The 44,141-nt window shown below is 56.4% G+C and carries 42 protein-coding genes, 1 tRNA gene and 1 pseudogene; 17 read left to right on the top strand and 27 right to left on the bottom strand.

Annotation, left to right across the window (positions count from 1 at the left end; all coding sequences use genetic code 11):
* Positions 1-189 precede the first annotated feature (189 nt).
* Complete coding sequence (locus tag NW870_RS06555) at positions 190-885, top strand: hypothetical protein (protein WP_414357768.1); 696 nt, start codon at positions 190-192, stop codon at positions 883-885.
* A gap of 141 nt (positions 886-1,026) precedes the next feature.
* On the opposite strand, the gene NW870_RS06550 is transcribed toward NW870_RS06555, so the two are convergent.
* The 7 genes from NW870_RS06550 to NW870_RS06520 form a co-directional block, all read right to left on the bottom strand.
* Positions 1,027-2,352 carry a class I SAM-dependent methyltransferase gene (locus NW870_RS06550; protein WP_414357769.1) on the bottom strand — a complete coding sequence of 442 codons (1,326 nt, stop codon included), beginning with the start codon at positions 2,350-2,352 and terminating at the stop codon, positions 1,027-1,029.
* 54 nt (positions 2,353-2,406) lie between these two features.
* Positions 2,407-3,519, bottom strand: a complete 1,113-nt coding sequence (locus NW870_RS06545; protein ID WP_414374541.1) for a glycosyl transferase — start codon at positions 3,517-3,519, stop codon at positions 2,407-2,409.
* Positions 3,520-3,577: 58 nt separating this feature from the next.
* Positions 3,578-4,477, bottom strand: coding sequence for a DMT family transporter (locus NW870_RS06540; RefSeq protein WP_414374540.1), 900 nt, complete (start codon positions 4,475-4,477; stop codon positions 3,578-3,580).
* The gene (locus NW870_RS06535) at positions 4,477-4,824 is read right to left on the bottom strand and encodes a hypothetical protein (protein WP_414374539.1); all 348 of its coding nucleotides are present in this window, start codon (positions 4,822-4,824) and stop codon (positions 4,477-4,479) included. The genes NW870_RS06540 and NW870_RS06535 overlap by 1 nt, the downstream gene beginning before the upstream one ends.
* Before the next feature lie 59 nt (positions 4,825-4,883).
* Entirely contained in the window at positions 4,884-5,165 is a 282-nt protein-coding gene (locus NW870_RS06530; protein WP_414374537.1) for a hypothetical protein, read from the bottom strand.
* A 142-nt stretch (positions 5,166-5,307) separates the two neighbouring features.
* A complete protein-coding gene (locus tag NW870_RS06525) occupies positions 5,308-6,390 on the bottom strand; it encodes a leishmanolysin-related zinc metalloendopeptidase (RefSeq protein WP_414374535.1) in 1,083 nt (360 codons plus the stop codon).
* Between the two features lie 156 nt (positions 6,391-6,546).
* Positions 6,547-7,020 carry a hypothetical protein gene (locus NW870_RS06520; RefSeq protein WP_414374534.1) on the bottom strand — a complete coding sequence of 158 codons (474 nt, stop codon included), beginning with the start codon at positions 7,018-7,020 and terminating at the stop codon, positions 6,547-6,549.
* Between the two features lie 583 nt (positions 7,021-7,603).
* Between NW870_RS06520 and NW870_RS06515 the strand changes: the two genes are divergently transcribed.
* From NW870_RS06515 to NW870_RS06490, 6 genes are all read left to right on the top strand, one after another.
* Positions 7,604-8,572, top strand: coding sequence for an isopenicillin N synthase family dioxygenase (locus NW870_RS06515; RefSeq protein WP_414374533.1), 969 nt, complete (start codon positions 7,604-7,606; stop codon positions 8,570-8,572).
* An 18-nt stretch (positions 8,573-8,590) separates the two neighbouring features.
* Positions 8,591-9,265, top strand: coding sequence for a cysteine hydrolase family protein (locus NW870_RS06510; RefSeq protein ID WP_414374531.1), 675 nt, complete (start codon positions 8,591-8,593; stop codon positions 9,263-9,265).
* 34 nt (positions 9,266-9,299) lie between these two features.
* On the top strand, positions 9,300-11,507 hold the full coding sequence (locus tag NW870_RS06505; protein WP_414374529.1) for a phosphoketolase: 2,208 nt from the start codon (positions 9,300-9,302) through the stop codon (positions 11,505-11,507).
* 85 nt (positions 11,508-11,592) lie between these two features.
* Positions 11,593-12,900, top strand: a complete 1,308-nt coding sequence (locus NW870_RS06500; protein WP_414374527.1) for an AAA family ATPase — start codon at positions 11,593-11,595, stop codon at positions 12,898-12,900.
* The gene (locus NW870_RS06495) at positions 12,893-13,543 is read left to right on the top strand and encodes a Rho termination factor (protein WP_414374526.1); all 651 of its coding nucleotides are present in this window, start codon (positions 12,893-12,895) and stop codon (positions 13,541-13,543) included. The genes NW870_RS06500 and NW870_RS06495 overlap by 8 nt, the downstream gene beginning before the upstream one ends.
* A 489-nt stretch (positions 13,544-14,032) precedes the next feature.
* Positions 14,033-14,476 (top strand): DUF29 domain-containing protein, encoded by a 444-nt coding sequence (locus NW870_RS06490; protein ID WP_414374525.1) that lies wholly within the window; start codon positions 14,033-14,035, stop codon positions 14,474-14,476.
* Between the two features lie 123 nt (positions 14,477-14,599).
* On the opposite strand, the gene NW870_RS06485 is transcribed toward NW870_RS06490, so the two are convergent.
* The 5 genes from NW870_RS06485 to NW870_RS06465 all read right to left on the bottom strand — a co-directional run bounded on the left by NW870_RS06485 (position 14,600) and on the right by NW870_RS06465 (position 17,871).
* Positions 14,600-15,529, bottom strand: a complete 930-nt coding sequence (locus NW870_RS06485) for a restriction endonuclease (protein WP_011432440.1) — start codon at positions 15,527-15,529, stop codon at positions 14,600-14,602.
* A 133-nt stretch (positions 15,530-15,662) separates the two neighbouring features.
* Positions 15,663-15,734: transfer RNA gene (locus NW870_RS06480), tRNA-Met, on the bottom strand.
* Between the two features lie 99 nt (positions 15,735-15,833).
* Positions 15,834-17,294: a DASH family cryptochrome gene (locus NW870_RS06475; RefSeq protein WP_414374523.1), complete on the bottom strand. Its 1,461-nt coding sequence runs from the start codon at positions 17,292-17,294 to the stop codon at positions 15,834-15,836.
* Between the two features lie 12 nt (positions 17,295-17,306).
* Positions 17,307-17,636: an HU family DNA-binding protein gene (locus NW870_RS06470; protein WP_238376891.1), complete on the bottom strand. Its 330-nt coding sequence runs from the start codon at positions 17,634-17,636 to the stop codon at positions 17,307-17,309.
* 37 nt (positions 17,637-17,673) lie between these two features.
* Positions 17,674-17,871 carry a cytochrome b6f subunit family protein gene (locus NW870_RS06465; RefSeq protein WP_041436278.1) on the bottom strand — a complete coding sequence of 66 codons (198 nt, stop codon included), beginning with the start codon at positions 17,869-17,871 and terminating at the stop codon, positions 17,674-17,676.
* Between the two features lie 141 nt (positions 17,872-18,012).
* On the opposite strand from NW870_RS06465, the gene NW870_RS06460 reads away from it, so the two are divergent.
* Entirely contained in the window at positions 18,013-18,456 is a 444-nt protein-coding gene (locus NW870_RS06460) for an ATP-binding protein (protein WP_011432443.1), read from the top strand.
* Between the two features lie 7 nt (positions 18,457-18,463).
* Here NW870_RS06460 and NW870_RS06455 read toward each other — a convergent pair whose 3' ends face one another.
* Entirely contained in the window at positions 18,464-20,272 is a 1,809-nt protein-coding gene (locus NW870_RS06455) for a DUF3352 domain-containing protein (RefSeq protein WP_414374521.1), read from the bottom strand.
* Between the two features lie 316 nt (positions 20,273-20,588).
* Between NW870_RS06455 and uvrB the strand changes: the two genes are divergently transcribed.
* Complete coding sequence (uvrB, locus tag NW870_RS06450) at positions 20,589-22,676, top strand: excinuclease ABC subunit UvrB (RefSeq protein WP_414374520.1); 2,088 nt, start codon at positions 20,589-20,591, stop codon at positions 22,674-22,676.
* On the opposite strand, the gene NW870_RS06445 is transcribed toward uvrB, so the two are convergent.
* The gene (locus NW870_RS06445; protein WP_414343450.1) at positions 22,673-22,804 is read right to left on the bottom strand and encodes a hypothetical protein; all 132 of its coding nucleotides are present in this window, start codon (positions 22,802-22,804) and stop codon (positions 22,673-22,675) included. The two genes, uvrB and NW870_RS06445, sit on opposite strands and share 4 nt — an antisense overlap.
* Between NW870_RS06445 and NW870_RS06440 the strand changes: the two genes are divergently transcribed.
* On the top strand, positions 22,786-24,630 hold the full coding sequence (locus NW870_RS06440; protein ID WP_414374518.1) for a mechanosensitive ion channel domain-containing protein: 1,845 nt from the start codon (positions 22,786-22,788) through the stop codon (positions 24,628-24,630). The two genes, NW870_RS06445 and NW870_RS06440, sit on opposite strands and share 19 nt — an antisense overlap.
* A gap of 33 nt (positions 24,631-24,663) precedes the next feature.
* A complete protein-coding gene (locus tag NW870_RS06435; protein ID WP_414374516.1) occupies positions 24,664-25,254 on the top strand; it encodes a DUF721 domain-containing protein in 591 nt (196 codons plus the stop codon).
* Between the two features lie 163 nt (positions 25,255-25,417).
* Here the strand turns inward: NW870_RS06435 and pxcA are convergent, their stop codons facing one another.
* From pxcA to NW870_RS06390, 9 genes are all read right to left on the bottom strand, one after another.
* Positions 25,418-26,800, bottom strand: coding sequence for a proton extrusion protein PcxA (gene pxcA / locus NW870_RS06430; RefSeq protein ID WP_414374515.1), 1,383 nt, complete (start codon positions 26,798-26,800; stop codon positions 25,418-25,420).
* Between the two features lie 180 nt (positions 26,801-26,980).
* Positions 26,981-28,384 (bottom strand): glycosyltransferase, encoded by a 1,404-nt coding sequence (locus NW870_RS06425; protein ID WP_011432449.1) that lies wholly within the window; start codon positions 28,382-28,384, stop codon positions 26,981-26,983.
* A gap of 227 nt (positions 28,385-28,611) precedes the next feature.
* Complete coding sequence (locus NW870_RS06420) at positions 28,612-28,728, bottom strand: photosystem II reaction center X protein (protein ID WP_414374513.1); 117 nt, start codon at positions 28,726-28,728, stop codon at positions 28,612-28,614.
* A gap of 112 nt (positions 28,729-28,840) precedes the next feature.
* Positions 28,841-29,197 carry a ferredoxin-thioredoxin reductase catalytic domain-containing protein gene (locus NW870_RS06415; RefSeq protein WP_414374512.1) on the bottom strand — a complete coding sequence of 119 codons (357 nt, stop codon included), beginning with the start codon at positions 29,195-29,197 and terminating at the stop codon, positions 28,841-28,843.
* 283 nt (positions 29,198-29,480) lie between these two features.
* Positions 29,481-29,906: a universal stress protein gene (locus NW870_RS06410; RefSeq protein ID WP_414374511.1), complete on the bottom strand. Its 426-nt coding sequence runs from the start codon at positions 29,904-29,906 to the stop codon at positions 29,481-29,483.
* A 194-nt stretch (positions 29,907-30,100) separates the two neighbouring features.
* Positions 30,101-30,892 (bottom strand): alpha/beta fold hydrolase, encoded by a 792-nt coding sequence (locus NW870_RS06405; RefSeq protein WP_414374510.1) that lies wholly within the window; start codon positions 30,890-30,892, stop codon positions 30,101-30,103.
* Positions 30,893-31,081: 189 nt separating this feature from the next.
* Entirely contained in the window at positions 31,082-32,662 is a 1,581-nt protein-coding gene (locus tag NW870_RS06400) for a chlorophyll a/b binding light-harvesting protein (protein ID WP_414374509.1), read from the bottom strand.
* Positions 32,663-32,709: 47 nt separating this feature from the next.
* Positions 32,710-33,219: a flavodoxin FldA gene (gene fldA / locus NW870_RS06395; protein WP_414374508.1), complete on the bottom strand. Its 510-nt coding sequence runs from the start codon at positions 33,217-33,219 to the stop codon at positions 32,710-32,712.
* Between the two features lie 73 nt (positions 33,220-33,292).
* Positions 33,293-34,327 carry a chlorophyll a/b binding light-harvesting protein gene (locus NW870_RS06390; protein ID WP_099812753.1) on the bottom strand — a complete coding sequence of 345 codons (1,035 nt, stop codon included), beginning with the start codon at positions 34,325-34,327 and terminating at the stop codon, positions 33,293-33,295.
* A 390-nt stretch (positions 34,328-34,717) separates the two neighbouring features.
* On the opposite strand from NW870_RS06390, the gene NW870_RS06385 reads away from it, so the two are divergent.
* Positions 34,718-35,950 (top strand): imelysin family protein, encoded by a 1,233-nt coding sequence (locus NW870_RS06385; RefSeq protein ID WP_011433843.1) that lies wholly within the window; start codon positions 34,718-34,720, stop codon positions 35,948-35,950.
* 45 nt (positions 35,951-35,995) lie between these two features.
* A complete protein-coding gene (locus NW870_RS06380; RefSeq protein ID WP_011433844.1) occupies positions 35,996-37,369 on the top strand; it encodes a di-heme oxidoredictase family protein in 1,374 nt (457 codons plus the stop codon).
* On the opposite strand, the gene NW870_RS06375 is transcribed toward NW870_RS06380, so the two are convergent.
* Positions 37,366-38,040, bottom strand: coding sequence for a Fe2+-dependent dioxygenase (locus NW870_RS06375; RefSeq protein WP_011431398.1), 675 nt, complete (start codon positions 38,038-38,040; stop codon positions 37,366-37,368). The genes NW870_RS06380 and NW870_RS06375 overlap by 4 nt on opposite strands.
* 133 nt (positions 38,041-38,173) lie before the next feature.
* On the opposite strand from NW870_RS06375, the gene NW870_RS06370 reads away from it, so the two are divergent.
* Entirely contained in the window at positions 38,174-39,061 is an 888-nt protein-coding gene (locus tag NW870_RS06370; RefSeq protein ID WP_228375352.1) for a TVP38/TMEM64 family protein, read from the top strand.
* Here the strand turns inward: NW870_RS06370 and NW870_RS06365 are convergent.
* Together NW870_RS06365 and NW870_RS06360 are read right to left on the bottom strand one after the other, a co-directional pair.
* Positions 39,058-39,390: a cupin domain-containing protein gene (locus tag NW870_RS06365; protein WP_011433845.1), complete on the bottom strand. Its 333-nt coding sequence runs from the start codon at positions 39,388-39,390 to the stop codon at positions 39,058-39,060. The genes NW870_RS06370 and NW870_RS06365 overlap by 4 nt on opposite strands.
* Positions 39,390-40,166 (bottom strand): SAM-dependent methyltransferase, encoded by a 777-nt coding sequence (locus NW870_RS06360; RefSeq protein WP_011431400.1) that lies wholly within the window; start codon positions 40,164-40,166, stop codon positions 39,390-39,392. Before NW870_RS06360 ends, NW870_RS06365 begins: the two co-directional genes overlap by 1 nt.
* An 11-nt stretch (positions 40,167-40,177) precedes the next feature.
* Between NW870_RS06360 and NW870_RS06355 the strand changes: the two are divergent.
* A pseudogene (locus NW870_RS06355) lies at positions 40,178-40,294 on the top strand (IS630 family transposase); the annotation flags it as partial.
* 114 nt (positions 40,295-40,408) lie between these two features.
* Here NW870_RS06355 and NW870_RS06350 read toward each other — a convergent pair.
* Positions 40,409-41,071 carry a DUF3386 domain-containing protein gene (locus NW870_RS06350; protein WP_011431401.1) on the bottom strand — a complete coding sequence of 221 codons (663 nt, stop codon included), beginning with the start codon at positions 41,069-41,071 and terminating at the stop codon, positions 40,409-40,411.
* 326 nt (positions 41,072-41,397) lie between these two features.
* Between NW870_RS06350 and mutL the strand changes: the two genes are divergently transcribed.
* Positions 41,398-43,134 (top strand): DNA mismatch repair endonuclease MutL, encoded by a 1,737-nt coding sequence (gene mutL, locus NW870_RS06345; protein ID WP_414374507.1) that lies wholly within the window; start codon positions 41,398-41,400, stop codon positions 43,132-43,134.
* A 36-nt stretch (positions 43,135-43,170) separates the two neighbouring features.
* Positions 43,171-44,031 carry a vitamin K epoxide reductase family protein gene (locus NW870_RS06340; protein ID WP_414374506.1) on the top strand — a complete coding sequence of 287 codons (861 nt, stop codon included), beginning with the start codon at positions 43,171-43,173 and terminating at the stop codon, positions 44,029-44,031.
* Positions 44,032-44,141 lie beyond the last annotated feature (110 nt).

The following is a 44,141-nucleotide window of genomic DNA, read 5'->3' as shown; positions in this document are numbered from 1 at the left end:
TCCTGCTCAGAGATAGGCAGGATGCGATCGCTTCTTTCCTGAACCATGTTCAGGAGAGTTCAGCGTGAATGTATCAGACAGGCAACTGCCCTTGAAAAGGCTTGAATGAGAACTACAGCCATCACTTGCTCTCGCCCGCCGCAGCTTAATTTTCCTCTCCAGCGCTGGCTGTGGAGTTGCTTCGGGGCCATGGCCATAACAGCTCTCACGGCTGTTGCAGCTTGGGCCCGGCCTGTGTTGGAAGTACGCATGACCCTGGGTTTGCCCATCAGCCCCAACTACTGGTACGTGGTGGCCCTCAGCCGGGCCGGTAGCCCCGGTCCCACCGCCAACTTGGTGGATCCCAACGTCCGTGTGGGGCCCAACGAGTACACCTTTGTGCGGGACTGGGATTACCTCATTCGGGTTACCCCCCTCAACGAAGAGTCGGTCTTGCAGGCCACCATCCAGCGGTTTGGAGAGCCGGAACGAGAGTTTGCGGTCGGCTTTAACCAGGTACGGGTCAATCGCCTCACCCGCGACCGCGATACCCTCAACTTCCAGATCGATATCTCCGAGCTGCAGGGTCTCGATGGGCGGGATCAAGATATTCAGGTGGCTCTGCTCACCGCTCGCGCCCCCTTCCGTGTGGCCCCCGAAGAGACCAATCTGGCCATTGATGCCACCCGGGGAGATTTGCCCAACTTCTATCGCCTCAGCCTGTCCAATCAGCGGCAGGTGGTTGTGGATGATCCCCAGCGACAAGAGACGGTGCGCCGCAGCCGCGAATTGATCCAACAAAGTGGCTCCGGAGCTGCCCTCACTCGCGACCTTATCGAGGGCGGGGCTTTGGAGATTTTGGCCGCCAACATCCTCACCTTCGAGCTGCGCCTGGTGGATCGCTAGAGAGGGATCTCTTCCCATCTGACATCTGCCCAAGACCGTTCTTGCAGCCCGGCAGAGCCTCAATCCCTCAATAGTCGTTCCAAGTTGCCGTGAACCGGCCCATTGGCTTCCCTCTACCCTTGGGAGAAAGGCTCGGGGATCTCAAGCGATTGGAAAAACTCCTTCTCCTGGAACGGGTGCAGGATCCAACATCACAAACAAAAACGACTCCAGCCCTGCCAGGTAGGTGAGCACCTCCTCCTGGGCCGCTTCCGGCTCTAACGTGTTGACCTGAGCTGCCTGCTCAATCATGGCCTTCACCGGCGTTGGCCCCTGCAACAGGGATCCCAGCCAGGCCATCTGAGGAGCTGGAATGGTTAGGCGTCCATAGCTAGCCCCCGGCCAATTCATGGCAAACTCCAGCTTCTTCTCGTAGGCTTTGGCGAAGTTTTGGCGAAATTCGACGTTGTCGGTCAGGATGGGGTTAAGCTGCACCCTGCCCCCCAGCCAATCGGCGTCGCTCCAGGGCAAGACCAAGGAAGAGCCGGGGTGTTCCGCCCAAAAGTCAATGAGGCGATGGTTGGGGTAGATCAGCTCATAAAAGTGATTTTGATCCGCAGGCGAGAGCTTGTCCAACTCAGCTTGCAACCAGGGGGGCATGGCCCTCTCCTTGAACAAAAGCGCCGGATCCCAGTCGGCATAGTCCACCAGACAAACCAGGCCCAGCTCAGCTTCCTCGAGCATGCGCATCAGGTCGGGGATCAGGAAGCCCTTGTCTCCTGGCAAGAGGTAGTTGGCCCGGATGTTGGTGTCGTCTTTGTAGATCTCAGGGTTCCAGCGCAGGGCTGCCCGCATTTCGTCCGAGGCCAAACTGGCCATGAATTCCCGTACCCGCTGACAGGCCTCAGGAGTGGGTAGATCAAACAGCCCCAGCAGCCGAAACGCCTCTTGTAGGCGAAAGATCACCTCCCGCTGGTAGGCGTGGTGCAGGTTGGCCCGCAGGATCCCGTCAGGTTTGAGAACCCGCTTGAGGGCTTTTAGCCCCGCCACCGGATTGTCCAGCAGATAGAGCACATCGTTGAGGCTGATGAAATCAAATTCCAGCCCCAACTGTTCGATGTCCAATAGGTTGAGAACATGGAGCTCCACCTCCCCGAAGCCGTGGTAGCGCAAGCGTCGCTCCGTCACCCGTACCGATTCTGCTGACAGGTCGCACACCACCAGCCGCGCCCCTGGATTGGCCTCCGCCAGGATCAACGTTTCCCAGCCCGAGCCGCAGCCAGCATTCAAAATGAGAGCGCCTTCGCTGGGCACAATGGCGCGGGTGCGGGCGTATTGGGCGGTGGTCAAACTTAGGCGGTACAACCCGTCAATGGCGTTGCGGCCCGAGGCCTCAATGGAAACATTGGGGTAGGGCAGTTCTTCGTACAGTTGCCGCAAAGATTCCGCAGTGCTCCGCACCGCTGACCCGAACGAGCTGCTGGCCATAGGGCTCCACACCGCTACCGTGAAGGGATCCGCTGCAGAAAGCTGCCCCCTATCCTACCCGCGATCCCTCCCCCGCAGGAATGCCTCTAAGGCCGCAGCCAGGGTTTCATTCCCCTGGAGATCCAACCCATCCGGCCTCTGGGGCGGGTGGGCGGGATCCTGCAAAAAGTCCCAGGATCCCTGAAAGAACTCCTCTGGGGAGAGGATGCGATGCCAGCCGTAGCGCTGCAGACCCTCAACCAGCAACGGCGACTCGGCAAACCCAGAGCGGGTAACACAGGCCATAGGTGTGCGGCTGCGCAGGGCCTCTGCCAAAGTGCCATAGCCCGGCTTGGACACCACCCAGCGGCAGAGGGGCATCACATCCACCGGTCGCCACACCTGCCCATCCAAAACCCGCAAGTTGGGCAAGGGAGGAGCCTCCCGATCAAACGTGAGAAACTGCCAGTCGGGAAAATCTTGGAGCCGCTCGTAAGGAAACCCCTGCACCCCCAGCCCGCCAAAGGTAAACAAAGCCCTGGGTTGCTCCGGGTGTAACCCCAACTGGGCGGCAACCTCCTCCGGCCCGTAGCGGGGATCCGATCCCGTCAGCCCCACCTCCTGCTGACGCGGAAAAGCGCTAGTGCTCCGCACCGCTGACGCGACCATGCTCTCGCTAAAAGGCAGGCGAAATAGAAGGTCGCACTGCCCGTAGAGCTCCTGGATCCAGGCCACAAACGGTTGAAACTCCGGGCCATACTCCTGATAGATGAAATCCCAGCCAAAATTACTGGCCATCCAGCAGGGGATCCCAGCAGCCTGGGCAATGGCTACAGCAATGGGCGGCACATCCGCCAACACCAAAGGCACCCCCTGGGCTCGAATGAAATCCGCTTCTTCCCGAATAAGCTCCGCAGCGCTGGCTTTGAACGCCTTGAGGGCGGCCAACGTAGTCGGCAGATCGGCCTGTAGCCCATCCGGCTGCACCACCCCCACATCCAACGCCCGCGGTCGATGGAGAAACTTCCCCTCTACGTAACGCTCCAGGAGCCAGCGGGGAGCCGGCGTAACAAAGATGGGCAGAACATGGGGATCCCGCCGCAGCAAAGCATTCACGACCGCCGCCAGACGGGTAACGTGCCCAAACCCGTGAGCTGTTGCCGCCACATACAGAGGAACGGGATTCATTGTGCTCTGCACCGCTAACGCGATAGGACTCCGTCCCGCTGGCGCGAACGCAACCGCCTCAGGACAGAACAGGATCCGCGGGGGGCTTTTCCCTATGGGATCCCCACAGATTGCTGGCCAAAATCAGACCCAGGCCCAGCACGGATCCCAGCGCAATCCTCTCGCCCAACAGCACCGCAATCAACCCCAACGACAAAAAGGGCGTCACATACACCCAGTTGGCCAGGGATCCCCGATGGCCCGCCAACTCCAGAGCCCGCAGCCAAAATACAAAAGTCAGGCCCATCTCCGCCAGACCAATGTAAGCCGCCCAACCCAGCCCCGCAACTGTCCAAGAGACCTCCTGAAACGGCAGCAGTAGCAGGCCATAGAGGCTGCCGAAGAGAAACCCCATAAACAGCTTCAGCACCGCATCTCGCCCATCCCGCACATTGAGCAGCCAGTAGAGCGCCCAGATTCCAGAGCTGCCCACCGCCAGCAGGACCCCCCAGGGATCCCCCGCCTGCAAGGTGCCCCAGGATCCCCCCGTAGCCACCAGCACCACCCCCAGCAGGCTCACCCCCAAGGCCAACACCAGCCGCCAACGGAAGCGCTCTCCCAGCAGCGGCACCGCCAGAAGAGCCAGCACCAGCGGCCAAGTGTAATTCAGAGCCATCGCCGCCTGAGCCGACAGACGGTCATAAGCCTGGAACAACACCCCATAGTAGCCGAAGGGGTTGAGCAGCCCCTGAAGGGCCGACAGGCGGATTTGGGATCCCTTCTGCCTGCCGATCAACCTCGCCCGCCCTGTAACCACCAAAACGATCCCCAGGATCAAGCAAGAGCTCAATGCCGAAAAAATCAGCAAGACCGTCGGCGACAGGTACCGCAACCCAAACTTAAAAGCGCTGGCAGCCGTGGCCCAGCCCAAGATGGCCGCCGCCAAGTAAACATAGGCTCGCCAGGGATCCCTAGGCATCAAAAGCTGTCGAGATTGCTGTCCTCTGGCTTCGACTTAGCTCCGGTGGGAAGGCCCAGCCGCGGTGCCACCACCCAGGCATAGAGCAGATAGCCCAACCCCGCCACCACCGCCCACCTGAGAACGGTGCCGAAAACCCGGAAGAACAGCCCAACCAGAAGAATACAGCCCAGAATGGCGAAGACCGTCACCAGTGGACGCCCCCAAGTCTCAATCCAAGCTCGAACGGCACTTTTCCCCCGAGACGCAACGGATGTTCCCGACTCCCGAGAGGCTGCAGCCGCCTGCTCCAGTTCACGCTCAAGCTGTTTCAGCCGTTCTTGTTCTGAGAAAGAGAGATCGGACATAGAGAGCAGTCTCCAGCGTTTCACCTCCATCTTACGGGCTGCTCCCGAAGATGGGCAGACTAAGCTCGCGCCGAAGGGATCTCCTGAACCATAGCCCGGAACACATCCAAAGCCGGGCCAGGGCGACGGTTAGGACGCGGAGCCGAGATCTCATTGGGCACAAAAGGCTTCTCCACCACCACCTTGGGCTTGTTGGCAGGAGCAGTTGCTGTAGCCGTAGGAGCAGAGCTGGGGGAAGCCGGTGCAGAACGAAAAGGCCCGGTAACAAAATCCACCAAGCCGCCGAAGAGAATGCCGAAAAAGGAGAACAGGCCGCCGAAAAGCTTCTTGAGGATACCCATAGCTAATTGCAAAGAGATGAGGTGAGAACTTGTCGATGTTGAGAACTTGTCGATGTTATGTCGATGTTGTGAAGTTATACAACTCGACCTTCATTATTGTTAAAAGGTAGCCTCTTGGCCATGAGTAGATATACTCCTTTTCTTAGGCCTGGGGATCCCCCACCCGCCTGCCCTCGGCGTCAAATTGCTGTAGGGGCAGGATCAACTCCAGCTCCTGCAGTTCCAAAGGCTGAGGGATCCCTCTACTGCGCCCCAAAGCAAAGCCATCCGCCGCTGCTGGATTCACCTCATAGCCGATATCTGCCATTGCTCCCACCGTGAGAATGCTCAAGGGGTTGGCTACCCCCCGGTCGATGCGGCTGGTCATCAGCTCGCGGCCCAAGACGCTCTCCCGCCAATGGGAATCTCGGGATCCCTCCCCAAACTCGTTTTCTAAAGGAACAGAGGGCGCGTTTCCTCCCAGCGTGGCGAAGGCGCTGACCGCCCTGGGGCCGATAAAGCGGGGATCATAGCCAGGGGGCGTAGGCTGATCCCGTCCCACCAAGCCCACCGTTAGCCCCTTGGGATCCCAGACGATGGGCAAGAAGCCCAAGGCATGGCCCAACTCGTGCAGGGCAGTAATGGGCAGATCCCCTCGCTCTTCCAAAGCCGATAGGTTTTGGCTGTTGAACAAAATGACGGAGTAGAAAGGCAGACCGTTAGAGGCCCGCACAAAACAGGGAGCAGCTCCCCCCAAAATTCGCTCGTTGCCGAGGTTTCTGGCCCGCACCTCCACCAGCAGATCGTCGATGGGGAAATTGAGTGGCGTGCTGGGAAACCCTCGATCGCATTCGTCGGCCCGAATGGTGGTGGGGGGCAGATCCGGCTGGTCACCAACGATGATCTGTTGCCAGCGCAGAGCGGCATTGCGGACGATCGACTGCTGGGTGGGGGTGAGACTGTTGTCGGGAAAGCGAACGTCAATGGTGAACTGGGAAGCAGGCGCAGTCGTTGGCGAGGGCAAAGGGGCAGGAATGACAGTCGGAGTAGGGGTGAGAACAACAGTTGGAGTAGAGGTGGGAATGAGGGTTGGAATGGGAGTGGGAATGACACCTACAGAAGAGGAACCACCACTTCCGCCGCAAGCCTTGAGCACCAGTACCAGAAGCACAGCCACCAGGGATCCAAGCAGACGCAGACCCCATACTTTCCCCAGAAGCTGTCGCTGCCCCGAAAAAACCTTCACACCACCCCCAAACGCAAAGAGCCTCACGGCCCAGTTGGATCATACCGGTTGCGACCCTCCTCCTGAGCATGATTTGCGTCACACCGCACCGGCCAACTTCAAGGCCGGGAAGAGGTGGGTTTGGAGGTCTATATCTTCAGGTCGGAAGCCCTCAATCTAACAATCCAAAGAGTCAGAAGATCCTTCTTCTTCTATGCCCCAGCCTGCAGCCAAAACGTCCACCGCTGCCCGCAACGCCTGGCTATCCCCCAAGAGCTCCTCGGGATCCGAGCGCGGCTCCACCAGGGGAACCAAGCGCAGAATGCGTCCGTCTTGAACCAAATCGATAACCACGCCCGGCTGCTCCTTGCCCAGGTTGGCCATCTCTTCTTCTGAAGCGGGATCCCGCAGACAGGCATAGTCAAAGCTGTTCACATTTAAGTAGAGGCTACGGTTTACCACCAGTGTGGCAGCAGTGGGATCCTGAAAAACATCCACCACGCAGCCTTCCCCTTGCTTCCGCACTGAGCCATCGACGATATCGAAGTAGCGAACACGGGCCAAATCGGATAGGAGTCGGTAAATATCCCGCTTATTGACCAGAGTTCCCGTATTCACAATACAGGGGGCACAGGGATGAGTGTCTGTCATAGAGCAGTCGGTCTCGAAAGGTCAACAGATTGAGAGTAGGCAAAAGGAAAGCAACATCAACAGTGTCTGCAAACTATCTCCGAAAACATCAGTCCTCGGCAATTCTAGGCGCGGTTATGGTTGACAAGCAACAGGGATCCGTAACTTTACAAAAACTTTAATCAGCTAAAAAAGAGAGAAGTAGCCTGCCCTGCTTTATCCAGTTAACCCAGTGCAACAACAGAACAACTCGCTCCATTCCGCCTACCCAGGGCTCAGACTGCTCTCAAGGCAAAATCAATCCATAGCTTTGCTTCTATCGACTTTATCACAGCCTTCCAAAAAGGGCACAGGCCACTACAAGGTGCAATCTCCAGACAAAAGGGACAGAGGCTGTCCGGCAGGATTCTACCTGCATCTTGTGGGAAGGCAAGTAGCTGAGCAGCTTTAGACTCTAGATATTGTAGATAGATATTGTAGATGAACCCCGAACAGACCGTCTTCGATTCAGAACTCTCCCCTTGGCTTCTTAGGAAGGATAGCATAGGGTACCAAGCCCGCTGCCTGAGAAAGTGTTGACTTTCCACCAGAGACGACTTTTGCCGTGGTAACCACTCCCCAACGCCAGACTCTGCCGGTTGTCGATTTTGCCGCCTTTCAGAAAGGAACGGCAGGTGAGCGGGAGCAGTTTGTCCGCCAGGTGGGGGAAGCCCTGCAGCAGATTGGCTTTTTTGCCTTGGTTAACCATGGCCTATCGCCGGAATTGATCCGGGAAGCCTATGAAGCCGCAGAAGCCGTTTTTCTTTTGCCAGAGCCAACCAAGAGAGCCTATGAGGATCCGGCCCTGCTGGGGCAACGAGGGTACACCCCCTTTGGCAAAGAACACGCCAAAGATCATCCCTACCCTGACTTGAAAGAGTTTTGGCACATCGGGCGCGAAGGGGATCCCCACCTTCCTGCCAACATTTGGCCTCGGGAGGTGCCCCAGTTTCGCAGGGTGATGGTAGAGCTGTTCGCCCAATTGGAAACCTGTGCCCAGGGACTGTTGCAAGCAATCTCTCTGTATCTGGGGGAGCCTGCCGAATACCTGCCCAAAGCGGCGGAAGGAGGAGCCAATCTCTTGCGGGTGATTCACTATCCGCCCCTTCCCGCTGAAGCCCCTCCCCAGAGTTTACGAGCTGCAGCCCATGAAGACATCAACTTGATCACGCTCTTGTGTGAAGCCACCGCGCCAGGGCTAGAACTTCTGCAACGAGATGGATCTTGGCTGCCCATTTCGGCTCTGCCCGGTCAGATCATTGTCGATGCTGGGGATATGCTGCAAAACCTCACCAATGGCCTGTTGCGCAGCACCACCCATCGGGTGACCAACCCCGACAACCCTCAAGAATGCCGCTTTTCCATTCCCTTCTTTGTGCATCCGCGGCCAGAGGTGGATCTCACGCCCTTGCCGACTTGTGTGGCCCGCACCGGCGGGATCCCTCGGTTCCCTTCCCTGACTGCCGGAGAATACTTGGCCCAGCGGTTGAGGGAAATCGGCCTGGCCGAGGCAGGATCCCCGCCCCAGCATTGATCCGAACTGGGGGTCTCTATGTTTCGGATCCCAGCCCTGCCCTACGAGTATGAAGTTCCCAGCCTGTCTCAGTTGGCCCTGGTGATCATCGATATGCAGCGAGATTTCCTGGAACCAGGCGGCTTTGGGGAGATGCTGGGCAATGATGTCACCCAACTGGGATCCATTGTGCCCACCCTGAAGGGGCTGCTGGACTTTTGTCGTCAGAAGGGCCTAACCATCATTCACACCCTAGAGGGTCATCAGCCAGATCTCTCCGATTGCCCGCCCAGCAAGCGCAAACGCGGCAAGGGATCCCTGACCATTGGGGACGAAGGCCCTATGGGGCGGATTTTGATTCGGGGAGAGCCGGGCAACGCCATCATCCCTGAGCTTGCTCCGCTTGCGGGAGAGATCGTCATCCCCAAACCCGGCAAAGGGGCTTTCTACGCCACCGAGCTGCAAGAAATCTTGCAAAAGCGCGGCATCACCCACCTGCTGTTCAGCGGAGTAACCACAGAAGTCTGCGTGCAAACCACAATGCGCGAGGCCAATGACCGCGGCTATGAGTGCCTGCTGGTGGAAGATTGCACCGCCAGCTACTTCCCAGAGTTCAAGCAAGCCACCCTGGAGATGATCCGGGCGCAAGGGGGCATCGTCGGCTGGACGAGTTCTGCTCAGAACATCCAAAAAGCGTTATCGGGTTTACAGTGAGTGTGAATAACCCAACAAGCGTGAGGCTGAACCGATGACACTGGCTCAGGAGGCAACTGCCCAAGTCCCCGCCTTTTGCGAAGGGATCCAGTACTTCGGGGATCCCTGGCCGGAATTTGACCGCCTGGGCCAGGCCCCTGCAGTGGATGCCGGCACCGGGAAACTGAGGGATCCCGGCAGTCGTATGGCCGCCTACCAAACCTTGCTCTATGCCGATGCCTTGCGCTACCTCACCCTGCAAATGACCGCCAGCAAAGCCTCAGGCCACCCAGGGGGATTTGCCAGCCAAGCAGAAGCCTATGCCGCTCTGGTGTACCTGGGCCAGAAGAACATCCCCACCGAAGTTGGGCACCACGCGCCGGGCTTTTACGCGGCCATGTTTTTGGATGGATCCCTGGCCGAGATGGGCATCCACACCGTCTCCGACCTACGGGCCCGTTTTCGAGAGCGGGAAGGGCTGTTGGGTCACCTCTCTGGCTACATTCCCGGGCTGCTGGCGCCGGCTGGGCCGCTGGGGCAGGGGCAGCACTTTGCCATGGCGGGGGCATTACTCTACCCGGATCGCCTCTTCCCGGTCACGATTGGGGATGGCGGCCTGGGAGAGCCCTATGTGATGAGCTCCATGATTCACTTCCACACGGCTTTCCCGCAGCGCACCAACTTCCTGCCGGTGCTGGTCTGGAACGGCTACAGCCAAGAGCACCACAGCATGATCTCCACCGCCAGCAACGCCCAGATGATCGAGTATTGGCGGGGCAACGGCTTTGAGGAAGTGGTGTTGGTGGATGCCAAGGACTTTGACGATGCCCAACAGCCTGGCCCTTACGTCGACAGCACTCAGTTTTCCCTAGAAGCCCGCCTTGCCTTTGCCCAAAGGGTGCTGATCGAAATGGAGCGAGCCATCCAATCAGCCCTGAGCGGACAATTAACGGTTTTCATCCTCAAGCAACTGAAGGGGGCTGGGGTACATGCCAAGGGATCCAAGTCCCACAACCTCTACGGCCACCACACTCTGGATCACCCGGACATTGTGGCGGCTCTGCGGGCGCGGGCTTTACACCCGGCAGCTTGGGCCCTGGTGCGACAGAACTGCGAGCGGGCCGCCGGGGGGCCAGCCGCCAAAGTGGCGGTTACAGAGTTCGTTCGGCCCCTTCCACCTCTGGGATCCCTAAACCTAACGGAGTTTCCCCTGGGGGACAAGCAGGTTTCCACCACGGCCATCGGATCCCTGGTGGTGCAGGTGGGGCAGAAAGATCCCGACTTTTTGGTGGCCAATGCCGACGGCAACGAAGCTTCCGGCATCGCCAATGTGAACCAAGGTCTCAAGGTGATTCACCCCACGGTGGATCCCCTCTACAACCAACAGCCCCAAGGACAAGTCTATGAGCCCCTGAGCGAAGATGCCTGCGCAGGACTGACGGCGGGCCTGGCGCTCTTCGGCGGACGCTCCCTGTGGTGCTCCTACGAGTCCTTTGCCGTCAACGGCCTACCCATCTGGCAGACAGTAACCCAAGCCATGGCGGAGCTGCGCCGGCCCACCCCCTCGGCCATTGCCCTCTTCACTGCCGGCGCTCTGGAACAGGGGCGCAACGGCTGGACCCACCAACGCCCGGAAATTGAAGCCTACCTGGCGGCCATGATGCGCAACGGCAACATCTTTCCCCTCTTCCCGCCGGATGCCAACTGTGCCCAAGCTGCCTACGAATGGGCCCTATCCACCTGCAACAAAGGGATCCCTATCATCGCCAGCAAAACCCCCCTGCCCATCCGCACCACCCTAGAACAAGCTCGCCAAGCAGTAGAGCAGGGCTGCATCGTCCTTCAGGAGTTTCCTGGATCCCGCACCGTGGTCTTTGCCGTGGTGGGGGATATGATTCTCCTGCCCGTGTTCGAGGCGGCTGAACAGCTCCAAGCCCAAGGGATCGGCTGCAAAATCGTCTCGGTGATTAACCCCCGCCGTCTGTATCGCCCCGGCGACGTGGCCTGGTCCACCTGTGCTCAGCCAGATGGGGAATTCATGTCCGACCAAGAATTTGCCGCTTGGTTTGCCGGCGAGGCCCTTATTGGCGTAACCGGCGGATCCAGCCTGATGTTGGAGCCTCTGACATTGCGCTACACTGGCCCGCGCGACATTTTTGCCTGGAAACGCGGCGAAACCACCGCCACCCCCGCCGAATTGATGGACTACAACGGCCTGACAGCTCAGGCACTGTCAGAACGAGCCAAGCAACTGCTATGCTGAGGGCGAGCTTTTAGCTTGGTTAGCATTGTCCACCTTATTTTTTCCTATGACTGCGGCTAGATATCTCCGAGAGAAGCTTGAGAGGATGTCTCCCACCGAGAGGGTAGAGCGAGTTGTTGTCCAACACTTTGCTTCTCCTCTCCTGCAGGCGCTTGGCTTTGACGACTCGGAAATTAGAGAAGAATTCGAGACAGGTTGCGGCCAGGTCGATCTCGCAGCAAGAAAGAACGGAGATCCTGAAGATATTTTCTTTAGATCCCCGAAGAATCCCTACTTGCTTTTGGAGGCAAAATCTAGAGCAGTTAATCTCAGAGAAGGATCTTGCTATAGAGATGCAGTTTGTCAGATAGAAAGTTACTTGCTTGCCAAGGACTGCAAATCTGCAAAATGGGGAATTATCACCAATGCAAATAACATCCAGCTTTGGAGGAAGCACGGAAAAGTCGTTCACCCCGCTACAGCAAACCTTGATATTAGCTCAGATAACATTGAGAGCATAGTGCGTAACTTGCGAGACAAGATAGAAAACTATGAGCGCGCTCTGACTGTATGCGTGTATAACAATAAAGGGGGCGTAGGCAAAACAACAACAGTTATTAACCTTGCAGCAGCACTAGCAACAAAGAGAAAGAAAGTCTTAGTTGTTGACTTTGATTCCCAAGGAGATCTGACAAGAAGCTTGGGAGTTACTACTGGAAAAATTACACTGACGCAGTGCTTAAAGGATCCCAAAATAGATGTTCATTCCGTTGTCCAAACATACAGACTCAAGACAGTTAGACAAGGCAAACAGAGTATAGTTTCCATCTTTGACATCATCCCAAGAGACCCTGAACTGGAAACGTTAACTGATAGCCAGGCGGTAGCATATATCCAGAAGGGAACTCGGCGCCTTCGCGATCTGATTGCCCCTCTTCGCAATGAGTATGATTACATCCTAATTGACTGCCCAACTCAATGGCTTTACTTTAGCCAGAGTGGTGTTTTTGCTGCCGATGTTATTTTGATACCTACCCGCCCCGACGATCTGTCTTCCCTGAATAATGCTGCTAGAGTAATCACCAGATTTGTTCCAGAAACTGCTAGGTCACGACAGGATGGTGGCCCCAGGACTTTGCCTATCTTTTTCAATGGCGTCCCCTCAGAAAGCGAAAACACTATTAAACGAGCAAATGATGAGATAGAAAAAATTGTCAGCCAAGAGAGAAGCATGAACCTACTTCCATATTTCTGGCCGCATTTTAAGAGAGGTAATGAAAACAAAAGCATTTTTAGGATACCTGACTATGCAGTGATATCCTCTGCAAGCTTTGATCGAAGGCCTGCCGTCTTTAATCGGAGAGTTTTAGAATACTACCAGAGTCTTGCCCGTGAGTACTTTATCGATGAGTGAGTTTTCAGATCTAGGTAGATTGGTTAACTTACCCCTTGAGAGCATTACGCCCGCCGATGGGTTTTCTGCTCCCTCCTTCCTTGTTGCCGCAGCCGCAGATCAGCTAAGGGCGACAGGAGGACACAACTGGGTTCCTCTGCTGGTGGTCGAGGCTGGCGACTATCAGTACAAGGCCATTGGTAACCATTTTGTCTATGCAGTTGCTCAAGAAGCGGGACTGGAAAGGCTATGGTGTATCGTTGTCGATCCTGATCCAGAGCAGGTTAAGCAGGCCCAGATTCTCGCCAAAGAAATTGTTCCGAAGGTAAATTTGACCAATACATCGAGAGAGACTATCTTGGCTGCGCTAAGATACCTAGCCGAGCAACCCAGCAGTCCCCTCAAGGGAGTCGATGTAACCATTGCAGCTGCCCGGATTGCAGACGCGGATAGAAGTTGGTGGCAGGACTTAACCCCCATAACCAAGCTTGGGTGCAAAATTACGCGAGGCAAAAAACTGGATGCCCTATCGGAAGTATTTTTCGTAACTCCTACAGCGTTGCCCCCTACTCTGAAGAAATCATCCAAGAGATCTGCGGCATCCGCTGGCGCGAAGAAAGCGACCTCAACTCGCTCGCGGAAAAAAACAGAGGGAGAGAGCTGAAAGGGATCCCTTCAAAAACATATTCTCCTCTACACATCACCGAGGCCCGACTCCGCTTGCTGTGGGATGCCTGCCTCAAGCCTCCCTTTGAATGGCTACTGCCACCCCAAACAGCCTTGGCCGCTCTCAACAACAGCCTCCATGGCAGGTATGCTCTGCTTACCTAGGACGACCGGATCCATCTGGAGCTCATGCACAGGATGATCACCAGCATCTTGGAGATCGACCTGACCCAAACCGTCCGGTATTATCTTGACCACAGGGATCCCCCCCTTATCGCCTGGATCCTGGGCCGTGATCAAGCGCTCCAGACCTGTTGAAACCTCATATTGTTCAGGGTCAGGCCCCATTGGGATCCAACGCTGCCACAGATCCGAGGCTTTGTAGCTACAGAGTTTGAGGACTCGATAAACTTATGAGGTCGAAGCTCAACGGCTGGAACCGGTAGGATTGACTTATCTTTGGCCGGTGTCCTGTTAGGAATGGATCATGGCGCTTTACGACTGCGACTTTTATGCCTGGACGCAAGAGCAAGCCGCACTGCTGAGATCGGGGCAGTGGGATCGATTGGATATTCCCAACTTGGTGGAGGAGATTGAGACTTTGGGCAGGCAAGAACGCCGCGAATTGGTGAATCGGCTAGGGATCCTGGTGGGCCATTTGCTAAAGTGGCAGTTTCAGCCTCAACAACGAAGCAAAAGTTGGACAGCCACAATCATCGAACAGCGGCAAGAGGTGCAGGAGTTAATTGCGGATAATCCCAGCCTTAAGTCTTATCTGGTTGAAGCAATGAATAAAGCTTATCAAAAGAGCGTCCTGCTGGTGGTTAAAGAAACGCCCCTATCTCTGGACGATCTGCCTGCCCACTGTCCCTACACATTGGATCAGGTGATGGATCCCGACTTTTACCCCGAGCAGGAGAGCCCCCAGTGAGGATCTCGTCTTTCCCTCATGGCGTATCTCCCTCTTTCAGTTGGGCGTTTTCATAGTTAACATTCCACCTAGGCAAATGACAATTTCGCTGTGGCCAATTGACAGTCTGAGCTGATGCGGTTGTCAGATGCTCTCTTCAAAATAATCACTATCAATCTTCTTTACCGGATACAATGAAACTGTAGATACGCCAACGTCGTGCTCAATCATTAGATTTGTTAGTTGTTCGCCGTCAATCAAAACAATCTTACTGCCGATCTGCGAAACGTAGCTGCTAGCGTCTTCAGTAAACCTGGAGGTAGTGATAAAAATACCCTTGTTTGCTCTTTGAGCCTGTAAAGCACCCACAAACTGCATGACATCAGGACGACCTACCGGATTGCTATCCCAACGCTTTGCCTGAATATACACAACATCAAGACCGAGTTTGTCCTCTTTGATGATCCCATCAATTCCACCATCGCCACTCTTGCCAATTGCTTTGCCTGCATCTGCCCGTGAGCCTCCGTAGCCCATTTTAACCAGCAGCTCCACAACAACCTTTTCGAAGAAGGCGGGCGATACTTTCTTTAGCTTGGCAAGCAGTTCATCAGCCAGTTTGTCACGGAGACTTTCATATGCAGCTTCTAACTGCTCTAATGGTGTCGCTGCCGAAGTCTCTGATAAAGCTTTTTGTTTGCTTGCCTTGTTGCTGCTTCTTGTGTCTTTGGGCCCCTCAAATTCTCGGAATTCAGGATATTGCCTGAGTAACTCTACATTGATGGTTTTGGGCTGTTTTTCAAGAAGATCTCTTCCGCGGTCAGTAATTTGGTAGAATCCTCTGCGCGTTGTTTCCAGCAGCCCTGCCTTTTTCATATAAGTTGCAGCCCAGCCGACGCGATTGACAAAGGTTGGCTGTACACCGCTCGGCAGCATCTCCCTGAGATCGTCCTCTGTGAGGCCCAGTTCCTTTGCCAGAACTTCAACAGCTTCGCTGGTTGATATTTCGGTTTCTTTACGTGCTGCAAACTGGAGAAGTGGCAACATCAAGCTCTGATAATCGGGAACGGCCATTTGTAGAACCGATGTGAAGACAGGGATCCCAAACCGAAGTAGGTTCCACCCATAACTTTACGCCAACCCTCTGCTGCAAGCCAGTTAGGGTATCCGCCAGGCCGGGAAGCCTCTGAAAAAAGTTTGACGTGGATGGCTCAGGCGTGATTTGAACACGCGACCAAGGGCTTATGAGTCCCCTGCTCTACCGCTGAGCTACTGAGCCAGGATAGTGCTTAACTAGAATAGCACTCTTGGGCCGGAACTGCGCCTCAGAAAATCCCCTCAGCCCCCTCTCGGGAAGAAGCCCCAGACAAGGCAATGCCTATCGGCAGGCCAGGGCAGCTTCATAAACCCGTCGGTTGGCCGCGAGAGACTTCTCCAAATCCACCAGTGGGCGAGGGTAGTCCACCCCCAATCGGACTCCAAATTGCTTCTGCTCGGCAGCAGTGAGGCGATAGGGCTCGTGGATTTTATCCCCCGGGATCCCGGCCAATTCCGGCAACCAGTGGCGCAGATAGTCTCCTTTGGGATCGTACTCGCGAGATTGTTTGGGGATATGGAAGTAGCGGAAGCCACGGGCATCATTCCCTACGCCGGCGGTGTAGTTCCAATTGCCGTAGTTGCTGGCCACGTCGTAGTCGATGAGCAACGACTCAAACCACTCAGCGCCCATGCGCCAGTCGATGCCCAGGTTTTTTGTCAAAAAGCTGGCCACATTCTGCCGTCCCCGGTTGGACATAAACCCAGTAGCCGCCAGCTCCCGCATGTTGGCATCCACCAAGGGGTAGCCCGTCTCACCCCGACACCAAGCCTGGAAGCGCGGCCAATCCTGCTGCCAAGGGATAGGGATCCCTTGGATCCCAGAAGGACGGAACAGTTTGGCGCCGTGCTTGGCCAAGATAAACCGAAAATAATCCCGCCACAGCAGCTCAAACACCAGCCAGTAGGTGGACTCATTGCGCACCCGCTCCTGCTCGTAACGCTTGACCTCGGCATAGACGGTGCGGGCCGAGATACAGCCCAGCGCCAACCAAGCAGAAAGCCGGGAGCTATCGTCGGGATCCAACATGCCGTTGCGGGTTTCTTTGTAGATGCGCAGCCGATCCAGATCCCAAAAGTAGGTTTGCAGGCGGGCATGGGCAGCAGTGCTGCCGCCAAGGTAGGTGAAGCGGGCCCGTGGATCCCTAGCAGGTGAAGATAGCCCCAGCGAGGCCAGGGTGGGCAGAGGGCCGGGATCCAAACCCGATGGCAGGGGGGGGATCGAGGGAATGGGCAAGGGATCCCGGATGGGGGTGCTCCCCTCGACTTGCTTTCGAAAGCGGGTGAACAGCTCCGGCAGTTGCGAGAGACAAAAGGGGAGATCCTCAGGGTGATAGAGGGTATGGCCCCAATCAACCTGCAGCCGGATCCCCAGAGACCGCAAAGCCCGCTCAACAGCAGCCGCCACCTCCTTCTCCTCGGTGCCCACCTCTTCATGGGCATAGACCGCCTCGACCCCCCACTCCTGTGCCAAGGTGGGGATCACCTGTTCTGGCTGTCCCTGGCGGATCACCAAATCCGAGCCGCGCGACCGCAACTGCTGCCGCAAATCCGCCAAACTCTCCAGCAAAAACTGACCGCGGAAAGGGCCGGTTCTGGGGCGGAGCCCAAGGGAAGTCTCGCCGAACTGGCGGGGATCCAAGCAATACAAGGGGATCAAAGGGGATCCCTGTTGGCAGGCCCGCGTCAGCGGCTGGTGATCCAGCAGGCGCAAGTCGGTGCGAAACCACAGCAGGACGGTCATTCTGCAGCTACCCTACACGGATCCCGCGGACTCAGACTTGGACACCCGAACCCCAGCTGGACGCCCCAGCTCAGGGCTGGGAACAAAATGAGGCACATCGGCAGCCGGGATGTGAACAGGGGCCTTGGTGCGCGGATGATAGGTTTGCCGGGCGGGACGATGGCGCAGCGAGAACGTGCCAAAGCGAGCCAGCCGCACGGATCCCCCCTGGGCCAGGCATTGGCTAATGCTGTCCAGCATAGCCTCCAGAGCAGCAGCAGCCATTTCCACGGTCAGGCCATCCACCTGCGCGGCCATCTGGCGGGCCAGCAAACGGCGAGTCAAATGAGGAGGAGAAGCCACCAACCGACCCTCTAGACAACAGAACACAGACAGGGGCTTAGAGCACCTCCAGTTCACTCTCGAAAAACCAATGTCGAGAGCGATCGGGAAACTCCAGAATGTAGCCGACACCGCTGCCATCGACCACACGCCGTGCCAGCACCACAGCCTCTTTGCCCACCAGAGCGCTGAGGTTTTCTTGTCCGCGATCCTGGACAGAGCGAACTTTGACCTTATTTCCAACCTTGATCGCCATAAAACCGCGAAGAGACTTACCACTCAAGATGGTACGGCAAAAGTCCCCTTGCCGAGCTCCTGCCGCACCTCTGCTGGGGTTGACCCCGATGGGATTGCTAGAATGGGGTCAGAGTGCCGTGCCCCAGGGAAGACTGCCTCCGTGATTGCCCTTTCCCTCAAACCCGCCCACTGCTCCTGGAGCGTTATCAGCTTTCCCTCCACCCTCTACACTCAGCCTGTCCTCGATCTCTTGATCTCAAAAGTCCCTCCTGCCTGGAGAGCGGAAATACGTTTGGGCCTACAGGAAGCAATCATCAATGCCGTCCGCCACGGCAACGGCCTCGACCCCAACAAGAAGGTGATCATCGAGTACGCCAGCTCGGAGCCCTTTTACCAATGGCTGGTGCGAGATCAAGGGCCCGGCTTTTGTCCCCAAGAGAAGCTCCACCGATGCCAACATAACATCTTGGAAACCGAAGAGTCGGGCCGAGGAATGCTGCTGCTCACCCAAATCTTCGACTTTGTGGAGTGGAATGAAACAGGCAACCAGGTCTACCTGGCCAAATACATCCACGCCAACTGCCGGGATCCCTGGATAGTCTGACCCTCCCTCAATACCACTGCCAAAACAGCTTGCCCATTTGGGTAATCTGGCGACCCTGATCCGGATAGGGAGCTTCAGAAACCGCTAGGGCTGTGGTGGCGAAGGCAAAGCGCGTGGATGACCAGCGGGATCCCTTAGCGCTCCGCGCCGCTGACGCGACCGGGTCGGGCAGCTCGCTTTCCAAGAGCAACCCCAGGGATCCATAGCCATAGCCCAAATTGCGGTGGGGCAGGGAAGCCACCAACTTGCGCCAGGCGCGATTTGCACTCAAGGGGGGATCCGCGAGGGCCGTCTCCAGAGCCCCCAAAGAAGAGGCCAGGTAGGAATAGCCTTTGCGATCGGCATGATACACCTGTGCCGGCAGCGGGATCCCCGACGGCGACTGGGGAAGAGCTTCTGCCGCCGGCAACGGCAGGGATCCTCCCTTCCCGCTGACTTCCAGCCGCTCCCCTGCCAACACGGGGATCTCCGGTCGATGGGTGGAGCGGTGAGGACTCCGTCCCGCTGTCGCCACCGGCTGGGGTTCTGACGGCAAGGACTCCGTCTCCCCCGCAGGAGTGGTCGGTTGGGCCCAGGCGGTGGCGGTGCCACGCTTCGTTGCCAGAGAGATTACCTGCCAGCCTTGGGCGCGTGCCCGCTCATCCAAGTCGAAATAAGGACTCCGTCCCGCTGTCGCGACCGACTCATCCGGCAGCTTACCGACCCACAGCCAGGCTGGATCCCCGTCGCCGGGCAAAAGGGCAAAGGCAAACTCTCCCCGTTCCGGCAACAGACGCTGCCAGTCCAGCGCTACCTGAGATTGCAAGCGCTGCCGCCACTGGCCGGGATCCACCCGCAACCCCAGGGAATTTAGGGGCTGGATCTGCCCCAGGCTCTGCCAAACTGAGACCAGATTCTCTCCGGAAATCAGCGCCAAGGTTTTATCCGGCAGATGTTGAAGGATCTGCGGGCGAAAGGCTTCTGCCGCCGGCAAGGAGAAGCCAGCGGGCGCATGCCAGAGGGCAGCACTTTCGGCCACCAAGCCGCGGAAGTTTACCCCCAACCCCAGCCCTACCGCCTGCAACGTCAGCCCATCTGAAGAAACCGCCTCTGGATTTTGCCAGAAGGCCCAACCCACATGCGCCTCCCGCAAGGGCTGGATGACCTGCTGAAACAGAGGCTGAGCCACCAGAGACAACTGCGGCAACTGCCAAGCATCGATTGCAGCCCGAATGGCAGCAGACTGCTCCGCCAACAACACGTATTGCTCGCCGAAAACGGCTGCCGAGAAACCCTGCAGGCCCGGAATCGGGCTAGACACCACCTGAATGCCCTTGTAAGTGTCTACCTGCACCGGCCTCCCGGCCAAGCTCTGCCGTTCCCACAACAGGTTCAGCTCAAATTGAGAGAGCGCCGCATCCCGCGTTTCCAGGGCAACCAAGGTGCCCCACTCCGGCAAACTGGCCAAGAGGGTGCTCCTCCCCAGCCAGGGCCGCACCTCCCGCTCGAAATCAAGGGATCCCCCGGCCAGCATGGATCCCAGCCAGCCTGGGCTTTCAGGGGAGAAAAACTTTTGCCACTGCTGACGGGCAGCGCGTCGCTGGGGGGCAGGAGTTGCCGCTTGCCAAAACGCTTGCACCTCGTCCAGGGGAACAGCCAACACCAGCAGCGCTTGTGCGGAGCGAGGGGCCAAACCCACAATTGGCGGCAGCTCCGGGTGGGCCAGCAACAAAGCCACCGGACTGCGGGTGAGCAGCCATACGACAACCCACACCACCATGGCGGCCAGAAGACCAAGCCCAATCAGGATCCCGCGCAAGAGTTGCCGTCGTCCCATATCTCAATCTCTGCACCGAGGGAGACATGGCGCGGACACCCAGGCTCTACTGCTCTGCACTGCTGGCATGAACAGGCCTAGTGAAGAAGCGCTGCCCTCAGTCCTGCATGATAAAACCTTACCATGGAACAGAGGCTAACCCTGGTGTGCCAGCTGGAGCCCACCGCTGAGCAGGCGGCCAAGTTTAGGCAGGCGGCCAAGTTTAGAGGCACCCCACAAGCCTTTGTGATCCGCACCACCATTCCAAACCAACGTGCAGATCAGCCCTGCCTTGACCAGCCCGGCAGCTATCTAGGCCCATCCGAAAGTCAAACCCATGTCAGAGTTTCAACTGGTTTCTCCCTATCAACCCACCGGAGATCAACCTAAGGCAATTGCCGGCTTGGTGAAGTCAATTTCAGAAGGCCATCGTTTCCAAACCTTGCTGGGGGCAACCGGAACCGGCAAAACGTTTACCATCGCCCATACCATTCAGCAGGTGGGCAGGCCCACCTTAGTGATGGCCCACAATAAGACTTTGGCAGCACAACTGTGCAATGAGCTGCGGGAGCTTTTTCCTCACAATGCCGTTGAATACTTCATCAGCTATTACGACTACTATCAACCGGAAGCCTATGTTCCCAGCACCGATACATACATTGCCAAATCTTCTTCCATCAACGATGAAATCGATATGTTGCGGCACTCGGCTACCCGCTCTTTGTTTGAACGGCGGGATGTGATTGTGGTGGCCTCGGTGAGCTGCATCTATGGTCTGGGCATGCCAGAGGAGTACCTGAAGGCTTCCATCCCCTTCAAAGTCGGCCAGGAGATCAACCAACGGGATGTCTTGCGGGATCTGGCCAGCATCCAGTACGAGCGCAATGACCTGGAGCTGGTGCGGGGGCGATTTCGCCTCAAAGGGGATGTGCTGGAAATTGTGCCGGCCTATGAGGATCGGGTCATTCGCATCGAATTTTTTGGCGATGAGATCGAGGCCATTCGCTTAATTGATCCGGTTACAGGTGAGATTTTGAACAGCCTCAGCGCCCTCAGAGTTTATCCTGCTCGGCACTTTGTAACGCCGGAAGCACAATTGGAGCGGGCGATCCTCAATATCGAGCAAGAACTGGAAGAGCAACTGGCCCTCTTTCGCAAAGAAGGCAAGCTCCTGGAAGCCCAACGCCTAGAACAGCGCACCCGCTACGACCTAGAAATGCTGCGAGAGGTGGGCTATTGCAATGGGATCGAAAACTACTCTAGACATTTAACGGGACGCAAAGCAGGAGAGCCCCCCGCCTGCTTGGTGGATTATTTCAAGGCCAACGATTGGCTGCTGGTGGTGGATGAATCCCACGTGACCGTGCCCCAAATTCGCGGCATGTACAATGGCGACCGTGCCCGCAAGCAGGTGCTGGTAGATCATGGTTTTCGCCTGCCCAGCGCCCTCGACAATCGCCCCCTCAAAGCCGAAGAGTTTTGGGCCAAAGTTCATCAGTGTATCTTTGTTTCGGCTACTCCCGGCAACTGGGAACTAGAGCAGAGCGAGGCCCAATTTGAAACCCTGGTGGAAGATGGCAAGACCCTGAAGTTCTATGTGCCCGGCAGCGGTCGGGTTGTCGAACAGGTAATTCGGCCCACCGGCGTGGTGGATCCTGAGGTGCATGTGCGCCCCACGGCTGGGCAAGTGGACGATTTGCTGGGAGAAATTTATTTGCGATTGGAGCGCTCTCAGCAGGGATCTGCCGAACGGGTGATCGTGACCACCCTCACCAAACGGATGGCAGAAGATCTCACAGAATATCTCCAGGAGCGAGGGATCCGAGTTCGCTATTTGCATTCCGAGATCACCTCGATTGAGCGAATTGAAATCCTACAAGACTTTCGAGAAGGGGCCTTTGACGTGTTGGTGGGGGTCAACTTGCTCCGGGAAGGGTTGGACTTGCCAGAAGTCTCTTTGGTGGCCATTTTGGATGCTGACAAAGAAGGGTTTTTGCGAGCAGAGCGCTCCCTGATTCAGATGATCGGGCGGGCAGCGCGGAATGTCCGCGGTATGGTGGTGATGTACGCCGACACCATGACCGGCAGCATGGCCCGGGCCATTGCCGAAACCCAGCGTCGCCGCGAAATTCAATTGCAATACAACCGCCAACACAACATCACGCCCAAGCCCATTGTCAAGAAAAACAGCAATGCCATCTTGTCTTTTTTGGCCATCTCCCGCAAACTCAGCAACCCAGATCTGGAAAAAGCCTTTCAAGCTGCGCAAGAGATCCCTCTCTCCGAGATTCCGGAGCTGATCGGCCAACTGGAACTGAAGATGAAAGAGGCCGCCAAAAACCTAGAATTTGAGGAAGCCGCCGAGCTGCGAGATAGAATCAAAAAGCTGCGTCAACGCCTTCTGGGCCATTCTCAGGGCACCTAAAATCCTTGCTCAGATCGGCCAAAATTGAGGTCGGCTTGTGCCACCATGAGCTTGCGGGGCAGCACCAGGGATCCCCAATTGATCGATAGGCGTTCGTACCAAACCGGCCATGCAGGACTCCGTCCCACTTAAGCGAGCAGCTCTTTGGGTTGGGCTGACGGTGGGGATAGGTCTCTGGCTCACCCCTGCCGTCGCCTCTGCCCCCTCAGGGATCCCCTTGGCTCAAGCCCTTGAATTTCGGGATCCCAACTTTTTCCTGGCCGATCCCCGACCCACACCGGCTGAAGCGCCAACTCCTGAGGGATCCCCTGCCCCAGCCCCCAGCCCAATCGGGATCCCTTTGACCGGCCAAGAGGGCACAGAAGTGCTCGTCGGGAACATACCGGTGTTCCGCCTGCAGACGGCAGACTACCCCAGCGATGTGCGGGCCGACAACGTTCGGGCGATCATCGAGCGCTTTCTGGAAGAAGGCCAGTTGCCGGAGCCAGAGGTACGGGTGGCCCAGGATGCCAATGGGCAATACATCTTACGCCTGGGGGAAAGAGGCCGCTTTGAGCGCACACAACGGTATTTGTTTACCGTCACCTATGCCGATGCTGCCGCAGAGCGCAGGGTGGCACCGGGTCAGGTGAACCTGAATGACGTGCGTCTGGTGGCTAACAGTTGGGCGCGGCGGTTGGAGCAAGCGATTGCCGATTACCGCGAAGATCTGCTGGCTCTGCAGCGGGCCCAGGATCCGCGCGTGCTGGTTCTGACCCTTTTGGCAGGGATCGCCACCCTGGTGGTGGGGTTCTTTCTCTGGCGGCTGTTCGACCGCAGCTTAACCCGTCTGCAACGCTGGTTGGAGCTTAAGGCCGGAGAGACCTGGGGCACCTGGATCGATGTGGGTGGGATGCTGCTGCGGGGCGTGGGGGCAATCCTCATCGCCGGCATCTCGCTGGATCGCGGTATCAGCTTCATCCCTGCCCTACGACCGTTTCAGCGCTCCTTTTACCTGGGCCTGGGTCGTGTGGTCGCCACGGCTCTGGGCGTTCTCACCCAGCCTCTGCCCAACTCCAGCGTTTCGATTGCCAGCTTGCTGGTCTTCCTCGTCCTCTCCATCTTGGTTTTCACCGGCGCCCACTACGTCAGTGTTGGCTTCAAGCAGCGCTTTTTGGCACGCCTGGGGCTGGATCTGGGCACCCAAGAGTCTTCGGCGGCCATCTTCAAGTACATCCTGACCCTGTTCGGCATCCTTCTGGTCTTGCCCTTCAGCGGCCTTAATCTGGGCTCCTTGGCGGTTATTGCCGGGGCAGTGGGTTTGGGGATCGGTTTTGGTTTGCAAAACCTCTCCAACAACTACATCAGCTACATTGCCATTTTGCTGGAGCGCCCCATCCAAATCGGGGATCTGGTGGAAGTGGACAACTTGCTCGGCACGGTGGAGCGCATTGGGCCACGGGCTACCGTCTTGCGCACCCTGGATCGCATCTTTGTGATCGTGCCCAACTCCCGCTTTACCGAATCAAAGGTGGTGAACTGGAGCTACCGGGATCCCCGCTGTCGCATCCACATTCCTGTGGGCGTGGCCTACGGCTCCGATACCGCCTTGGTTACCGAAGCTCTGCTCAGCGCCGCCAGAGAAAATGCTCGGGTGTTGAGCAGCCCTGCCCCCCAAGTCTGGCTCAAGTCCTTTGGCCCTTCTGCACTTAACTTTGAGCTGCTGGTGTGGATCAACCGTCCTCAAGATCAGTTTGTCTTGATCAGCGAGCTAAACTTCCTGATCGAGGCTGAGTTTCGGCGACGTGGGATCCGCATCCCCTTCCCGCAACAAGATATTCATATCCGCAGCCTAGAGGGATTTGCCCCCCTCAGTCAAAATGGCGGATCCCCTTCTTTGCCCGATACCGACTCCATTCACTCTGCCCTCAAAGAAGCGGCTCAATCGCCGGAAGACCAAAATGGTGTTTCCTAAGCTATTGCCTGCCATTGACACCCTATCGACACCATGTTGCAGCGGTTAGATGAGGTACTGGGAAGCTTTGGCAGCCATCCCCGTTGGGCTGAACTGAAGCAAATGCAAACCCTGCGGCAGCTCTGGCCCGAACTCGTCGGAGAGGCCGTAGCCGCCCAAACCTATCCTCTCAGCCTGCGCCGACAGGTGCTGCAGGTGGCCACCTCTACCCCGGCCTGGGCACAAAACTTAACCTTGCAACGCCAGATCATTCTCAGGAAACTCAACAGCCGGCTACAATCTCCCCTCAGCGATATCCGCTTCAGCTCTGGTGCCTGGCACAAGGGATCCAGCCCGGCTGCCCCCCATCCTGATGCGGAGCTGACCAGCAAGTTTTATGGCGCTCCCCGCCTAGCAGACCAAGATGGACAACGCCCTGGATCCTGTCGCAGCCCCAATCCAAAACAGCCCACCTCCGACCCGAAAGTGGCTTTCGAGCGCTGGGCCAGAGTGGTGAAGCAACAACAAACCCAGCAAAACCTGTTCCCCTGCCCCGCCTGCCGCTGTCCCACCCCTGCCGCCGAATTGGAGCGTTGGTTTGTCTGTGGGTTCTGCCATCGACAATCCTTGCGCCCGCCCAGCTAACTCAGGAAACTCGAATTACGGTTGCTTCAAATGGCAATCAAACGATTCGTCAGGTCGATCCCCAACTTCTTTCTTCCTCTGAGAGAGGTTGTGGATGGTTACGGCAGCGGCAAGGAGCGCTTGGGAAGCGTCTCAACCCAGTTTGAAATGCAACTGCGAACCCTTAATCGTTCATAGCCCGATAGGTGGCCACCGAAGACGGCGATACACGGTTTAAATAGCGGAAGATCCAATACTTAAAAAGTGTATCCAGAAAAACCGGAAAAGTAGCAATAAAGCCGTAGATAAAATCGCGGTTCTCCGGTACCCCCAAATGAGCAGCCAAATTACTCAGCAGCACCTCCCAGCCGTGGGGTGAGTGATAACCGACAAACACATCGGTAAAAAGAATGATAATGAAAGCCTTGGCACTGTCGCTGAGGCCGTAGATCAGACGATCCAAAAAAGACTTGAGGACTTCGATTTCCTCACGCCCAATAAAGATAAGCCAGCCAAACACCAGCAGCGAAAGCAAATCAGCAAGGATATTCTTCAATCCTTCCGAGTTCCTACGGCTATATTTTTTCAGCAGTTCCTCTGCCTTCATGGACAGTTGCTCTTCTGATTCCAGATCCCACTCTGGGGGTTGATGGTGCAAAGCTCGCTCAAATTCTATTCTTTCCTTGAAAAACTCGAACTCTGACAGGGCTTTTTCTTGGAATTCGTGGCTTAGAGCCACAATGGCAGGCTCCCGTTGTTGGAAGTGATCCACCAATGGCCCAAACAGAAAGTTTTTCGAGAGGATCTGGGTGAGCAGAGGCAAAACGGCCAACAACAACAGAAAACGAATCGATACCAGTGTGCGAATGCGAGCCTCCCGATACTCTTGGATCAGTTCCTCCTCGGCCTGGGAACTCAGCTCACGGCGGATTTGGCTGGCCGTGCGCAGAATAGAACGGGGCAGAATCGCAGCTTTGGAAGCGACCGGGGCAGCGCCATTGCCGGAGCCTGCCTTGACAGAGACATTAGAAGAACTGGGTTCAGTTGAGGTAGGTTGTTCTGGCCGTTCGAGAGGCTCAGGTGAAGTGGAAATTGAAGCAGAGATGGGCTGGGATTTTCTGGTCGGGCGTTTGTATCGAGAAGTCACCTGATCGATAAACTGCAGTTTCTCCAAGATGGAAAGATCTCGTCTTTGGCGACCATTCTCAGGGTTTTCGCCGTTGCTTTCAGGAGCATCGACCTCAGCGGCATGGCGTTCTTGATCTTTATCTTGGGCAGAAACAGGGCCACTGCCATTTTGCTCGGGATCCGGCAGGCGAGAAAGGGCGCTGCTGGCTCTGAACTCTGCCAAACGCAGATCGATCTGGCGCAGTTGCCGGCGCAGTTGAATTTGAAAGTAGCGGCTGACATTCTGGCCATGTTGCCCGTTGCTGCCGATGGATCCTCCCTGGAAGTATTGATCCTCGATGGCTTTAATGCGCAGGGCAGCCTCATAAGCTTGGTCAAGGGAGCGCAGGGGGGTATTCGAGATCCATTGGCCCAGCCTGCTCAATACGGATTCTCCCATTGCTCGTTCCCGTGGCACTCCCCATGGGGGCCGATCCACACATTACAGTGATCCGATTGACTAATTATTGTAACGAGTCCTGGGTGCCTAGGCGGGAATCCCAACGGTGGAGAAGTACTTGCAGAGACTGGCCCTGCCTCGACAGAAGTACAGACCGGCACCTTTGGGTCAGAGCAAACTTCAGTATCCCTTAAAGCGCTTGAGGGCAAAGCCACAGATCTGCAGCAGCCGCAGCCCCTCTCGCACATGGTGAATGTTGGAGCGACCATAGGTTCTGGGGAAATAGCGCACGGGGATATCCAGGATCTTCAGGGTGCGCTTGGCGGATCCCAGCAACAGGTCAAAATCTCCAAACGGGTCGAAATCCCCCCACTCTTGGCACAGCTTGGCAATCTGCTGGTAATCCTCCCGCCACAGGGCCTTGGTGCCACAGAGGGAATCTTTGATGCGGATGCCGAGAATATAGGAGAGGAGAGCGGCAAAAAAACGATTGGCCCATTGGTTCAGCCGAGGCATTGCCTCCGGTTTCAGGGGGTAGATAAGGCGACAGCCATTGGCAAAGTCGCACCGCCCAGAAGCCACAGCCCGGAAAAACTTGGGCATGTCCTCTGCCTGTACCGTCAAATCGGCATCGAGGATGATCAACACATCCCCTGTAGCGGCGGCTAGCCCCTTGCGCACCGCATCCCCCTTGCCCTTGCCCTCCTGCCGCAGAGCCCGGATATTGCGGATCCCTTGGTATTCCGCCTGTACCCGCTGGATCTCGGCCCAAGTCCCGTCGCTGGAATGCCCCTCCACAAAAATGATCTCGGTGCGGGATCCCATCTCGGGCAAATGTTCCACACAGCGGCGAATGTTGCCCGCTTCGTTCCGAGCCGGAATCACCACCGTGCAGGAAGGCTGCTGCTCAGGGGGGGGATCCCAGGCAGGGTCGGGCTGCAGGCGAGCGATCGTGTACTCTGTCAGGCAGAGGGCGTTGATCCCGGGCAATGGGGCAATCACCCGGTTGATCACAGTCGAAAGGAACGGGATCCGCCGCGGCAACAACAGCCGCTTGCCCTGCTGAATGACCTCGTATCCTGCCAAGTGCAGCAGGTTGGCCACATCGGCTGCCGATAACCAGTTGGCTGCCGGCAGAGGCATCCGTTGCTTGAGAGCGGTTGCCAAGCCCAGAATCGGCTCCCAGAGCGGGTTGTGGTGGGAGAGGATCAGGCGGGTGCGTGGGGTACAGAAGCGGCGCAACTGCTGGAGAACCTGCTGGATGTCGGCCAGGTAGCCCAGGGTATTGACGAGCAAGATCACATCAAAAGGCTCCGCCAAGACGGGATCCCCTTTGTCCAGCGTGTGGGCATCTTGCACCCGGAAATGGAGATGGGGAAACTCTGCCTGAGCTTGGGCAACAATGTCCGCATCCCGGTCGATCCCCACCCCGAAGCTGGGCTGCAAGGCATTGAGCAGGGATCCCGTGCCGGAACCAATCTCCAAGATGCGCAAACCGGCAGGGACAAAAAAGCGATGCAGCCGCTCCAGATCCTCGTGGTAGTAGCGGTTTTTTTGCCGCCAGTAATACAAGGGGTGGGTCAATGCCGGCAAGGGAGCCCCAGGGTGTCGCTAGATTCAGCTTTTGATCATAAGGTGCTATGGATGCTCTGCTGGTCACCCAACCCGGCTGGGTTCTTGACAACAGGGGTGAAGCACTCCGGCAATTGTGTACCGCAGCCACATCTCAGCACCCGAGTCTCCCCCCACCCGGCGACCGCGGTACAGGGAAAAGCGAAGCATCGGCGGGCAGGTGCCGACGAGCAGGGATCTCAGCGACGACGCACTTTATCCCTTTGGCTGACCAAGATGATGGCACCAAAGAGAGTCCCCAGCACAACTGCACCGGCCACCAAGCTCCAGAGGAAGTTAGCAAGTGAGGGAGTCATAAGAGCGTTTCCTCCTCGTGCAAATAACCGTTGCCCAACAGCTTTCCGATTATACCGAGCCCTGTCACCTTTCCAAAGCCTGCCTCTGTTTCCCGACCTCTGCCAGGCGCTGTCATTTGGTGGTTTGGTATTCCAGAGGCACCTCTTGTAAGGTCTGGCTGGTGCCGGCAAAGGGGTTATCCGGCGTCAAAAACAGCATACAGTGACATTCTTTTCGCTCCCGCATGGGTACACAGGGGCAATTCCAATAGCCTGCTTTTGCTTCCGCCTCTTTGTCTTCGTAAAAACGACAGGGACACAGCGGGGCGCCCAACTGCTCTTTGTGCAGAGCCAAGCCCTCGATCACCGCCGTTGTAATTGACGGATCCGAGCAGAAAAAGGTCTCGGAGCGTTTGGCGTAGGTTTCTGCGAAATGCCGCATCAACTCAAAGCTCTTCTGTGAAGACTTGTTGTAACCACGACTTTCCATGACGATTCCCAAAAGTGGAACTAACCGGCTGTTGCTAGCAATGGGGCCCACAGCTTTTTCCAGGGACACTTCCTGAAGCCAGCACAAACGTCTGCAGGGTCGGGATCCTACTGAGACCCCCCACAACGTCGGGAAAAGCTGTATCTCGCTCTTCGTTGTACTGCAGACCTCCGGGCAAGACAAAAGATTACGCCCTTGCTGTTACACAAGGCAACACCCAAGCGCCTTAACAAGAGCTGGCCTTGGCGTACTCCAGAGAATACCGTTAATGGGATCCCTCTCCTCAGGGCACGACCAACACCGGGCAGGGGGCAAGATCGATCACGCGGTGGCTGACAGAGTTATTCTGCCCCTCTCCGGAGAGGGTGAGGCCGCGGGATCCCATTACAATTAGGCTAATCTCCAGCTCGTCTGCCACATCACAGATGACAAAAGGCACCTTTCCCTCTCGATACTCACTCTTGACGCTGTTGAGGCCGATTTGATGCAGGCCAGACTCCGTTTGCTTGAGCAGGTTGTGGATGTTTTGCCGAGCTTGTTCCGCCCTCTCCGCGTCCAGCTCCGCGGCATCCAGTACAGAGAGCAAGTACACCTGACTTTTGTAGCGCTGCGCTATGTCTGCCACCAAGGGCAAGGCGTGGCTGGTCTCACGCGAGTTGTCGATGGGAAAGAGCAGCTTGTCGAACATAGTCGCGGATTCCGCGGTCAAGCCCATTCCCTATCCAAGTTGGGGGCTTGCCCTATTCTATCAATTTTACCGGGAGCTCAATGGCCTCATTCCACCCCTGCCCGTTTTCCTGTTGTCAGGGGCTCCACCTGGGCTGCTTCGCCCTAGCTGCAAACGGAGCTCCTCTGCTGTTTGGATGAGTAGCCATTCTATCATCCCGCGAAAGTCCAGCCGCCCTAAGCCATGCTGGGCTGAAGTTTACGCAATTCCTGCCAAAAATCCATTATTTTCAGATTGACCAAACTTGGAAAAGAATAATGAAAAAAGTGTCGCCCCCCAGGGCAAAACCACATTTGATCCCCTGGCTTTAGGTGGTTTCTCCACTTCTCGAGCGAAGCAGGATCCACAATGGGGTCATCCTTGCTGGCGCAAACCAACATCGGCACCGACACTTTCTGGGCTGGAATCGCTATCACCTGAAATAGGGAGTGAGGTATGGGAGAAGTATCCAAATCTTTAGCCAGAGCATAGGAGAGTGAGCGTGCTCGCCACTGTTCTGAAGTAGGTAGAAGGCTCTGGGCTATACGCACCAAGAGTTGTTCCCGACTCCAGCAAAAGATTTTTCGCTGCACATAGAAATGGGCATGCCAAGTGGTAGCAGGCCAACCTCCCACGGCCAGCAAGGTCAGAGACTGTACCCGCTGTGGGTAACGGCAGGCAAAAAGATAAGCGGCCACCCCGCTCAAGCCGTGGCCGATAAGATGAACGGGTCGATCCCAAGCTTTGAGATATTCGTATAGCAGCGTGATTACAGTCTCCAGGCTACAAGGCTCATCCTGGGTTTGGTGGTACTCCCAGTAGGCTATCCGAAAGCATTTCCCCAGGGATCCTAATAAAGGCTGATCAAAGAGCTTGAGACTGGGAGAAATGCCCAGATACAGGGCCTCAAAAGCGAGCGCAGAAGCGGAGCTTAAACTCATATTCGCTATTCCATCTCGACTGTTAAAACCATCAAGGCTGCTAGCCAAACAAAAGATCTACAAAGTCCAGTAGCCAGAAACCAACCGGCAAAGTGCGGTTGAACCATGCAATTGTGAACAGTGCAATTGCCATTGGAAAATGCGGCCCAAAGGATCCGAGCCGATCTGGATAGAGGAGAGGGGACAATACCCCTCTCCTTTCTGCAGATCCCCGAACCAGGGAGCCTCAAACCTCATTCACAGCCCAGGCAAAATCTGGGCCAACACGTCCGCACTGTTCAGGAGCATGTAGGCAAACAGGGCACCGCCAACGCCGCCCACCAGAAACCCTCCCGCCAACTGGCTCCAGCCGGCACGGGTGCGCAAGTTTTCGGGCAAGTCCTCCGATCCTGCCGGTACTCGCACCGGCTGAGGGGATCCCTGCGATTCCGCCATCAGTTGCACTCCCGGCGTCGGATAGGCCACCTCTCCATAGGGGGTGTTCACCACCGCCACCAGCCGCGAGCGCGGAAAAGAGACTCGTCCATAGATCGAAAGACAAACCGTTAGGATCAGCACCAGACCAATGGCCGCCAGCGTACCTGCCGTCAGGGCTTGCTCCGAATTCCGCAGCGGACTCAACTTGTAAAACGGCCCCACCAGGAAGTACCCATGGGCCATGCCGATCTCCAAACCGCGCAGGAAAGGCGACAAGCCCTCCCGGTAGATGGGCAGGTTTTGCAGCAGCAGCAGGGTGAGATCGCCCTGGTTTACCGGCGTGTCCAAGTTGCCCACCTGGGGATCTGTGGCTCGCACCCAGCCCCCGCGCTGGAAGTCAAAGCCGCTGGCCGCCGCCCGCGCCCGGATGGCATGCCAGATGTGCCCCGCCAAAAACAGGATCCCCAAGACAAAGTGGGCTGTAGCCAACCAGGTACGGCTGCTTACAATTCCCCTTTCGTCAGCGGCCAGCCCCAGCGGCCCGTAAAAAGCCGCAGGGTAGGCGATCTCATTGACGCTGACAAAATAGGCCGCCAAGATGCCCATGTAAGCCAGGGCCCCCAGGCTGTAGGAGAGGTAGGCTTCGCCCGAGTAGATCAAGACTTGCTTGGCCCAGGCAAAGGGGCGCGTGGCTATGTGCCACCATCCCCCCAGCACGCAGAGCAGGCCCACGTAGATGTGTCCCCCCACCAGGTCTTCCAGGTTGTCCACGGCGGCCATGCCCTGCTGACCCATCAGCGGCGTCAAGTAGGCGAAGATCCGCAGCGGATTGAGGGTGGGATCCGCAACGATCCGCACGCGGCCCAGGTTGGCATCGTACAGCCCTCCCCAAAAGAGAGCCTTGGCCACCAGCAGCCATGCACCCAGCCCCAGCAGCAGCAGGTGGATGCCGAGGATGGTGGTCATCTTGTCGTCATCTTCCCAGTCGTAGCCGAAAAACTCGGCAAAGGTTTTCCCCTTGCTCAGCACCTCTGGTCCCAAAAGGGCATGGAAGATCCCTCCTGCCCCCAGCACTGCCGAGGCAATTAGGTGCAGAACGCCCACGACAAAAAAGGGATAGGGATCCGTAACCACCCCTTCTGCGTTGACGCCGATGCCCAAGCTGGCCAGATGGGGCAACAAAATCAGCCCCTGGCTGTACATAGGTTGATTTGGATCCCAGTGGGCCACCTCGAACAAGGTCATGCCGCCGGCCCACAGCATGATCAGCCCCGCATGGGCCACGTGGGCCCCCAGCAGCTTTCCGGATAGGTTGAGCAAACGAGCATTCCCTGCCAACCAACTGACCTGAGGGGATCCCTCAGCAGAAGTAGGCGATGAAGATAGAACTGCGCCGGTCATGACAAACTCCCACAGTATCAATGACAAGTTAAGAAGCCGGGTTTGAATTACAGATTGAAGAGCGTTTTTAGTTTAGCCGTCCACTCTTTAATTCGTTTTTCCGTCAGCTCTGGTTGGTTATCTTCGTCCAGAGCAAGGCCGACAAACTCACCGTCAACCACTCCCTTAGACTCGTTGAACTCGTAGCCTTCTGTAGGCCAGGAGCCGACATTTTTGCCGCCACGCTCGGCAATTTTTTCGGCCAGGATCCCCATGGCATCTTGAAAGTTGTCGGGATAGCCCAACTGATCCCCAACTCCAAAGTAGGCTACCGTCTTACCGGAAAAATCGATCTCATCCAAATTTGGGAAAAAACCATCCCAATCAGCCTGAAGCTCCCCAATATTCCAAGTTGGACAGCCGATGATTAAGTAGTCGTACTTCTCAAAGTCCTCAATGCTGGCCTCGGCAATGTCAATTAAATCTACATTGTCTTCGCCCAGCTCTTTTTGAATCATCTCGGCAGCTCTTTCGGTATTTCCGGTTTGAGTGCCGAAAAATAGACCTATTTTTGCCATTGCTCCTACCTCGAAACTGCAAGTGCGAAGCTCAAAATCAGATGGCTAGATAGTCAATGCCTTCAGCGTGCCGTTAGGCCTGCTGTGCAGCGAGCTCTACTCTGCCGGTACGGAAATTGAATCCTCGGGCTTTCAGGGCATGGAAAAGGTGGCCCTGAAGGAAGAAAAAGGCCAGCCAAAAATGGGCATTGGCCAGCCAAACCCTAGATGTGAGAGCTCCCCCTTGCTCAAAGAAGGGATAGCGATCCAAGCCCACCTGCAGCAGCGGCCCATAGAAAACTTCGGGATAGACCACTGGGTTAACGGCAACGAAATAGGCGGCAATAAATCCCATCAAGGCCAAAGCTCCCAAGCTGTAGGAAAGATAAGCTTCCCCAGACCAGATAAAAATCCGTTCTGCCCAGGCAAAAGGCTTGGTCGCGATATGCCAAACCCCACCTGACACCAGGAGCAAGCCCAGCCAGAGGTGGCCGCCCACCACGTCTTCTAAAGTGTCCACCCCGGCGATCCAGTGGCGCCCTTCTATGCCCAACAGGTGGCCAAAGGGGTTCCAGTTGGGAGACACCAGGCGCACCTCTCCTGCCACCGGGTCGAACAAGCCGCCAAACACCACTGCCTTGAGCACCAAAAGCCAGGCTCCCAATCCCAGCAGCACCAGGTGGATCCCTAGGATGGTGGTCATCTTGTTTTTGTCTTGCCAGTCGTAGCTAAACAGGGGAAAGGCTTTGGGATCCAGCACCGCCGGCCCGCGCAGGGCATGAAAAATGCCGCCAAACCCCAAAAAGGCAGAGCTGATGAGGTGGATCGCTCCCACCGCAAAGTAGATATCCGTATCCAGGACTTCCCCGCCGGATCCCACCCCCAGCCCCAAGCTGGCCAGGTGGGGCAAGAGAATCAGCCCCTGCTCATACATCGGTCGGCTGGGGTCAAACTTGGCCAACTCGATCAGGGTCATCGCCCCTGCCCAGAGAACGATCAGCCCGGCATGGGCCACATGCGCCCCCAGCAGCCGGCCAGAAAGATCGGTCAAACGGGCGTTGCCCGCCCACCACGGGATCTGTTGTTGCGAGCTAGATCCCCCTTCTTGCTTGAGTGTCGTCGCTGTCATCTCCGCTCCTCTTGCGTTTCTAAACAAGCTTTTCTAGGAAAAGGCCAGAGACCTTGCCCCAGGCCCGCCTCTGGCCGCACGGACACATCCTTTCGAGACACGTAACCAACTGTTGAGAGTAAATCTCAACAGCGAGCTGTGACCTACTCTAGGCTTCTTGCAAACAAATATCAATGTCTTTAGAGTTAAGTTTTGTTAAGAGTCGGACTTGTATCCGCCCATAGCCCCACCTGGGGAAGCTGCAGATGGAAGCTGGCCCGCAGAGGGACGAGCCGGGCGATCCGGTGGCAGCCGGTGATAAAAATCTCTCCCTTCTTAAGATTGAGTCGCAATAGCTGGATTACAATCAAGCCAAAGTTGGCCAAGTCGAGGGCAAAGGAGTCGGAGGAGATGTCGAGGTATCTGAAGCTGTGGACGGGGATAGGGCTTTATGTTCTGGTCAGCGGGGCCGCTTGCGGGGAAACCCAAAAGGATCCCTCGGCTGCGGGCGGCGGGGATCCACCGGCCCTGAGCCAGGCTTCGCCTCAGCAGGCAGCTCAAATGAACCCGGAGTGTCGGCCTATCCCGGTGGATGGCGGCGGCGAGGGTGGGGAAGAAGGGGCAGGCTCTCGCCGGCCAGCCGTTGTGCTCTCTCCTGAGCAGCGGTTTCAGGATCGGCAGATTTTGCTCGACTTTGCCGATCAGGTGGTGATCCCTGCCTATGAGCAGTTGGTCGCCGATACCCAGGCCCTGTCTCAGGCCATCCAGGCCTTCGTGCAAGATCCCAATGCCCAGACTTTGCAAGCGGCTCGCCAGGCTTGGTCTGTTGCCCGCATCACTTGGGAGGAGAGCGAGGCTTTTGCCTTTGGGCCGGCGGCTTATTTGGGGCTGGATGCGGATTTGGACGAATGGCCCCTGAACGAGGTGGAGGTGCTGGAAGTTCTCAACAGCGGCGATCCCCTCACTCCAGAGACCGTGGCCGAGTTGGAAAGCGGGCAAAAGGGATTTCATGCCGTGGCCTTCTTGCTCTTTGGCGTGGATAACAACAAGTCTTTGCAAGACTTTACCGAGCGGGATCGGGAGTACTTGGCTGCCCTTGGCCCAGTTTTGGCGGATACGGCGGCAAAGCTGCTCAAAAGCTGGACAGAGGGAGTGCAAGGGCTGCCTGCTTTTCGCGAAGAATGGGTAAAAGCCGGCGAGGGCAGCAAGAGTTATCTCACGCTGCAAGCTGCTGCTGAAGAAATAGCCCAAGGTATTCTCGGCATGTTGGACGAGCTGGGCAAGGTCAAAATTGGCGAAGCCTTCGCCCAGCAAAATCCTTTTCTGCTGGAAAGTCGCTTTGCCCACCATTCGCTGCCGGAGTTCCAGGCCAATGTGCGCAGCGTTCAGTATGCTTACTTGGGCGGATTTAGAGATAGAAAAGGTCGTGGCCTGAGCCAATTTGTCCGGGACATCAATCCCAATTTGGATAGTCAAATTCAGTCGGAGTTACAAGCAGCGGCGGCGGCTCTCCAGGGGATCCCTGCCCCTATCGAAAAAAGCCTTTGCGATGCCAATGCCCGTGGATCTATTACTGCCGCTATGGAAAAAATTGAAGACGCTTTCGACAGCTTTGCTCAGGAAGTTGTGCCGCTCCTGCAGTAGTAAGAAAGTCCCAAAAGAGCTGAGTTGCCGATATTTTGATAGCCGATGCGTCGTCTTCTCCAGATTTTCATGCTGGGATTGGCCTCTCTTTGGGCGGCGAGCTTTCTGGCTTTCCCCGCTGCCCCAGAGGGATCCCAGCCATTGCCCCCTCGAGCGGGTGGCGAAACAACCCTTTGGAACCGCACCTCAACAGCCTACGAGCAGCCGGCTCCCAACTTGGATCCCCGCTGGGCCAGGTTGCATGCCCTGGGGGACATCGCCTTTGAGGCTCGCTTCGTCACCGCTCCGGCGCCTGTTAACCCCGGCCTTGGGCCTCTGTTCAACAACAACTCCTGCGCCGGTTGTCATGTTAAAAACGGCCGAGGTTTTCCTGACAAGGGGCAGCGGGTCGTCAGAGTCAGCCAGGTTGGATCCCTGGATAGAAGCGGGGATCCCCAGCCTTTTGGATGGGAGGCCATTGCTCCTCATAGCAACACTCCCCCTGTGGCCGGCATCGGCACGCAGGTTCAAGAAAAGGCCGTTCGGGGCTATCGGCCAGAGGCCAAGGTGGAGTTGCACTGGGTAGAGCAGACCAGAGAGTACGCCGACGGAACTCCCTACAGGCTGCGTTCTCCTGTTGTAAAGCTGTTAACTCTGGAGGGATCGCCCATCGATCCTGTCCTCATCTCCCTGCGGATCCCCCAGCCGGTGTTTGGAGCGGGCCTACTGGAGGCCGTTCCCGCTTCTAGGATCCTGGCAGCAGCCGATCCTGACGACGCCGATGGGGATGGCATCTCTGGCCGCCCCAACTTGGTTTGGGATCAAGAGCAGCAGCGTCTGGTGCTGGGACGGTTTGGTTGGAAAGCCAATACCCCCAACCTCAGGCAACAAACTGCGGCCGCCTACGCCAACGACATGGGTGTCACGAATCCTCTTTTTCCGGCCGCGGATGGCAGCCAAGATATCGACGAGGCCACTCTCCAAGCGACAACCGTTTACGTGCAAACCCTGGCCGTGCCTGGCCGCGCCCTTTGGCAGGATCCCCAAGTTCAGCGAGGGGAAAAGCTCTTCGTCCAAGCCCAATGCGCCAAGTGTCACCGACCAGAGCTACAAACCGGCATTCATGAGATCCCTGCCCTGGCCAACCAAGTCATCCACCCCTACACCGATTTGCTGTTGCATGACATGGGCGAAGGACTAGCAGATGGCCGCGCTGACTTCGAGGCCACGGGCCGAGAATGGCGCACCCCCCCTTTGTGGGGCATCGGCTTGTCGCAGACAGTTCTGCCCTCCTCCGGCTATTTGCACGATGGCCGCGCCCGCAGCCTCGAGGAGGCCATTCTCTGGCATGGGGGAGAAGCTGAACGCTCCCGCGAGATCTTTAAAAATATGGCTGCTGAAGACAGAGAAGCCCTGCTCTATTTTCTTCGATCCCTCTAGAGCTCTGCCCATTTCCGCAGCAGGTTCGCGTAAACTTTGGAGATCAAATCAAAGTGGCGTGTCTTGCCCGATTCCTGAAACATCTGCTGCCGCACAGTCTGTAAATCAAAGAGGATCTCGCGTTCTTGCGGATCCCTAATTAGGCTTTGAACCCAACTGACGGCAGCATAGCGGATCCCACGGGTTACAGGCTCAACTCGGTGCAAGGTGGAAGCAGGATAGAGGATCAAAGCACCCGCCGGCAGCTTGTAGGCTTGCTCCCCCTCGCTACTCTCGATCTTCAGCTCACCGCCATCATAGTCTTCAGGGGCACTTAGAAATAGCGTAAAGGAAATATCCGTGCGCATCAGCTGATGCCGATCGAGCATCAGCGCATCGTCGGTATGAGTGCCATAGGACATTCCCGCTTCGTAGCAGCTAATTAAAATGGAATGAATGAGCTTGGGCCGGGCAGCCATCTGGAACAACAAATTACGCTCTAGAGCTGCCAAGATAATCTCCTCTATCTTCCGTTGCTGAAGGGATCCCTTTGGCATTTGCCTATTGTTTTTGACAAGCCTGGCATTCCAGCCTGCCGTCAGAGCACCATCCACAAATTCAGCATCGGCTATGAGGGACAGAATCTGTTGCAATTCTGCTAAACTAAGAACATCGCCAATACACAAGATCATTATCAACCTCTAAAAAGCAAAATACATGACACCTTCTACACTAGCAAAACAAGCCTTATGAAAATCATGCCTACTTCGAGCATCCCTCGGAAACCTTAAGCATCTAGCAGAGAAAGTAGAGATCTTTTGCCCTATGCAGCCACCTTCTGGTATTCGACAAAAAGAGCTCTGCGAGCTATTGGGCTTAGACTACAAGGCTGTTGCCACCGAGGCAAAGCGTCTGGGCTTGAGCACACATGCCTATCTGCAACAGAAAACAGGTTGGATCCTGAAGGATGAACTCTATTATCCGCCCGGCACTACCTTTGACAAGTCAGCAGATGGCGAGTCAGTAGGATCGTCCCCTACCCCCTCAGAGGATTTGTCCTCTAGCAGCAAAATCAATTCCAGAAAAAGGAAAGACATCCTCTCACTGCTGTTGTTGCTTGTTGTCCTGTTAGCTGCCATCTTGCTGGCCCGTCGCTTAGATCCAGAGGCAACTCGAGAATTTATAGCAAAACTAGGCCCCTGGGCACCCCTTGCCCTGATTGGATTACGCTCCCTGAGTATTATTATTCCTGCCATACCCAGCACCCTTTACTCCATCTTGGCAGGAGCCCTCTTTGGATTTGGATCGGGAATCCTTTACATTGCAATTGCTGATTTTATCTCTTGTACACTTAACTTCTACCTAGCCAGAAAGTTTGGTAGAGACCTAGTACAGCGAGTAGTTGGGCGACAATGGATGTACAAAGTCGATGCCCTTTCAGCTAACTATCTGGAAAACAATATTTTTCTTACAGCTGGTTTTTTAATGACGGGCCTATTCGACTTTGTCGCCTACGCCGCCGGCCTAACCCAAATAAAATGGCAGAACTTTCTTCTCGCCCTAGCTTTGGGCATTGCCGTCTCTACACCCCCAGTAGTGGCTCTGGGGGCAGGGATCCTAGAGCAGGGAAGGTGGCTGCTGGGCTTTGCTTTGCTGGGAATGTTTGCTTTGGCGATGTTAAGCGGCTGGCTGAGTAAAAGGCGGCGTTCTTAACTTGCCTTTGATAAAGTCAGAACAAAAGCAAGGTCAGCAGTGGCTTCTAACTCATGGGGAACATTTGCCGAAATTAAGACAAATATGCCCGGAGATAGAGAGATCTTCTCACCTGCAAGGGTTAAGACTCCAGTTCCTTCAATGACGTGGAGAGTAGCGTCCCTTGTGGAGGTATGCTCGGAAATACTTGTGCCTCCCGCCATACAGAAAAGAGTATGTTGGCAGACTTCACTTTTCCAAATGATCTTGCTGAGAACTCCTTCCACAGAATAAGCAATGTGATCTTTGAGCTGCAAAAAAGGTGACTCAGGGGAGACAAGAGACATCATTAAGCCTCCTTCTTGGCAATCAGTATGATGTAGCCTAGGTTATTTCGATATCGGCTAAAGATTTGCTTCATAGATAAGATCCGCTGCCGGATTACAGGACGTGTAAGCACATTCCACACCATAGTTAAGAGCGTCGGCAATCCTTCCTCTGTAGCAATAGCAACGGGATTGAGCAAAGTTAAGGGGCCGGTGGCATACTGGACAACCGTAAGATTTGCTTGCTGAACAGTTGCAAGCCAGCTGTCAGTAGATAAAGGATTGGCATTGACATGGATTACGGAGGATAACTCCTTGCGGATAGCGTCGCTGTTGGATCCCTCAACTCGCAGCTCATGGCTGAGGAACTTACCCCCTGGCTTGAGGCAATTGTAAATCCCTGACAAAATCTTAGATTTTCCTGCATCGGACTGCATTGTTAAAATAGCTTCCGCCAAGACATAGTCAAATTTCTGATCGATTTGATCTAGGTGAAAGATATCGCCCTCGAGGATCTCAACTTGGCCAGCTAGCCCTGCTGCAGAAACATTAGCGCGAGTGCGAGCAATGTTATCTGGATTTTTCTCAATGCCGGTAACATGTATGCCATAGCGCTTTGCCAATCGAATAGCCGTGTAGCCAAGGCCTGAGGCAAGTTCCAGCACAGTTTCTCCTCGACGGAACTCGGCAAACTTGAAGAGCCGTTCGGTAGCGCCAAAGCCCCCCGGTCGAAGTGCCTTTTTACCTGCCGCAGCCAGTACCTGGTGTCCAGGTGCATTTTTTAAGTCCAGCTTAGACATAGGTAACTCCAAAGCTTTGCAGAATTGGGAAATATAGCATGGAGCAGATAGTGAAGACTTCTTTACTACTGATCAATCCATCCTCCTTCCGAAGTTGGTTTGCTAAGTGCTGCTATTGTACCCCTTGAGTCCTTAACAGGCTGTACCCTGTGGCCATCTGTTTTGAGCTTGGCTGTGAGCACCTCATCACCTTCTATAATGAGAGATGCCCACAGCCGCAAAGAAAAACTTATTTTTCTCAGCTATTCGAAAAATCGAATATTAGAGAAGAGGAAAAGTTGAGGGGATGAACTTTTTTGGCCATCCTGCTCTTCCCAAATTCTTCTCTCAACCAGAATCCAATACCGACCTATTTTTTGATAACGATCTTCGTAGATCATCTTTGCTTGAGTTTTTTCTCCAGTTCCTGGGCTACAATACTCAGCAGTGTAGTGAGTGGGTAGGTAGCCCTCACCTGTATCGTAAAACTCTTGAACTGAGACTGTAATTGTCCGATTGGCAAGATGGCGATGTACCATTTGAATGTGCTTGCCCTGAACCCAGTACCTATCGGTAGAAGATAAGCCCGAAACAAGAACTTCAGTGATGTCTGAATTTTGTGGCTCTCCATAGGCAAAGGTGTGGCCACCGTGTTCCTCGTCGAAGGAATGACGAACGCGATGCACCATGACTTCCCACATCTGTTCCCGTATTTTCTGGCGGATCTCCTCGTCCTCGACGCCGGCAACATCGATCTTCATGTTGCGGTCAATACTCACAACTCCTGAGAAGGAGAGGCTGCTGTCACCTTCTTTGGGAAAGTAGGTTATCTCAGCTCGGTAGCCAGGAAAGTCTTTGTCCCAGGTGTAGCGATTCTCAAAAGCCTCCTTGAATAGCTCTCGGGCCGGAGCTTGCTGTGCTGCCATAATCTCCTCCTTAATGAGAAGTTTTACTATTTAAATCCTAGTAGAGGCTGATGGCTGGCCTTGGGATTTTAAGGTTTCCTTATGACTGGCCACCCGCTCAGCTCTCTTTTTCTCGAAGTTTCTCGAAGTTCTTGGCGGTTACCGATGGGCAGGAAGGCGGAACCTCAATCCTTCACTTGGCCTGAGGGGAGCCTTGAAGTTAATGAAAACCATTGGCAAGGCGCTGTCCACTGGCAACAGAGGGAGAGAGCTAAGCTAAAGCTCGGCGCTGTTGGCCTTTTGGCGACAAGCTGGCAGGAAGAGAGTCTGCTTTCTCAACTCACTCCATGTCCAAAATCCAACCCCTGAACCCAGAGCGGATCGCCCAGATGGCCGCGGGAGAGGTGATCGACTCGCTGGGGGCTGCTCTGCGAGAATTGCTGGAAAATGCCCTCGATGCTCAGGCCACCCGCATTCAGGTGGAGATCTGGCCCAGCCGCTGGCAGGTGCGGGTGGCCGATAACGGCCAAGGGATCCCCGCTTCGGAGCTGGAGCAGGTGGCCCGTCGCCACACCACCAGCAAGTTGGACGGTTGCAGCCTGGGGTTTCGGGGCGAAGCCTTGCACAGCCTGGCCCGGCTGGGATCCCTGACCATTCAGACCCGCCACGCTGACGATGCCCACGGCTGGCTGGCCACCTACGACCGCCAAGGGGAGCTGGCCCACCAGCAGCCGGCAGCCACTGCCTTGGGAACGGTGGTGACGGTGGCGGATTTGTTTGCCGATTGGCCCTTGCGCCGCTGCTCCCTGCCCCAGACTCGCCCGCTCTTGACGCTGGTGCAGAATGCGGCCTTGGCCCATCCTTGGGTCAGTTGGCAGGTGCATCAGGAAGGGCAATTGCTGCTCAGCCTCTGGCCGGGAAAATCTCTGCAAGATCTGCTGCTGCAGGTGTTGCCGCAGGTGGATCCCACGGATCTGCGCTATCGGCGGATCCAGGATGGGGATAGCGATTGGGAAGTGGTGCTGGGCCTGCCGGATCGCCTGCATCGCCCCCACCCCGATTGGATCCGTGTGGCCGTAAACGGACGGTTTGTGCAGATGCCCGACTGGCAACGGCTGATCCAGTCGGTTTTTCACCACGCGTTGCCTCGCCACCGTCATCCACTGGTGGTTGTTCACCTGCGCCTGCCCCCAGAGCAGGTGGATTGGAACCGTCATCCTGCCAAAAGCGAGCTCTACCTGGAGAATCTGACGGCCCGCCAGGAGCAGTTGCGCCAACACCTGCACTCCCTTCTGCAATTGGGATCCGGGCAAGCCAGCCGCCGCTCTGTGCATCTGATCCGGGCCAGCGAGGCCAAGGTGGTCTATCGAGTCTCGCCCGATCTCCAGAGCCGTTTTCCTCCCTCTGACCGCCCAACTTCTCTCCTGCCCCCCCTCAAGGCGCTGGCCCAACTGCATCGGACTTACATCTTGGCGGAGCACCCCCAGGGGTTATGGCTGGTGGAGCAACACCTGGCCCACGAGCGAGTTCGCTATGAGTACATCCAGCAGCATTGGCAACTGGTGGCACCGGCGACGCCCGTAACGCTGCAAGGACTATCGCCCCAAGCCCTGGAGCGGTTGGAGCAGTTGGGGCTGGAGCCAGAACCCTTCGGCCCCAATACCCATCTCATTCGACGCCTCCCTTTGGCTTTGGAGTCGGAAGATCCAGAAGAGGTGCAGGGATCCCTGCTGGAGCTCAGTGGTTGTCAAGATTTGCAGGCAGCCCAGGTAACAGTGGCCTGTCGAGGGGCCTTGCCCAATGGGATCCCCCTCACCCTAGAGCAGATGCAACGGTTGCTAGATGCCTGGCAGCGCACCGCCAACCCCCATACTTGTCCCCATGGCCGCCCAGTGTATCTGGCCTTGGCAGAAAAAGATCTGGCCCGCTACTTCCGCCGCCGTTGGGGTCTCTGTGACCGGCCTATCTCCGAGTCCAAACTGGGATCCCTATGGGAGCTGGATCCGCTGGGAGACAGGTTTGCCGCCCAGGTGCGCTCTTCTGCGTCGGATCCCACGGACGAGCCCAGCTCCACCCCACTATAATCGGGGGTGTCCAACTGCTGAAACCCCTGAAACTCCATGGCTTCTTATCTCAAACTCAAAGCCCAAGAAGAGACCTGGCTGCAGCGCCATTCCCGTCTGATCTTGGCGATCTTGGCCGGCCTGGGATCCCTGTTGACGGCCTATCTCACCTACACCAAGCTGACGGAGCAGCCCGCTGCCTTCTGCACGGGGGATGGGGGGTGTGACCTGGTGCTCTCCAGTCGTTGGGCAGAGTTTTTGGGGATCCCGACAGCGGCTGTTGGCCTGCTGGGGTTTCTGGGAGTCTTGGCGCTGGCGGTGCTGCCGGATGGGATCCCACTGGTGAAGCGGTGGCGCTGGCCGGCCCTGTTTGGCTTGGTTTCCGCCATGACCGCCTTTGAGATGTACATGCTTTACCTGATGGTGGCAGTGCTACGGCAATTCTGCATGTACTGCACCACCGCGATCATCTTGGTGGCAGGGCTATGGCTGGTGACCATGCTGGGCCACCGCTGGCTGGATGGGGGCAAGCTGGCCTTCAGCTACATTCTGGTGGCCTTTCTCACATTGGTGACCACGATTGGGGTGTACGCCAACCAAGTTCCCCCGCCTAGCCCCCTGGCGGTAGGGTTAGCAGCCCACCTGCGGCAGATCGGCGGCACTATGTACGGGGCCTATTGGTGCCCCCATTGTCAAGAACAAAAGGAGCTGTTCGGATCGGCTTTTGAGCAAGTGCCCTACGTGGAGTGCTCCCCCAACGGCCCCGGCACTCCACAGGCTCGAGAATGTACAGAAGCGGGGATCACCAGCTATCCCACCTGGATCATCAATGGCCGCACCTACACAGGCGTTCGCTCTCTGGAAGCCTTGGCAGTGGCCTCTGGCTATCCGCTGGAAGAGCATGACTCTAGTCAATAATAAGCTCAACTATACTGAAAATAATTTAATAACATGTTCAGTACGGATTACTACCAGTTGATCTTTCTGTTTACTTTCGAGTCTGCCAACATGGTAGCCAAAGCAAAGCA

This window comes from Synechococcus sp. R50.1 (assembly GCF_047462115.1).
Classification (GTDB): Bacteria; Cyanobacteriota; Cyanobacteriia; order Thermostichales; family Thermostichaceae; genus Thermostichus.
The sequence above is the reverse complement of the archived record's forward strand: the minus strand, read 5'-3'. Positions and strand labels throughout refer to the sequence as shown.

Excerpts from the sequence above, each read along its gene's own strand:
- NW870_RS06555 (WP_414357768.1), top strand. The coding sequence starts at position 190 with ATGGCCATAACAGCTCTCACGGCTGTTGCAGCTTGGGCCCGGCCTGTG.
- NW870_RS06550 (WP_414357769.1), bottom strand. The coding sequence starts at position 2,352 with ATGGCCAGCAGCTCGTTCGGGTCAGCGGTGCGGAGCACTGCGGAATCT.
- NW870_RS06545 (WP_414374541.1), bottom strand. The coding sequence starts at position 3,519 with ATGAATCCCGTTCCTCTGTATGTGGCGGCAACAGCTCACGGGTTTGGG.
- NW870_RS06540 (WP_414374540.1), bottom strand. The coding sequence starts at position 4,477 with ATGCCTAGGGATCCCTGGCGAGCCTATGTTTACTTGGCGGCGGCCATC.
- NW870_RS06535 (WP_414374539.1), bottom strand. The coding sequence starts at position 4,824 with ATGTCCGATCTCTCTTTCTCAGAACAAGAACGGCTGAAACAGCTTGAG.
- NW870_RS06530 (WP_414374537.1), bottom strand. The coding sequence starts at position 5,165 with ATGGGTATCCTCAAGAAGCTTTTCGGCGGCCTGTTCTCCTTTTTCGGC.
- NW870_RS06520 (WP_414374534.1), bottom strand. The coding sequence starts at position 7,020 with ATGACAGACACTCATCCCTGTGCCCCCTGTATTGTGAATACGGGAACT.
- NW870_RS06510 (WP_414374531.1), top strand. The coding sequence starts at position 8,591 with ATGTTTCGGATCCCAGCCCTGCCCTACGAGTATGAAGTTCCCAGCCTG.
- NW870_RS06505 (WP_414374529.1), top strand. The coding sequence starts at position 9,300 with ATGACACTGGCTCAGGAGGCAACTGCCCAAGTCCCCGCCTTTTGCGAA.
- NW870_RS06500 (WP_414374527.1), top strand. The coding sequence starts at position 11,593 with ATGTCTCCCACCGAGAGGGTAGAGCGAGTTGTTGTCCAACACTTTGCT.
- NW870_RS06495 (WP_414374526.1), top strand. The coding sequence starts at position 12,893 with ATGAGTGAGTTTTCAGATCTAGGTAGATTGGTTAACTTACCCCTTGAG.
- NW870_RS06490 (WP_414374525.1), top strand. The coding sequence starts at position 14,033 with ATGGCGCTTTACGACTGCGACTTTTATGCCTGGACGCAAGAGCAAGCC.
- NW870_RS06485 (WP_011432440.1), bottom strand. The coding sequence starts at position 15,529 with ATGGCCGTTCCCGATTATCAGAGCTTGATGTTGCCACTTCTCCAGTTT.
- NW870_RS06475 (WP_414374523.1), bottom strand. The coding sequence starts at position 17,294 with ATGACCGTCCTGCTGTGGTTTCGCACCGACTTGCGCCTGCTGGATCAC.
- NW870_RS06465 (WP_041436278.1), bottom strand. The coding sequence starts at position 17,871 with ATGGCGATCAAGGTTGGAAATAAGGTCAAAGTTCGCTCTGTCCAGGAT.
- NW870_RS06455 (WP_414374521.1), bottom strand. The coding sequence starts at position 20,272 with ATGGGACGACGGCAACTCTTGCGCGGGATCCTGATTGGGCTTGGTCTT.
- uvrB (WP_414374520.1), top strand. The coding sequence starts at position 20,589 with ATGTCAGAGTTTCAACTGGTTTCTCCCTATCAACCCACCGGAGATCAA.
- NW870_RS06440 (WP_414374518.1), top strand. The coding sequence starts at position 22,786 with ATGCAGGACTCCGTCCCACTTAAGCGAGCAGCTCTTTGGGTTGGGCTG.
- NW870_RS06435 (WP_414374516.1), top strand. The coding sequence starts at position 24,664 with ATGTTGCAGCGGTTAGATGAGGTACTGGGAAGCTTTGGCAGCCATCCC.
- pxcA (WP_414374515.1), bottom strand. The coding sequence starts at position 26,800 with ATGGGAGAATCCGTATTGAGCAGGCTGGGCCAATGGATCTCGAATACC.
- NW870_RS06420 (WP_414374513.1), bottom strand. The coding sequence starts at position 28,728 with ATGACTCCCTCACTTGCTAACTTCCTCTGGAGCTTGGTGGCCGGTGCA.
- NW870_RS06415 (WP_414374512.1), bottom strand. The coding sequence starts at position 29,197 with ATGGAAAGTCGTGGTTACAACAAGTCTTCACAGAAGAGCTTTGAGTTG.
- NW870_RS06400 (WP_414374509.1), bottom strand. The coding sequence starts at position 32,662 with ATGACCGGCGCAGTTCTATCTTCATCGCCTACTTCTGCTGAGGGATCC.
- fldA (WP_414374508.1), bottom strand. The coding sequence starts at position 33,219 with ATGGCAAAAATAGGTCTATTTTTCGGCACTCAAACCGGAAATACCGAA.
- NW870_RS06390 (WP_099812753.1), bottom strand. The coding sequence starts at position 34,327 with ATGACAGCGACGACACTCAAGCAAGAAGGGGGATCTAGCTCGCAACAA.
- NW870_RS06385 (WP_011433843.1), top strand. The coding sequence starts at position 34,718 with ATGTCGAGGTATCTGAAGCTGTGGACGGGGATAGGGCTTTATGTTCTG.
- NW870_RS06380 (WP_011433844.1), top strand. The coding sequence starts at position 35,996 with ATGCGTCGTCTTCTCCAGATTTTCATGCTGGGATTGGCCTCTCTTTGG.
- NW870_RS06375 (WP_011431398.1), bottom strand. The coding sequence starts at position 38,040 with ATGATCTTGTGTATTGGCGATGTTCTTAGTTTAGCAGAATTGCAACAG.
- NW870_RS06370 (WP_228375352.1), top strand. The coding sequence starts at position 38,174 with ATGCAGCCACCTTCTGGTATTCGACAAAAAGAGCTCTGCGAGCTATTG.
- NW870_RS06365 (WP_011433845.1), bottom strand. The coding sequence starts at position 39,390 with ATGATGTCTCTTGTCTCCCCTGAGTCACCTTTTTTGCAGCTCAAAGAT.
- NW870_RS06360 (WP_011431400.1), bottom strand. The coding sequence starts at position 40,166 with ATGTCTAAGCTGGACTTAAAAAATGCACCTGGACACCAGGTACTGGCT.
- NW870_RS06350 (WP_011431401.1), bottom strand. The coding sequence starts at position 41,071 with ATGGCAGCACAGCAAGCTCCGGCCCGAGAGCTATTCAAGGAGGCTTTT.
- mutL (WP_414374507.1), top strand. The coding sequence starts at position 41,398 with ATGTCCAAAATCCAACCCCTGAACCCAGAGCGGATCGCCCAGATGGCC.
- NW870_RS06340 (WP_414374506.1), top strand. The coding sequence starts at position 43,171 with ATGGCTTCTTATCTCAAACTCAAAGCCCAAGAAGAGACCTGGCTGCAG.